The organism is Streptoalloteichus hindustanus (genome assembly GCF_900129375.1).
Classification (GTDB): Bacteria; Actinomycetota; Actinomycetes; order Mycobacteriales; family Pseudonocardiaceae; genus Streptoalloteichus; species Streptoalloteichus hindustanus.
In genome coordinates this window covers 113231-170901 of record NZ_FQVN01000006.1, presented here as the reverse complement: position 1 = coordinate 170901, position 57671 = coordinate 113231, and the positions used below count along the sequence as shown (strand labels likewise).

At 73.1% G+C, this 57671-nt stretch carries 49 protein-coding genes and 1 pseudogene (2 of these 50 running past the window's edge); 24 read left to right on the top strand and 26 right to left on the bottom strand.

What is annotated here, in order from left to right:
- Positions 1-439, top strand: the 3' portion of a protein-coding gene (locus BUE43_RS19560) for a GMC oxidoreductase (RefSeq protein WP_073485307.1). 1154 nt of this gene lie to the left of the window's left edge; only the last 439 of its 1593 coding nucleotides appear in the window; the start codon falls outside the window, past its left edge; it ends in the stop codon at positions 437-439.
- Positions 440-503: 64 nt separating this feature from the next.
- Here the strand turns inward: BUE43_RS19560 and BUE43_RS19555 are convergent, their stop codons facing one another.
- The 5 genes from BUE43_RS19555 to BUE43_RS19535 form a co-directional block, all read right to left on the bottom strand.
- A complete protein-coding gene (locus BUE43_RS19555; protein ID WP_073485305.1) occupies positions 504-1253 on the bottom strand; it encodes an HAD family acid phosphatase in 750 nt (249 codons plus the stop codon).
- A gap of 242 nt (positions 1254-1495) precedes the next feature.
- Positions 1496-2269, bottom strand: a complete 774-nt coding sequence (locus tag BUE43_RS19550) for an HAD family acid phosphatase (RefSeq protein ID WP_073485303.1) — start codon at positions 2267-2269, stop codon at positions 1496-1498.
- Positions 2270-2551: 282 nt separating this feature from the next.
- Positions 2552-3514: a class I SAM-dependent methyltransferase gene (locus BUE43_RS19545; RefSeq protein WP_073486066.1), complete on the bottom strand. Its 963-nt coding sequence runs from the start codon at positions 3512-3514 to the stop codon at positions 2552-2554.
- A gap of 5 nt (positions 3515-3519) precedes the next feature.
- On the bottom strand, positions 3520-4299 hold the full coding sequence (locus BUE43_RS19540) for an enoyl-CoA hydratase/isomerase family protein (protein ID WP_073485302.1): 780 nt from the start codon (positions 4297-4299) through the stop codon (positions 3520-3522).
- Positions 4300-4626: 327 nt separating this feature from the next.
- Positions 4627-5463, bottom strand: coding sequence for an ABC transporter ATP-binding protein (locus BUE43_RS19535; RefSeq protein ID WP_073486064.1), 837 nt, complete (start codon positions 5461-5463; stop codon positions 4627-4629).
- 175 nt (positions 5464-5638) lie between these two features.
- Here BUE43_RS19535 and glgX point away from each other — a divergent pair, with 175 nt between their 5' ends.
- The 4 genes from glgX (at position 5639) to BUE43_RS19515 (ending at position 10301) form a co-directional block, all read left to right on the top strand.
- Positions 5639-7783: a glycogen debranching protein GlgX gene (gene glgX / locus BUE43_RS19530; RefSeq protein ID WP_073485301.1), complete on the top strand. Its 2145-nt coding sequence runs from the start codon at positions 5639-5641 to the stop codon at positions 7781-7783.
- Positions 7784-8077: 294 nt separating this feature from the next.
- Positions 8078-8644, top strand: a complete 567-nt coding sequence (locus BUE43_RS19525; protein WP_073485299.1) for a cysteine dioxygenase — start codon at positions 8078-8080, stop codon at positions 8642-8644.
- Positions 8641-9036 carry a rhodanese-like domain-containing protein gene (locus BUE43_RS19520; protein ID WP_073485296.1) on the top strand — a complete coding sequence of 132 codons (396 nt, stop codon included), beginning with the start codon at positions 8641-8643 and terminating at the stop codon, positions 9034-9036. Before BUE43_RS19525 ends, BUE43_RS19520 begins: the two co-directional genes overlap by 4 nt.
- Before the next feature lie 119 nt (positions 9037-9155).
- The gene (locus BUE43_RS19515) at positions 9156-10301 is read left to right on the top strand and encodes a tetratricopeptide repeat protein (protein WP_073485294.1); all 1146 of its coding nucleotides are present in this window, start codon (positions 9156-9158) and stop codon (positions 10299-10301) included.
- A 29-nt stretch (positions 10302-10330) separates the two neighbouring features.
- Here the strand turns inward: BUE43_RS19515 and BUE43_RS19510 are convergent, their stop codons facing one another.
- The gene (locus tag BUE43_RS19510) at positions 10331-11134 is read right to left on the bottom strand and encodes a TetR/AcrR family transcriptional regulator (protein WP_083959848.1); all 804 of its coding nucleotides are present in this window, start codon (positions 11132-11134) and stop codon (positions 10331-10333) included.
- Positions 11135-11336: 202 nt separating this feature from the next.
- On the opposite strand from BUE43_RS19510, the gene BUE43_RS19505 reads away from it, so the two are divergent.
- Positions 11337-12854 carry an MFS transporter gene (locus tag BUE43_RS19505; protein ID WP_073485292.1) on the top strand — a complete coding sequence of 506 codons (1518 nt, stop codon included), beginning with the start codon at positions 11337-11339 and terminating at the stop codon, positions 12852-12854.
- 187 nt (positions 12855-13041) lie between these two features.
- Here BUE43_RS19505 and glgP read toward each other — a convergent pair whose 3' ends face one another.
- The 3 genes from glgP to BUE43_RS19490 all read right to left on the bottom strand — a co-directional run bounded on the left by glgP (position 13042) and on the right by BUE43_RS19490 (position 16959).
- Positions 13042-15603, bottom strand: a complete 2562-nt coding sequence (gene glgP / locus BUE43_RS19500) for an alpha-glucan family phosphorylase (protein ID WP_073485290.1) — start codon at positions 15601-15603, stop codon at positions 13042-13044.
- Positions 15604-15667: 64 nt separating this feature from the next.
- A complete protein-coding gene (locus BUE43_RS19495; RefSeq protein WP_073485288.1) occupies positions 15668-16270 on the bottom strand; it encodes a hypothetical protein in 603 nt (200 codons plus the stop codon).
- An 89-nt stretch (positions 16271-16359) separates the two neighbouring features.
- Complete coding sequence (locus BUE43_RS19490) at positions 16360-16959, bottom strand: hypothetical protein (RefSeq protein ID WP_143174262.1); 600 nt, start codon at positions 16957-16959, stop codon at positions 16360-16362.
- Between the two features lie 250 nt (positions 16960-17209).
- Between BUE43_RS19490 and BUE43_RS19485 the strand changes: the two genes are divergently transcribed.
- From BUE43_RS19485 to BUE43_RS19475, 3 genes are all read left to right on the top strand, one after another.
- Positions 17210-19189, top strand: a complete 1980-nt coding sequence (locus BUE43_RS19485) for a maltotransferase domain-containing protein (RefSeq protein WP_073485284.1) — start codon at positions 17210-17212, stop codon at positions 19187-19189.
- On the top strand, positions 19186-21447 hold the full coding sequence (glgB, locus tag BUE43_RS19480; protein WP_073485282.1) for a 1,4-alpha-glucan branching protein GlgB: 2262 nt from the start codon (positions 19186-19188) through the stop codon (positions 21445-21447). Before BUE43_RS19485 ends, glgB begins: the two co-directional genes overlap by 4 nt.
- Before the next feature lie 74 nt (positions 21448-21521).
- A complete protein-coding gene (locus BUE43_RS19475) occupies positions 21522-22943 on the top strand; it encodes a neutral zinc metallopeptidase (protein ID WP_083959847.1) in 1422 nt (473 codons plus the stop codon).
- A gap of 4 nt (positions 22944-22947) precedes the next feature.
- Here the strand turns inward: BUE43_RS19475 and BUE43_RS19470 are convergent, their stop codons facing one another.
- Together BUE43_RS19470 and BUE43_RS19465 are read right to left on the bottom strand one after the other, a co-directional pair.
- Complete coding sequence (locus BUE43_RS19470) at positions 22948-24447, bottom strand: DUF6114 domain-containing protein (RefSeq protein WP_073485280.1); 1500 nt, start codon at positions 24445-24447, stop codon at positions 22948-22950.
- A 316-nt stretch (positions 24448-24763) separates the two neighbouring features.
- Positions 24764-25369, bottom strand: coding sequence for a DUF6230 family protein (locus BUE43_RS19465; protein WP_073485278.1), 606 nt, complete (start codon positions 25367-25369; stop codon positions 24764-24766).
- A 213-nt stretch (positions 25370-25582) separates the two neighbouring features.
- Between BUE43_RS19465 and BUE43_RS19460 the strand changes: the two genes are divergently transcribed.
- Positions 25583-27094: a neutral zinc metallopeptidase gene (locus tag BUE43_RS19460; protein ID WP_073485276.1), complete on the top strand. Its 1512-nt coding sequence runs from the start codon at positions 25583-25585 to the stop codon at positions 27092-27094.
- 208 nt (positions 27095-27302) lie between these two features.
- Here the strand turns inward: BUE43_RS19460 and BUE43_RS19455 are convergent, their stop codons facing one another.
- The 3 genes from BUE43_RS19455 to BUE43_RS19445 all read right to left on the bottom strand — a co-directional run bounded on the left by BUE43_RS19455 (position 27303) and on the right by BUE43_RS19445 (position 30955).
- The gene (locus tag BUE43_RS19455; protein ID WP_083959846.1) at positions 27303-28286 is read right to left on the bottom strand and encodes a tetratricopeptide repeat protein; all 984 of its coding nucleotides are present in this window, start codon (positions 28284-28286) and stop codon (positions 27303-27305) included.
- 198 nt (positions 28287-28484) lie between these two features.
- Positions 28485-30251: a coenzyme B12-dependent isobutyryl-CoA mutase large subunit gene (locus BUE43_RS19450; protein WP_083959845.1), complete on the bottom strand. Its 1767-nt coding sequence runs from the start codon at positions 30249-30251 to the stop codon at positions 28485-28487.
- Between the two features lie 398 nt (positions 30252-30649).
- Positions 30650-30955 (bottom strand): MTH1187 family thiamine-binding protein, encoded by a 306-nt coding sequence (locus BUE43_RS19445; protein ID WP_073485274.1) that lies wholly within the window; start codon positions 30953-30955, stop codon positions 30650-30652.
- Positions 30956-31071: 116 nt separating this feature from the next.
- On the opposite strand from BUE43_RS19445, the gene BUE43_RS19440 reads away from it, so the two are divergent.
- Positions 31072-31590 (top strand): MarR family winged helix-turn-helix transcriptional regulator, encoded by a 519-nt coding sequence (locus tag BUE43_RS19440; protein ID WP_073485272.1) that lies wholly within the window; start codon positions 31072-31074, stop codon positions 31588-31590.
- A gap of 110 nt (positions 31591-31700) precedes the next feature.
- Here the strand turns inward: BUE43_RS19440 and BUE43_RS19435 are convergent, their stop codons facing one another.
- The 4 genes from BUE43_RS19435 to BUE43_RS35800 form a co-directional block, all read right to left on the bottom strand.
- Entirely contained in the window at positions 31701-32069 is a 369-nt protein-coding gene (locus tag BUE43_RS19435; RefSeq protein ID WP_083959844.1) for a DUF3817 domain-containing protein, read from the bottom strand.
- 150 nt (positions 32070-32219) lie between these two features.
- Entirely contained in the window at positions 32220-33296 is a 1077-nt protein-coding gene (locus BUE43_RS19430) for an ABC transporter permease (RefSeq protein ID WP_073485268.1), read from the bottom strand.
- Positions 33293-34213, bottom strand: a complete 921-nt coding sequence (locus BUE43_RS19425; RefSeq protein WP_073485266.1) for an ABC transporter ATP-binding protein — start codon at positions 34211-34213, stop codon at positions 33293-33295. The genes BUE43_RS19430 and BUE43_RS19425 overlap by 4 nt, the downstream gene beginning before the upstream one ends.
- 174 nt (positions 34214-34387) lie before the next feature.
- Positions 34388-34774 carry a DUF397 domain-containing protein gene (locus BUE43_RS35800; RefSeq protein ID WP_083959843.1) on the bottom strand — a complete coding sequence of 129 codons (387 nt, stop codon included), beginning with the start codon at positions 34772-34774 and terminating at the stop codon, positions 34388-34390.
- Between the two features lie 248 nt (positions 34775-35022).
- Between BUE43_RS35800 and BUE43_RS19415 the strand changes: the two genes are divergently transcribed.
- Complete coding sequence (locus BUE43_RS19415; protein ID WP_073485263.1) at positions 35023-35577, top strand: GNAT family N-acetyltransferase; 555 nt, start codon at positions 35023-35025, stop codon at positions 35575-35577.
- Positions 35578-35611: 34 nt separating this feature from the next.
- On the opposite strand, the gene BUE43_RS19410 is transcribed toward BUE43_RS19415, so the two are convergent.
- Together BUE43_RS19410 and BUE43_RS19405 are read right to left on the bottom strand one after the other, a co-directional pair.
- Positions 35612-36040, bottom strand: coding sequence for a GNAT family N-acetyltransferase (locus tag BUE43_RS19410; protein ID WP_073486054.1), 429 nt, complete (start codon positions 36038-36040; stop codon positions 35612-35614).
- Between the two features lie 96 nt (positions 36041-36136).
- Positions 36137-39538: a GH92 family glycosyl hydrolase gene (locus tag BUE43_RS19405; protein ID WP_083959842.1), complete on the bottom strand. Its 3402-nt coding sequence runs from the start codon at positions 39536-39538 to the stop codon at positions 36137-36139.
- Positions 39539-39898: 360 nt separating this feature from the next.
- On the opposite strand from BUE43_RS19405, the gene BUE43_RS19400 reads away from it, so the two are divergent.
- From BUE43_RS19400 to BUE43_RS19370, 7 genes are all read left to right on the top strand, one after another.
- Positions 39899-40885: a LacI family DNA-binding transcriptional regulator gene (locus BUE43_RS19400; RefSeq protein WP_073485261.1), complete on the top strand. Its 987-nt coding sequence runs from the start codon at positions 39899-39901 to the stop codon at positions 40883-40885.
- Positions 40882-41898, top strand: coding sequence for a class I mannose-6-phosphate isomerase (locus tag BUE43_RS19395; protein ID WP_073485259.1), 1017 nt, complete (start codon positions 40882-40884; stop codon positions 41896-41898). Before BUE43_RS19400 ends, BUE43_RS19395 begins: the two co-directional genes overlap by 4 nt.
- Complete coding sequence (locus tag BUE43_RS19390; protein ID WP_073486050.1) at positions 41898-42659, top strand: ATP-binding cassette domain-containing protein; 762 nt, start codon at positions 41898-41900, stop codon at positions 42657-42659. The genes BUE43_RS19395 and BUE43_RS19390 overlap by 1 nt, the downstream gene beginning before the upstream one ends.
- Complete coding sequence (locus BUE43_RS19385) at positions 42656-43741, top strand: ABC transporter permease (protein ID WP_083959841.1); 1086 nt, start codon at positions 42656-42658, stop codon at positions 43739-43741. Before BUE43_RS19390 ends, BUE43_RS19385 begins: the two co-directional genes overlap by 4 nt.
- Positions 43742-43858: 117 nt before the next feature.
- Positions 43859-44839: an ABC transporter substrate-binding protein gene (locus BUE43_RS19380; RefSeq protein WP_073485257.1), complete on the top strand. Its 981-nt coding sequence runs from the start codon at positions 43859-43861 to the stop codon at positions 44837-44839.
- 288 nt (positions 44840-45127) lie between these two features.
- On the top strand, positions 45128-45367 hold the full coding sequence (locus BUE43_RS19375; RefSeq protein WP_143174261.1) for a hypothetical protein: 240 nt from the start codon (positions 45128-45130) through the stop codon (positions 45365-45367).
- A 38-nt stretch (positions 45368-45405) separates the two neighbouring features.
- Positions 45406-45792: a VOC family protein gene (locus BUE43_RS19370; RefSeq protein WP_073485253.1), complete on the top strand. Its 387-nt coding sequence runs from the start codon at positions 45406-45408 to the stop codon at positions 45790-45792.
- A gap of 311 nt (positions 45793-46103) precedes the next feature.
- Here BUE43_RS19370 and meaB read toward each other — a convergent pair whose 3' ends face one another.
- Both meaB and BUE43_RS19360 read right to left on the bottom strand, forming a co-directional pair.
- The gene (meaB, locus tag BUE43_RS19365) at positions 46104-47075 is read right to left on the bottom strand and encodes a methylmalonyl Co-A mutase-associated GTPase MeaB (RefSeq protein ID WP_073485251.1); all 972 of its coding nucleotides are present in this window, start codon (positions 47073-47075) and stop codon (positions 46104-46106) included.
- Positions 47075-48265 carry an acetyl-CoA C-acetyltransferase gene (locus BUE43_RS19360; RefSeq protein WP_073485249.1) on the bottom strand — a complete coding sequence of 397 codons (1191 nt, stop codon included), beginning with the start codon at positions 48263-48265 and terminating at the stop codon, positions 47075-47077. Before BUE43_RS19360 ends, meaB begins: the two co-directional genes overlap by 1 nt.
- A gap of 197 nt (positions 48266-48462) precedes the next feature.
- On the opposite strand from BUE43_RS19360, the gene mce reads away from it, so the two are divergent.
- The gene (gene mce, locus BUE43_RS19355) at positions 48463-48906 is read left to right on the top strand and encodes a methylmalonyl-CoA epimerase (protein WP_073485246.1); all 444 of its coding nucleotides are present in this window, start codon (positions 48463-48465) and stop codon (positions 48904-48906) included.
- A 281-nt stretch (positions 48907-49187) separates the two neighbouring features.
- Here mce and BUE43_RS19350 read toward each other — a convergent pair whose 3' ends face one another.
- Positions 49188-49889 (bottom strand): TetR/AcrR family transcriptional regulator, encoded by a 702-nt coding sequence (locus tag BUE43_RS19350; RefSeq protein WP_083959840.1) that lies wholly within the window; start codon positions 49887-49889, stop codon positions 49188-49190.
- A gap of 286 nt (positions 49890-50175) precedes the next feature.
- Positions 50176-50538 (bottom strand): SPW repeat domain-containing protein, encoded by a 363-nt coding sequence (locus BUE43_RS19345; RefSeq protein WP_073486044.1) that lies wholly within the window; start codon positions 50536-50538, stop codon positions 50176-50178.
- A gap of 416 nt (positions 50539-50954) precedes the next feature.
- Between BUE43_RS19345 and ccrA the strand changes: the two genes are divergently transcribed.
- Together ccrA and BUE43_RS35230 are read left to right on the top strand one after the other, a co-directional pair.
- Positions 50955-52262: a crotonyl-CoA carboxylase/reductase gene (gene ccrA / locus BUE43_RS19340; RefSeq protein ID WP_073486041.1), complete on the top strand. Its 1308-nt coding sequence runs from the start codon at positions 50955-50957 to the stop codon at positions 52260-52262.
- Positions 52263-52509: 247 nt separating this feature from the next.
- Positions 52510-53280 (top strand): annotated as a pseudogene (locus BUE43_RS35230) (DivIVA domain-containing protein); the annotation flags it as partial.
- Positions 53281-55277: 1997 nt separating this feature from the next.
- Here the strand turns inward: BUE43_RS35230 and BUE43_RS19330 are convergent.
- Complete coding sequence (locus BUE43_RS19330) at positions 55278-56060, bottom strand: alpha/beta fold hydrolase (protein ID WP_073485241.1); 783 nt, start codon at positions 56058-56060, stop codon at positions 55278-55280.
- 19 nt (positions 56061-56079) lie between these two features.
- Between BUE43_RS19330 and BUE43_RS19325 the strand changes: the two genes are divergently transcribed.
- Positions 56080-56613, top strand: coding sequence for an AAA family ATPase (locus BUE43_RS19325; RefSeq protein ID WP_073485239.1), 534 nt, complete (start codon positions 56080-56082; stop codon positions 56611-56613).
- Positions 56614-56664: 51 nt separating this feature from the next.
- Here BUE43_RS19325 and BUE43_RS19320 read toward each other — a convergent pair whose 3' ends face one another.
- Positions 56665-57144 (bottom strand): DUF3995 domain-containing protein, encoded by a 480-nt coding sequence (locus BUE43_RS19320; protein WP_073485237.1) that lies wholly within the window; start codon positions 57142-57144, stop codon positions 56665-56667.
- 148 nt (positions 57145-57292) lie between these two features.
- On the opposite strand from BUE43_RS19320, the gene BUE43_RS19315 reads away from it, so the two are divergent.
- Positions 57293-57671, top strand: partial view of a GNAT family N-acetyltransferase gene (locus BUE43_RS19315; RefSeq protein ID WP_073485235.1) — the 5' portion only. 137 nt of this gene lie beyond the right edge of the window; the window shows 379 of its 516 coding nt (coding positions 1-379); it begins with the start codon at positions 57293-57295; the stop codon falls past the right edge of the window.

Genomic DNA, 57671 nt, shown 5'->3' with positions numbered 1-57671 from the left:
CGTCGAGCACGGCCCCGCGCCGCTGCCCTTCGAGCTGCACACGATGGCGATGCTGGGCATGGGCATTCCGGACGGCCACGGGCGCTTCCACTACGACGGCCGCGCGGACGAGGTGGTGCTGCGGTGGCCCAACAGCGCGGACCTGCGCTCTCGCGAGGCGATCCGCGCCACCCTCGACCGCCTCGTGCGCGCCACCGGCGGCACCCTCGTCGACCTCAACGCGCTCGACCCCTACACGTTCCACCCGCTGGGCGGCGCCGTGCTGGGCAAGGTCTGCGACCTCGACGGCCGGGTGCACGAGCACCCCGGCCTCTACGTCGTCGACGCCGCCCTCATCCCCGGGTCCACCGGCTGCTGCAATCCATCGTGGACAGTCGCTGCCCTCGCGGAGCGTTGCCTCGACCGCATTGTCAGCAAGGATGTCGGCACCGTCTTCTGACGCCGCCAGTCCCCGTCCCCGAGACGCGGCGCTGGAACCAGCAGGCCCACCAGCGCCAAGTGGTTCAGGGCACGAAGAACATCGGGTTCGGGAGCTTCACACCTCGCTCAGCATGTCCGCCCGTCAGATCCACCTGCTGCGAACCGAGGTTGAGGAGGATCGTGTGCCCCCGCTCCTCCAGGTGCGCGCGCGTTCCGGTCTTGTACTCCAGCGGCGTGCAGCGCGCGGCGCACCGCAGGTAGCTCGGGACTTCCGCGCCGGGGAAGGTGAAGAACCCGTCCGGCTCGGGAAAACCGTGTGCTCGCAGGCCCGCGAGCGCGCCCGTCCTGGTCTCCTCGGGAAGGGCGGCGACGAAGAACACCCGCACTCCCCGCTCCCTGGCCCACATGACCAGGTCCCTGGTCGGCTCGATGGCCGGGAGGGTTCCGGTCGCGACCGCCTCGTGCACGGCGTGCCGGTCGACCGCGAAGTCCCGGTCGGCGCGCAGCGGGTAGCTCAGTTCGGCGGTGTCCTCGACCTCCAACACGACGGCCGGGTGCGGCACGCCGGCAGCGAGGCGTTCGGCGAGATAGCTCCGCGCACGCGCCACCTCACGGGCGACCTGGCGGCCCCACGCGCTGTCCGCCGAGGCGTGGTGCCGACCGTCGGCGTCCACCCGGTCGCCGTAGAACGCGCGGACGGCCGCTTTGACCCGACCGAGGTTGGGCGGCTCCTGCTCCTGATCCTGGTCCGACTGCCCGGTGGCGGCGACGCCCGAAGCTCCGCTGAGCAGCCCGACGATGAGGACGGCGAGGACGGTCCTGGCTGACAGCATCGGCGGTTCCCTTCATCCCTCGGCGACCGCCGAAGTCTGCCGTCCCGCAAGGAAAGCGGCCCGGGATCAAGGCGTGGTCCACTCGATCGCGCTCGCCCGCCGCCGAAGCGGGTGAGCGGGGCGGACAGCGGGACAGACAGCAGGACGGTAGGACAGCGGACAGCGGACAGCCCGCCGATCGTCCGCGCTCGGCGGAGATCAGCGGGCTGTTCCGGTGGTCGTCCGACCGCGACGGGGACCGGTCAGGGCAGGAAGTACATCGGGTTCGGGAGCTTCACGCCCCGCTCGGCGTGACCGCCCTCCAGGTCGCTGTACTGGTCGCCCACGTTCAGCACGACCGTGTTGCCCTGCGACTCCAGGAAGGCCCGGGTGCTCGACTTGTACTCCACAGTGGAGCACTGGGTGCCGCACTTCAGGTAGGCCGGCGGGTTGGCGGTCGGCTTGAGGAACAGGCCGTCCGGCTCCGGGAAGCCGTTCTTCGCGAGGTTGCGCCGGGTGCCCTCGGTCAGGTTGTCCTTGCGGCCGGTGACGAAGAAGACCTTCACGCCGTTGCGCTTGGCCCAACGCGTCAGGTCCCTGGTCGGCTCGATCGCGGGGAAGGCTCCGGTGTTCACCGCCTCGTCGAAGCTGCGCTGGTCGAACGCGAAGTCCCTGGCGACCTCGTAGCCGTAGGTCAGCTCGGAGGTGTCGTCGACGTCCAGCACGATCGCGGGGTTGCGCACGGTGTGCAGGCGCGCCTGGAGGTAGTGGCGGGCGCGGTCCACCTGCGTCCGGGTGTCCCTGGCCCACGCGCTGTCCGGCGAGGCGTGGTGCCGGCCGTCGGCGTCGACCCGATCGCCGTAGTACCTCTTCACGTCGTTCTTGACCTGGCCGACGTTGGCCGGCTCGTGCGCCCCGTGCGCGGCCGGAACCGGGCTCGGCGCGGCGGTCGTCAGGGTGCCCGCCCCGGTCAGCGCCACCGCCGCCATCGCCGTGATCGCGACGATCCTGCCGACGCGCTTCGTCCCCGTGCTCATGTGCGTTTCCCCTCGCGGTCTCGGGATTCGGGTGCGCACCCTAGGCCATCCGGACCAGTCGCTCGACCCGATTCGGGCAGTCAGGGTGGTTGGTTCCCATTGCCCCATTGCCCCATCGCCGGTCCCGCTCGCGCCACATCGGGGAAGCCGGTTCACCGGAAAAGACGCGGGTCCCGCCGCCGGCGCTCGTGTGTCCACTGTGGACGAACGAACGCGACCGGCGGAAAGGCGCGAGGGCCGCCCCCTGCGGGAGACGGCCCTCGCGGAACGACCGAGGCCGGGTCACTCGCCCGGCTTCACCCCGGTGACCAGCACGTTGTAGAACAGCTCGCGCGGCAGGAGCTTCGCGAGCAGGTTCTCGTCCACCCAGGACAGCTTCTGCCAGGTCCGGTAGGCGAACATCGCCCAGCCGAAGCCCAGCTTCTCGCGCGGCACCGCGGCCTCGAAGGTCCGCACCGGCCAGCCGAACAGCGCGGCGGCGAACTCCTCGGTCACGGCCCGCACGTTCACCGCGCCCGCCGACCGCGCCGTGCGCTCCAGCTCGGTCGGGTCGAAGGTGTGCAGGTCCACGACGGCCTCCAGGGCCGCCGCGCGGGAGGACTCGTCCAGCTCCTCCTGCGGCCGCCGCCACCCGTTGAGCACCGGCAGCCGGGTGACGTTGGTGGTCAGCCACCACGTCAGGCGGCCGAGCGCCCGCGCGTAGGAGTCGCCGACCTTCGTGGGCTCGCCGGCGAAGACGAACCGCCCGCCCGGCTTGAGCACCCGCAGGACCTCGCGCATCGCGGAGGGCACGTCCGGGATGTGGTGCAGCACGGCGTGCCCGACGACGAGGTCGAAGGTGTTGTCGTCATAGGGGATGCGCTCCGCGTCGGCCACCCGGCCGTCCACGTCCAGCCCCAGGTTCTCCGCGTTGCGCAGCGCCACCCGCACCATGCCCGGCGACAGGTCGGTCACCGAGCCCTTCGCGATGACCCCGCCCTGCATGAGGTTCAGCAGGAAGAAACCCGTGCCCGAGCCCAGCTCCAGCGCGTGCCCGTAGGGCCAGCCCCGCTCGCCCGCCGCCGCCCGGAACCGCCCCACCGCGTAGTCGATGCACCGCTCGTCGTAGGAGATCGACCACTTCTCGTCGTAGGTGCCGGCCTCCCAGTCGTGGTAGAGCACGTTGGCCAGCTTGGGGTCCGCGTACGCCGCCCGGACCTCCTCGGCGGTGGCGTGCGGGTTCGGCTCGGGGTCCACTGTGGTCACGTGGCTCACCGGCCGGTGAACTTGGCCTTGCCGGGGCCGTTCTCGACGAACGAGCGCATGCCCGTCTTCTGGTCCTCGGTGGCGAACAGCGCGGCGAACAGGTGGCTCTCCAGCTTCAGGCCGTTGCCGAGGTCGGTCTCCAGACCGCCGTCGATGGCGGCCTTGGCCGCGGCCAACGCCTGCGAGGCGCCGTTCACGAACTGGCCGGCCCAGCTCCGCGCCGCCGCGTAGACCTCGTCCGGCGCGACGACCTCGTCCACCATGCCGATCCGCAGCGCCTCCTCGGCGCCGACGAACCGCCCGGTGTAGATGATGTCCTTGGCCCGGCTCGGCCCCACCAGCCGCGCGAGCCGCTGCGTGCCGCCCGCGCCAGGGATGATGCCGAGCAGGATCTCCGGCTGGCCGACCTTGGCGTTGTCGCCGGCGATCCGCCGGTCGCAGCACAGCGCCAGCTCGAAGCCGCCGCCGAGCGCGTAGCCGGTGATCGCGGCCACGGTGGGCTTCGGGATCTCGGCCACCGCGGAGAAGGACGAGGACAGCGCGTGGGCGCGGGCGGCCATGTCCGGGTAGGACATCTCGGCCATCTCCTTGATGTCCGCGCCGGCCGCGAACACCTTCTCCCCGCCGTAGACGATCACCGCTCGCACGTCGGCCCGGGCCGCCGCCTCGTGCGCGCAGGCCCGGATCTCCTCTTGGACCTGCTTGTTCAGCGCGTTCATCGGCGGCCGGTCGAGCCGGATGGTGCCGATGCCCTCGTCGACCTCAAGCCTGACGAACTCGCCCACGCCGCTACCTCCTCGTCGCCGCCGACGGCCGCACCCGCCGACCCAGCGCAGGCTACCGCGCGGTAGCGCCGGCCCAGAACGAGACGTGGCGGACACTTCCCGCCCGCCGGGTCCGCCCAGGCCCACCCGCTCCGGCCGCGACCGCACGACCGCCGGGACGCCACCCCTGATCACACCCCGTGTCGCATGGCGCGACAGGGTGAAACACGCTGGAGTGACGCCCCGGGGCGTACGGCGGTGGCCGGACCGGGCGGTCCGAATCGCGATCAGACCCGTCACCAGACCGCGACCAGGCCTACGGTCGGGACCGGCGATCAGACCCAGCGATCAGACCCGGCGCCGCGCGAAGAACCGGTCGCCGGCGCGCTGGAGCTCCAGGTCCTGACCGAACGTCGCGGAGAGCGTCTCGGCGGTCAGCACCTCCTCCAGCAGGCCCTGCGCCACCACGCCGCCCCCGCGCAGCAGCAGCGCGTGCGTGAAGCCCGGCGGGATCTCCTCGACGTGGTGCGTGACCAGCACCATCGCCGGCGCGTCCGGGTCCATGGCCAGCGCCGACAGCCGCGCGACCAGGTCCTCCCTGCCGCCCAGGTCCAGCCCGGCCGCCGGCTCGTCCAGCAGCAGCATCTCCGGGTCGGTCATCAGCGAGCGGGCGATCATCGTGCGCTTGCGCTCGCCCTCGGACAACGTGCCGAACGCCCGCTCGCCGAGGTGCGCGATGCCCATGGCCCCCAGCAGCTCGTCGGCCCGGCCGGTGTCCAGCGCGTCGTACTCCTCGCGCCACCGGCCCAGCACCGCGTAGCCGGCGCTGACGACGAGGTCGCGCACCTTCTCCTCGGCGGGCACCCGGTTGGCCAGCGCCGCCGAGCAGAAGCCGATCCTCGGCCGCAGCTCGAACACGTCGGTGCGGCCCATCCGCTCCCCGAGCAGGTGGACGCTGCCGGTCGTGGGGTGCAGCTCGGCCCCCGCCAACCGCAGCAACGTGGTCTTGCCGGCCCCGTTGGGGCCCAGCACCACCCACCGCTCGTCCAGCTCGACGCGCCAGTCGACATCCTGCAACAACGCGGTGCGCCCACGGCGGACCCCCACGGAGTCCATGCGCACCACGAGGTCGGTGACATCGATGTCCACGTCTCCTCCGACCTCCCCGTTCGGCGTGGCCTGCATCCCGGCGTGCTCGGTCACGCGTCCATTCTTGCGACCCCCGTCCGGCGGCTCGCCACCGGGAGTGGTCGACGGTGCCGCCGTCCGGGTTGTCGCAGCTCACCGACCCCGGTGACCGTGCCCTTCCGACCCGGTCGCGGGCAGCGTGAACCGGGGCGCGTCCGGGAGGATCCCAGATGTGTCCCCTCGGCCCCCGCCCGGACCGCCGGCCCTGGCCGGACGGCCGTTCCCGCTCGGCGCGCACCCCGAGGGCGGCGGGGTGCGGTTCGCGGTGGCCTCGGCGGTGGCCGACGCGGTCGAGGTCTGTCTGGTCGACCCGACCGGGGGCGGTCAGCCGGTCGAGCGCCGGGTGGAGCTGACCGAGCGCACGTTCGGCGTCTGGCACGGCCTGGTGCCCGGGGTCGCCCCCGGCCAGCGCTACGGCTTCCGGGTGTACGGGCCGTACGAGCCGGAGCGGGGCCTGCGCTGCAACCCGGCGAAGCTGCTGGTCGACCCGTACGCCCGGCTGCTCGACGGCGGCCTGACCGACCCGGCGGCCGCCATCGGCCACACCGGCGACCCGATGACCGGACCGCCCTCGCCGGTCGACTCCCTGGGCGGCGTGCCGCTGTCGGTCGTGGCCTCCCCCGGCGGGCCGGACACCGGGGCGGCGCCCGAGGTGCCGTGGGAGGAGACGGTCGTCTACGAGGTGCACGTGCGCGGGTTCACCCGCCGCCACCCCGAGGTGCCCCCGCACCAGCGGGGCACCTACCTCGGGCTGGCCCACCCGGCGGTGGTCGCGCACCTGTCCCGGCTCGGCGTCACCGCGGTGGAGCTGATGCCCGTCCACGCCTTCGTGGACGAGCCGCTGCTGTTCGGCACCGGGCGGCACAACTACTGGGGCTACTCGCCGCTGGGCTTCCTCGCCCCGCACCCCGGCTACGCCAGCGAGCCGGGCCGGGAGGTCGAGGAGTTCCGCACCATGGTCGCCGCGCTGCACGCCGCGGGCATCGAGGTGATCCTCGACGTGGTCTTCAACCACACCTGCGAGAACGACGTACACGGCCCGACGCTCTGCTTCCGCGGTCTGGACGCCCCCGCCTACTACCTGCACAGCGACGACGGCCGCCAGATCGACATCACCGGCTGCGGCAACACCCTCGACGCCGGCTCGCCCACGGTGGTCCGGCTGGTGACCGACTCCCTGCGGTACTGGGCGACCGAGATGGGCGTCGACGGATTCCGGTTCGACCTGGCCAGCGTGCTGGGCCGGCCGGGGGGCGGGCCGTTCGACCCGCACGGGGCGCTGCTCACCGCGATCACCACGGATCCCGTGCTGTCACGGCGGAAACTCGTCGCGGAGCCGTGGGACGCGACCGGCGACGGGTACCGCGTCGGGGACTTCGGGGTGCAGTGGGCGGAGTGGAACGGCCGCTACCGGGACACCGTGCGCGACTTCTGGCGCGGGCACGGCGGTGTCGCCGATTTGGCCTACCGGTTGTCCGGCTCGTCCGACCTCTACGCCGACGACGGGCGTCGGCCGTGGCAGTCCGTCAACTTCGTCACCGCGCACGACGGGTTCACCCTGCGCGACCTCGTTTCCTACGACCACAAGCACAACGAGGCCAACGGCGAGGGCGGGCACGACGGCACCGACGACAACCGGTCGTGGAACTGCGGTGTGGAGGGGGAGACCGCCGACCGCGCGGTGCGGGCGCTCCGGGCGCGCCAGGCCCGCAACCTGCTCGCCACCCTGTTCCTGTCCACCGGGACGCCGATGCTCGCCGCCGGCGACGAGCTGTGGCGGACCCAGCGGGGCAACAACAACGCCTACTGCCAGGACAACGAACTGTCCTGGTTGGACTGGACGCCGCTCGGCCGTCCCGGCTCGGCCGGCGCCGAGCTGTTCTCCTTCACCCGTCGGCTGATCCGGCTCCGGGCGGGCTGCCCGGCGTTGCGCCAGCCGGAGTTCTTCGAGGGCCGCACGACGCCGACCGGGAGCCCGGACCTGGTGTGGCTCCGGCCCGACGGCCAGGAGATGGCCGAGACCGACTGGTTCGACTTCTCCCGGCTCACCCTGCTGATGTGGATCGACGGCGCGGACTGCCGGTCCCGCACCCGGGGCGGCGAGCAGGTGGCCGACCACTCGTGGCTGGCGGTGCTGCACGCCGGGCACGCCGAGGTCGAGGTCGTGCTGCCCGAGGACGACTTCGGCGCCCGGTTCGAACCGGTGCTGGACACCGGCAGCGCGGACGGGGTGCCGCCGGACGGCACGCCCCTCGCCCCCGGGGCCCGGTTGCGGGTGCCGGGCCGGACCGTGTTGTTGCTCAGGGCCACGCGCTGACCCCCGCTGTTCTCCCGCTATGTGGGAGCGGTGGCGGGGGTCGACGTCCCTCTGCCACCATCGACCCGTGATCTGCCCGCTGCTGCACCGGGACCGGCCGGTCGACCTGCTCAGGGTCGTGACCTGCGCGTGTACTCGGACGCGGCGCGGCTGCTGATCCGTCTCCCCCTCTGCGGATCCCCTCTTCCCGCACGCCCACCGCGGCCGTGGCCCCCTCGGGTCCGCGTTCCGCCAGGTGGACAGCCACGTCGCGTCCTGCCGCGCTCACTTCCCTTTCGCGACAGGAGGTTTCCGATGTCCGTACGCACCCACGAGCTCGACGTCCACCCCGCGCTCGACGTCCCGCTGCTGCGGGACCTGATCCACCCCGGCCGTCCACTGTGGACACCGAGGGAGCTGCGCGACCTGACCAGGACCGTCACCGCCGAGCTGACCGGCGAGTTGTTGTCCGTGGTCCAGTTCCACGCCGACCAGCGCTGGTGGGCCCGGCTCGCGCTCACCCCGGGCGTGGAGCTGTGGTTGCTGTCCTGGATGCCGGGGCAGGGCACCGAACCGCACGACCACGGCGGGGCGTCCGGCTCGTTCAGCGTGCTGCTCGGCACGCTCGGCGAGGACTACCGCTACCCGGGCGGGCCGGTCCGCAGTGGACGGCACCAGGTCGGGGCGGCCATCGGGTTCGGCCCCAACCGGGCGCACCAGGTCCGCAACACCGGACGGGTCAACGCCGCGAGCGTGCACGCGTACTCGCCACCGCTGCTGCCGGTGCGGGAGTACGAGAGCCTGCTCGACGTCTCACCCGTTCCCGCGCCCAGGTCCGCCCCCGACAACGGCGTTGCCGCGCGGAACGAGCTCGCGGGATGACCGCCGAGGACCTGTTGCGCGCGGCGCGGGCGGACCTCGACCGGATCACCCCGCGGGGGTTGGCCGAGCTCCGAACCCGGGAGAAGGTCCTGGTCGTCGACATCCGGCCCCGCGAGACCCGAGCCGCCGAGGGCGAGCTGCCGGGCGCGGTGCCCGTCGAGCGGATCGTCCTGGAGTGGCGGCTCGACCCCGAGGGCGAGCACCGGCTGCCCGGGGTCACCGCCGACACCAGGGTCGTGGTGGTCTGCAACGAGGGTTACGCCTCCAGCCTCGCCGCCCACGACCTGCGCCGCCTCGGCCTGACCCGCGCCACCGACCTGGTCGGCGGGTTCCGGGCGTGGAAGAGCGCCGGGCTGCCGGTCGTCGCGGGTGGTGGCCCGCCGGTCCCCTGAGGCCCGAGGCCCGAGGCCCGAGGCCCGGGGAGCGGGGGTCGGGGACGTCGCCGCGCCGGCGTCTCCGATCCCTCGTTCGGGAGGGGGAACCTCACCCGAACGCGTACCGTCTCGGTTCCGTGCGCATCCTCAAGCTGTTCGCCAACCCCGGGCCGGTCGCCGCGGCGCTGGCGGTCGTCGCGGTCGTCGCCCTGGAGCGCTCGGTCCTGGGGACCGCGCTCGGGCTCGGCGGGGCGGCCGTCGGCCTGTTCGCCGAGCTGGCCGCGTTGCAGCTCGGCATGGCGCTGGGCGCGGTGCTCTTCGGCGCGCGCGTGCACCGGTTCGCGCTCGGCCTCGGCCCGCGCCTGTGGGAGCGCACCACCGCCAAGCGGGCGGTCGTGGTCCGCGCGGTGCCGATCCTGGTCTCGGTGTCCGTCGGCCCCGGCCGCGCCCCGGTGCGGCCCCGGATGTGGCTGGCGGCGCTGAGCTCGGCCGTGTTCGGGCTCGCGCTCGCCGTGCTCGCCGCGGCGCTCTCGTCCGGGCCGTTCGGCAGGGGGCTCGCGGTCGGCGCGGTCGCCACCCTGCTCCACGCGCTGCTGCCGGCGGAGAGCGCCGGCTCCTCCTCGACCGGCTGGGCGCTGTTCAACCTCTTCCGCCTGCCGCCGGAGCGCGCGGCGCGGATGGACGTCGCCCCGGTCGTGGACGAGGCGTTGGACGCGCTCAGCACCGGTGACCTGGAGACCGCCGAGCGGATCGCCGCCCGGATCGCCGAGGACCACCCCGACGTGCGCTCCGGCACCTACGCCCGGATCAGCGTGCTCGAGGCCCGCGGCCGGTACGGGGAGGCGCTGGGCCTGGCGCTCGGCCTGATGCGCGCGCCGGACATCGGCCAGAAGGAGGCCGGGCTCACGCTGGCCGGCGTGGCCGGGCTCGCGGCGTGCGCGGTCGAGGCGGGCCAGCTCGACGCCGCCCTCGGCGTGCCCACCGCGCGCCAGGCGCTCGACGACGCGCTCCAGCTCGGGTACCCCGCGCACCAGGCGCAGGGCACCCAGGCGCTGCTCGCCCTGCTCGACGGGGACCCGGCGACCGCCGTGCGGCTGGCCCGCTCCGGCGCCGACACCTGCGACCACCTGCTCAGCCGGGTCGACCACCTCGCGACGCTGGCCAGGGCGCACATGGCCGCGCACGACAACCGCGCGGCGCGGGCGGCCCTCGCCGAGGCCGAGCGGATGGCGGCCTGGTGGCCGCGCGTGGTCGCCACCAGGGCCCGCCTGGAGGTCGGCTAGGCGGACCTCCGCCCGGCGGGTCGGGGCGCTCAGCCGCCGCGCCGGTCACTCTCCGCCTGGCTCTCCCCCTGGCGCTCCCCCACCTCGCGCTCCTTCGCCCCGCGCTGGGCGACGTAGACCTCAAGCCCGTCCATCACCCGGTTGATGCCGAAGACGTAGCGGTCCTCGCGTCGCCGCTCGTCCTCCATCTCCAGCCCGGCCCGCCAGAACTCCCACAGGGAGGGGTAGGGCTTGAGCGCCTCCCTGAGGTAGTCCTGGAGCGCGGCCGTCCAGCGCTCCACGTCCACCACGTCCCGCCGCACCCGCAGGATCCAGGCCAGCTCGGTCGCCACCGACCCGATCACGTAGTCCATGACCAGCGAGATCGCGTTGTCGACCTCCGAGGGGGCGAACCCGCCGGCCGTGAGGACCTCGGCGGCGGCGTTGGCCAGGGCCAGGCCGTGCGGGCCGACGTTCGGCGACGTGCCGAACAACGCCACCACCCAGGGGTGGCGGAACATCAGCGACCGCATCTCGTGGGCGAAGGCCAGCAGGTCGGCCCGCCAGTCGCCCGAGGGCGGGGCCGTCGCGACCTCGCCCATCACCTCGTCGAAGACCAGCTCCAGCAGCTCGTTCTTGTTCGCGACGTGCCAGTAGAGCGAGGTCGCGCCGGCGCCGAGCCGGGCGCCCAGCCGCCGCATGCTCAGCCCGTCGGGGCCCTCCGCGTCGAGCAGCTCCACCGCCGCGCGGACGATCTGCTCCCTGGTGAGGGCGGGTCCGGACTGCCCCCGTCGGGCGCGGGTCGCGCGCGCCCAGACAGTGGGCACCTCGTCGCCGCGGGCGCTCTCCGGCACGCCGCCTCCCTGTCGTCCCCGGTCGTGTGACCACTCAGCCTAGCGCCGGGCCCCGGTACGACGTTCGACACTTCTCGCACGGTGTTCCATTCTCCTCGCACGGTGTTCTAGAGTCTCGCACGGTGTTCGACACCCGCGGGTTCGACACCAGCTCGGTGCCCGAGCGAGCTCCCGTCTCCGTTCGTTCCTCCTGGGGGGACCCGTGACCACCGCTCCACACCCGCGCCGCTGGTCGGCCCTGGCCGTGCTCTGCGTGAGCATGTTCGTGGTCGTCATCGACAACACCGTGCTCAACGTCGCCCTGCCGACCCTGATGTCGGACCTGGGCGCCAGCACCGCCGACGTCCAGTGGATCACCGCCGTCTACTCGCTGGTGTTCGCCGGGCTGCTGCTGACCACCGGCAGCCTGTCCGACCGCTACGGCCGACGCCTGGCGTTGCTCGCCGGGTTCGTCGTCTTCGGCCTCGCCTCGTTCGGCGCGGCGCACGCGGACTCCGTGGCCGCGCTCGTGACCCTGCGCGGGGTCATGGGCCTCGGCGCGGCGCTGATCATGCCGTCGACGCTGTCGCTGCTGACCGTGCTCTTCGACGACCGGGAGCGCGGGAAGGCCATCGCCGTCTGGGGAGCGGCCAACATGCTCGCCGTCGCGGGCGCGCCGGTGCTCGGCGGGCTGCTGGTCGAGCGCCTCGGGTGGAGCTCGGTGTTCCTGATCAACGTGCCGGTGGCCGCGCTGGGCCTGGTGGGCACGCTGGTCCTCATCCCCGAGTCCCGGGAGCCGCGGAAGGGCCGGCCCGACCCGCTCGGCGCGCTGCTGTCGACCGTCGGCATGGTGGCGCTGGTCTGGGCCGCGATCTCCGTGCACACCCACGGCTGGGACAGCGGACGCGTCCTGGGCGGACTCGTCGTCGGCGCGGTCGCGCTGGGCGCCTTCGTCGTCTGGGAGCGCCGGTGCTCCTCACCGATGCTCGACCTCACCCTGTTCCGCGACCGCCGGTTCGGCGCGGCCTGCGGCGTGATCGCGCTGATCCAGATGGCGTTGGCCGGACTGATGTTCACCTTCACCCAGTACCTCCAGCTCGTGCTGGGGTTCTCGGCGGTCCAGTCGGGCGGCGCGCTGATCCCGCTCTCGGTGGCCGGCGCGCTCGGCGCCGGTCTGGGCAACGTGCTGAAGACCCGGCTCGGCCCCGCCCGCACCGTCGCGCTCGGCCTGCTCGCGCTGGCCGGCGGGCTCGCCCTGCTCATGACGTCCCGTGTGGACAGTTCCTTCCTGTCCGTGCTGCCGGCGTTGACCGCGCTGGGCGTCGGACTGGGCGTGGGCCAGCCCACGGTGTTCGAGGTGCTGCTCGCCGCGCTGCCCCGGGAGCAGGCCGGGATCGGCACCGCGGTGCAGGACGCCGCGCAGGAGATCGGGATGTCCTTCGGCGTCGCGGGTCTGGGCAGCGTGCTGGCCGCCGGCTACGCAGCGAACCTGCCCGCCGACGTCCCGGCGGCCCTGCGGGGCTCCCTCGCCGAGACGCTGGCCGCGGCCCGCGCCGCGGGTCCCGGCGGCGAGACGCTCGCGGCCACGGCGCGAGCCGCGTTCACCGACGCGATGGGACTGGGCTTCGGCCTGGCCGCAGGCGCGGCGGCGGTGGCCGCGGTCCTCGCCTGGGTCCTGCTCGGGCGGCGGCCGGCCCACGCGGCGGCGGACGCCGCGCCCGCGGCCGCCCCGCGAGCATGATCGTTTGCCTTACAGCCTGTAGTTGGGGGAACCCCCACTTCCAACATCGCACGGCGCACTGACGGAAAACGGCCGCCCGGCTCACCCCATCGGGCGGGAAAGCCGGAGAAACGGCCGAGCGGGTGACCGTGGACCCACCACGGTCACCCGCTCGCCAGCGCTCACCTGGTGCTCGCCGGGCGCTCGGTCAGCGGGCCAGGACCACGCGGCCGAGTTCCGCCGGGGTGGCGAGCAACTCGTGGTGGGGCAGGACGCGCACGGTGAACCCGGCGGGGCCGGTGTGCGGAAGCGCCACCTCCGCCACGTACTCGCCGCCCCCGGAGTGGGTCATCGACACCGTCACCACGTCCCGCAGGTCGTCCGCGTCGTCCACCCTGCCCACCACCGCCTGGACGTCCACTTCGGACGGTCCGAGTCCGGCCAGCTCGACCCGCGCCCGCACCGTGACCGGAGCGCCGACCACCGGCGCCGCCGCGCCGTTCACCGACATGTCGCAGTCCACGACCCGCACCCGGTTCCAGGACGCCTGCACCCGGGCGCGGTACTCGGCCAACTCCTTGGCCCCGCGGAAACCGTCGTCCCGCACACCGGCGGCGGACGCCGCCGCCGGCAGGTAGTAGGACTCGACGTACTCCCGCACCATGCGCGACGCCTGCACCTTCGGCCCGAGCGAGGCCAGCGTGTGCCGCACCATCGCCATCCAGCGCGTGGGCACGCCGTCCTCGCCCCGGTCGTAGAACAGCGGGGCGACCTGGGAGCCCAGCAGCTCGTACAACGCCGCCGCCTCCAGGTCGTCCCGCCGGTTCGGGTCAGTGACGCCGTCGGCCGTGGGAATGGCCCACCCGTTGCTGCCGTCGTAGAACTCGTCCCACCAACCGTCCCGGATGGACAGGTTGAGCCCGCCGTTGAGGGCCGACTTCATCCCGGACGTGCCACACGCCTCCAGCGGCCGCAACGGGTTGTTGAGCCAGATGTCGCAGCCCCAGTACAGGTAGCGCGCGAGCTGCATGTCGTAGTCCGGCAGGAACACGATGCGGTGCCGCACCGACGGGTCGTCGGCGAACCGGACGATCTGCTGGATCAACGCCTTGCCGCCGTCGTCGGCCGGGTGGGACTTGCCGGCCACCACGAGCTGGACCGGGCGGTCCGGGTGCAGCAGCAGCTCCCGGAGCCGGACGTGGTCGCGCAGCATCAGCGTGAGCCGCTTGTAGGTCGGCACCCGGCGGGCGAACCCGACGGTGAGCACGTCGGGGTCGAACACCGAGTCGGTCCAGCCCAGCTCCAGCGCGGACGCACCGCGTTGCAGCCACGCCTGGCGGACCCGGCGGCGGACCTCGTCCACCAGCCGCGCGCGCAACGCGCACCGCAGCTCCCACAGCAGCGAGTCCGTGACGGGCTCGAAGCCGCCCAGGCCGAGCCCGGTGTCCACCGCGCTCATCTCGGGCTCGCCGAGCAGCTTGCTGATCTCGCGCGCGGCCCAGGTGGGGCCGTGCACTCCGTTGGTGACCGAGCCGATCGGCACCTCGTCGACGTCGAACCCCGGCCACAGCTTGCGGAACATCCCCCGGCTCACCCGCCCGTGCAGGGCCGACACGCCGTTCGCGCGCTGCGCCAGCCGCAGGCCCATGTGCGCCATGTTGAACACGCCGGGGTTGTCCTCGGCGCCCAGCGCGAGCACGCGGTCGGCGGGCACGCCGGGCAGCAGGCCGTCCCGGTCGCCGTTGCCGAAGTAGTGCCGCACGAGGTCCACGGGGAAGCGGTCGATGCCCGCCGGCACCGGCGTGTGCGTGGTGAACACGGTGCCGGCGCGCACCGCCACCTGGGCCTGGTCGAAGTCCAGCCCCTCGGTGGTGACCAGCTCCCGGATGCGCTCCAGGCCGAGGAACCCGGCGTGGCCCTCGTTGGTGTGGAAGACCTCGGGCTGCGGGCGGCCGACCAGCTCGCAGAACGTGCGCACCGCGCGCACGCCGCCGACGCCGGCGAGGATCTCCTGCCGGATGCGGTGGTCCTGGTCGCCGCCGTAGAGCCGGTCGGTGACGCCGCGCAGGTCGGGGTCGTTCTCCGGCAGGTCGGAGTCGAGCAGCAGCAGCGGCACCCTGCCGACCTGGGCCTTCCACACCCTGGCCCGCAGCACCCGCCCGCCGGGCATGGCCACGTGCACCTGGATCGGCGTCCCCGACGGCTCGACCAGCGGCTCCAGCGGCAGGCCGCGCGGGTCGAGCACCGGGTAGTGCTCCACCTGCCAGCCGTCCAGCGACAGCGACTGCCGGAAGTAGCCGGAGCGGTAGAGCAGCCCGACGCCGACCAGCGGGACGCCCAGGTCGGACGCGGCCTTCAGGTGGTCGCCGGCGAGCACGCCCAGGCCGCCGGAGTAGTTCGGCAACGCCTCGGTGACGCCGAACTCCATGGAGAAGTAGGCGACCGAGGCGGGCAGCCGGACCCCCTCCTCCTGCCGCCGCTGGTACCAGCGCGGACCGGTGACGTAGCGCCGCAGGTCGTCGGCCAGCGCCCTGGTCCTGGTCAGGAAGTCGGGGTCCCTGGCGAGCGCGGTCATCCGCTCGGCGGGCACCTCGGCGAGCAGCCGCAGCGGGTCGGCCCCGACCCGCTCCCACACCTCGGGGTCGACGGCCGCGAACAGGTCCTGCGTCGGCGGGTGCCAGGTCCACCGCAGGTTGGTGGCCAGGGTGCCGAGCGCGGACAACTGGTCCGGCAGATGGGCGCGCACGGTGAAGCGGCGTACTGCTCTCACGGCAGGGCAGCCTACGACCCTGGCCGGGCGACCGGCCGCCGGACGAACGGGGCAGGGACCGCCATCAACACGTCACCGTCGGGTTCCACCTGGCGAACGTGCCGCTGGGGTTGTGCTTCCACACCCACGCGTGGAGGTCGTAGCGCGCCGGCATGTCCTCGACGCGCTCGAAGGGGCCGTCGAAGGGCACGCCGAACAGCGACGGCCGGTCGTCGTCGGTGCTCACGTCCTGGTCCTCGTCCCACTTCACCCACTCCAGCGCGACCAGGTCCCTGGTGGTCTTCGAGTCCGGGTCGACGTCGTAGACCAGGATCGTGGGCCGCAGCGGGTCGAGGAGCCCGACGAACTCGGGTTTGATGTAGTGCCGCCCCATGCCGCCCTCGGGCGAGTGCAGGCAGCTCTGGCCCATCGGCGCGTAGCCCTCGTCGAGCGCGACCCGCAGGTCGCGGAACCGCCCGGTCGCCGCGCGGGCCGCCGCGAGCTGGCGGCGGACGTCGTCCCGCCGGGGACCGACCGCCGACCCGATCCCCGACCCGCCTGACACGTCAGACGCGACGGGCGCGTCGGCCTGGTGGGCGGGGGCTCGCGGCGGGTCCGCGACGGCGGACGCGGGCGCGAGGGACAGCGACAGGGCGGCGCCGAGCGCCGCGACGAACGTTCGGAACACGGTGTCCCCTGACCGGTCGGAGGTGCGTCGGCCCCCGATGATCGACCGGCCGGGCCCGCGCGACTACTCCACTTTGGAGCGAATGACCGTCAGTCGTCGCCGGTGTAGTTCGCACAGGTGATGTTCGGGTTCCACCGTGCGAACATCCCGTTCGGGTTGGCGTCCCACACCCACGCGTGCAGCTCGTAGCGCGCCGGCATCGCGTCGTCCGCCGGGAACGGGCCGTCGAAGGGCACGCCGAGCAAGGACGGCCGGTCGTCGTCGGTGCTCGCGTCCTGGTCCTCGTCCCACTTCAGCCACTCCACCGCGACCAGTCGCCGGCTCCCGTCGGGGAGCGGTTCGTACAGCACGACGTCGGGCGCGTGGAGGTCGAGCCGACCGACCAGGTCGGGGTTGACGTAGTGCACACCCATCCCGCCCTCGGGTGACTCGACACATCCCCGCGAGGGGGCGTAGCCGTTGTTCAGCGCCTCCTGCACGTCCGCGTAGCGCGCGGTCGCGGTGCGCACCTCGGCCACCTGCCGCTCCTGGTCCCCGGCGGGATCGTCGGCGCTCGCGGTGACCGGACCGGCGAAGGCGCCGAGTGGCGTGAGGGGGCCGCGCACGACGCCGGGAACAGTGCTGAGAAGAACAGTGCTGAGAGCAGTGCCGAGGGCGGTGCCGAGAACGAGGGAAAGCGGTCGCCTCATCTCAATCCCTTTCCGTGCGGAGGGCCCCGACACGTCCCGGGGGAATCTCGCGGAGGCCCTCGGAGTGCCACGTCAGCGACCGATGCTGCGTCCGGCCGGGCGGTCGCGCAGCGTGATCCCACCTGACGGGGGATATCCGTCCCCGACCGGGCGCAACATGCGCCGACGGCCCCCGGGTCACCCGGCAGTGGCCAGCGCGGGACGGCAGACTGTGGCCGTTCGAGCACGGCGGGCGACGGAAGGCGGACCGGTGAGCGGCCGGTTGGGCATCGACGACGTCTCCCCGGTGATCTCCTGCGGTCGGCGCCCCGCCAAGGCGGTGCTCGGCGAGCAGCTTCCGATCCGGGCGACGGTGTGGCGGGAGGGCCACGAGGCGGTGGCCGCCACGGTCGTGTGGCGCGGGCCAGGCGACCGGGTAGGCCGTCAGGTGCGCATGCTCCCGGACGGCGCCGGAACCGACCGGTGGGTCGCCGAGGTCGTCCCCGATCGGCTGGGTTCCTGGACCTTCCGGGTGGACGCGTGGAGTGACCCCTGGGCGAGTTGGCTGCACACGGTGGAGGCCCGGCTGCGGGCCGGGCAGGACGTCGCGGAGCTGGCCAACGACCTGGAGGGCGGGGCCCGGCTGCTGGACCGGGTGGCCCGCCGACCCGACCGGCGCCGGGACCGGGCGCGGTTGACCGAGGCGGCCGCCGCGCTGCGGGACGCGCGCCGCCCGCTGGCGGAACGGGTCGGACCGGCGCTGACCGCGGAGATCCGCCAGGTGATGCACGACCACCCGGTGCGCGAACTGCTCACCAGGGGCCGCCCCCACTCGCTGTGGGTCGACCGCCCCCGGGCCGCCATCGGCTCCTGGTACGAGATGTTCCCCCGCTCCACCGGGGGGTGGGACGCGCACGGCGTCCCGGTGCACGGCACCTTCCAGACCGCCGCCGAGGAGCTCGAGCGCATCGCCGGGATGGGCTTCGACGTCGTCTACCTCCCGCCGATCCACCCCATCGGCCGGGTGAACCGCAAGGGCCGCAACAACTCCCTGGTCGCCGCGCCGGACGACGTCGGCTCCCCGTGGGCGGTCGGCTCGCACGACGGCGGGCACGACGCGGTGCACCCCGACCTCGGCACGTCGGCCGACTTCAAGGGGTTCGTCGAGCGGGCGCACGAGCTGGGCGTCGAGGTCGCGCTGGACCTGGCGCTGCAGTGCGCCCCCGACCACCCGTGGGTCCAGGAGCACCCGGAGTGGTTCGGCCGCCGGCCCGACGGCACGATCGCGTACGCCGAGAACCCGCCCAAGAAGTACCAGGACATCTACCCGCTGAACTTCGACAACGACCCGGAGCGGCTGCGCCGCGAGGTCCTGCGGGTCCTGCGGCACTGGATGGACCACGGGGTGCGGATCTTCCGGGTGGACAACCCGCACACCAAGCCGCCCGACTTCTGGGACTGGCTGCTGGCCGAGGTCCGCCGGACCGACCCGGACGTGGTCTTCCTGTCCGAGGCGTTCACCCGGCCCGCCCGGCTCTACGGGCTGGCCCGGCTGGGCTTCCACCAGAGCTACACGTACTTCACCTGGCGCACCAGCAAGGCCGAGCTGACCGAGTTCGGCGAGGAGCTGGTCCGGCGCGCCGACGAGGCCAGGCCGAACCTGTTCGTCAACACCCCCGACATCCTGCACGCCTCGCTGCAGACCGGGCTGCCGGCGGTGTTCGCCCTGCGCGCCGCCCTGGCCGCCACCCTCGGGCCGAGCTGGGGCGTGTACTCCGGCTACGAGCTGTACGAGCACGTGCCCCGCGAGCCGGGCTGCGAGGAGTACCTGGACTCGGAGAAGTACCAGCTCCGGCCGAGGGACTTCGCGGGCGCGCTGGCCGAGGGGCGGTCGCTGCAGCCGTGGCTGACCCGGCTCAACGAGATCCGCCGCGACCACCCGGCCCTCCAGCGGCTCCGCACGCTGCGGTTCCACCACGTCGACAACGACGCGTTGATCGCCTACTCGAAGAGCGACCCGGTCAGCGGCGACACGGTGGTGTGCGTGGTGACGCTCGACCCGCACCACCCCAGGGAGGCGACGTTGTCGCTGGACATGCCGGCGCTGGGCATGGCGTGGGACGAGCGGTTCGACGCGCACGACGAGGTCAGCGGGGAGCGGTACGACTGGGGCGCGCGCAACTACGTTCGGCTGGACCCGCACCGCGTGGCCCACATCGTCTCCGTGCGACGTCGCCGAGGTGATCGATGAAGTCCCCCAGGGACACCAGGACGGCCCCCGACCCCACCGACGCGCTGTCCACTGTGGACATCTGCCCGCCCGATCCGGCGGACGTGGAGCGCCTGGTGTCGGGCGCCCACCACGACCCGCACTCCGTGCTGGGCGCGCACCCGCACCCCGACGGCGTGGTGGTCCGGGTGTTCCGCCCGCACGCCGACGCGGTGACGGTGGTGCTGCCCGGCGGGCCCGGGGAGCCGGAGCGGCGGTTCGGGCTCCCGCTGGCGCACGAGGAGGGCCTGTTCTCCGGCGTGGTGCCCGCCCCGCCGGGGGACTACCGGCTGGAGGTCCGCTTCGGCGAGCACGTCCAGACCGTCGACGACCCCTACCGGTGGCTGCCCACCCTCGGCGACCTCGACCTCCACCTGATCGGCGAGGGCCGGCACGAGCGGTTGTGGGAGGCGCTGGGCGCGCACGAGCACGCCTACGAGACCGAGCACGGCACCGTGTCCGGCACGGCGTTCGCGGTGTGGGCTCCCAACGCGCGCGGCGTGCGGCTCTGCGGCGACTTCGACTTCTGGGACGGGCGGGCGTTCCCGCTGCGCTCGCTCGGGTCGTCCGGCGTGTGGGAGCTGTTCGTGCCCGGCGTGGCCGCGGGCGCCCGGTACAAGTTCCGCATCCTCGGGCCGGACGGCCACTGGCACGAGCGGTCCGACCCCCTGGCGTTCGCCACCGAGCTGCCGCCCGCCACCGCCTCGGTGGTGCACACCTCCGACTACCTGTGGAACGACGACGACTGGATGACCCGGCGCGCGCAGGCCCGGTGGTGGCGCGAGCCGGTGAGCATCTACGAGGTGCACCTGGGCTCGTGGCGGCAAGGCGCCGGCTACCGCGAGATCGCGCACGAGCTGGCCGAGTACGTCAGCCGCCTGGGCTTCACGCACGTGGAGCTGCTGCCGGTGGCCGAGCACCCCTTCGGGGGCTCGTGGGGCTACCAGGTGACCTCCTACTACGCGCCGACCGCCCGTTACGGCGGACCGGACGACTTCCGCTACTTCGTCGACCACCTGCACCAGCGGGGCATCGGCGTGCTCCTGGACTGGGTGCCCGCGCACTTCCCCCGGGACGAGTGGGCGTTGGCCCGCTTCGACGGCACGCCGCTGTACGAGCACGCGGACCCGCGCCGGGGCGAGCACCCGGACTGGGGCACCCTGGTGTTCAACCTCGGCCGCACCGAGGTCCGCAACTTCCTCATCGCCAGCGCGCTGTACTGGCTGGACGAGTTCCACCTCGACGGCCTGCGGGTGGACGCCGTGGCGTCGATGCTCTACCTCGACTACTCCCGCGAGGAGGGCGAGTGGGTGCCCAACCCGCACGGCGGGCGGGAGGACCTGGCGGCCATCGCGTTCCTCAGGGAGCTCAACGCCACCGCCTACCGGCGGCACCCGGGGATCATGATGGTCGCCGAGGAGTCCACGGCGTGGTCCGGCGTCACCCGGCGCACCGACGAGGACGGCCTGGGCTTCGGCTTCAAGTGGAACATGGGCTGGATGCACGACACCCTGGAGTACCTGCGCCGGGACCCCGTGCACCGGTCGTACCACCACAACGAGGTCACGTTCTCGATGCTCTACGCCTGGAGCGAGAACTACATCCTGCCGCTGTCGCACGACGAGGTGGTGCACGGCAAGGGCTCGCTGTGGGAGCGGATGCCGGGGGACGCGTGGAACAAGGCGGCCGGCGTCCGGGCGCTGCTCGCGTACATGTGGGCGCACCCCGGCAAGCAGCTGCTGTTCATGGGTGGTGAGTTCGGCCAGCCGTGGGAGTGGTCGGCGGCGACGTCGCTGGCCTGGCACCTGCTCGACGAGCACGGCGGGATGAACTACCACCGGGGCATCCAACGGCTGGTCGGCGTGCTGAACTCGCTCTACCGCGAGCACCCCGCGCTGCACACCCTGGACACCAGCCCGGACGGGTTCGAGTGGATCGACGCCGGGGACGCCGAGCGCAACCTCCTCAGCTTCGTGCGGCGCGGCGACGACGGCTCGGTGCTGGTCTGCGTGGTCAACTTCTCCGGCGTACCGCACCACGACCACCGGCTCGCGCTGCCAGGGGCCGGCCGCTGGCGGGAGCTGCTCAACACCGACGAGCCGGACTTCGGCGGCTCGGGCGTGGGCAACGGGAAGCTGGTCACCGCCGGCGCGGAGCCGCACCAGGGCCGGCCGGCGTCGGCGGTCGTCGACGTCCCGCCGGTCGGCGTGCTGTGGCTCGTCCCCGACGGAGAGGACTGAGCACGGACCGCGCCGGGTCGCTCGGCCGGGCCGAACCGACAGGGACTTCAGCCCCTGCCCTGCACAATGACCGCGTGCGACAGGCGGGTGAACGGCGCTGGGGGCGACCAGGGGGCGGACGGCTCCCCCGACGGTGGGCCGTCGCCGCGCTGACACTCGTCGCCGCCCTGGTGAGCGGGTGCGCGGTGAGCGTCCCCGGCACGCCGAGCGCGGCCGAGAGCGTGACCAGGAGCGGGGTCGACCCGTCGTTCGTCAACGGCACCGACGGCGGGCTGGTCGACCGGCTCGCCGCCACGGCCGTCACCGACGTGCGGGACTACTGGCGGCGCACGTTCGAGCCGGTCTTCGGCAAGGGGTGGCAGGACCTGCGCGGCGGGTTCTACTCGGTGGACAGCTCCAGCAGGGCGGCCCGGCCGGCGCCCTGCACCGAGAAGGCCAGCGAGGTGGAGGGCAACGCCTTCTACTGTCCCAGCGCCGACGCGATCGCGTGGGACCGGTCGGCCCTGCTGCCGGTGCTGCGGGAGAAGTACGGGGACGCCGCGGTGGTGATCGTGCTGGCCCACGAGATCGGGCACGCCGTGCACCACCGGGCCGGGGTGGGCGTCACCGAGCAACGGCAGCAGCCCAGCCGGTTCCCGACGATCCTCACCGAGGCGATGGCCGACTGCTACGCCGGGGCGTTCGTCCGGTCGGTGACCGACGGCGGGGCCGCGCACCTGCGGATCAGCGGAGAGCAGCTGGACGCCGCGCTGGGCGCGCTGGTCAGCTTCCGCGACCCGGTCGGCACCGCCAAGACCGACCGCAGCGCGCACGGCAACGCCTTCGACCGGGTCTCCGCCTTCCAGGACGGCTACCAGCAGGGCCCGAAGCTGTGCTCCGCGATGACAGTGGACAACCGCAAGTTCACGCAGACCACGTTCACCAGCTTCGACGACCGGGCCAACGGCGGGAACATGGAGTTCCAGCGCATGATCGGCTCGGTGGCGGCGGACCTGGACAACTACTTCTCGGCGCTGGTGACGCAGCGCGGCGGGACGTGGAAGCGGCCGACCGTGCGCACCGACGAGCCTCGGCCCGGCTGCGAGGGCCGGGACCAGGGCCCGGTCGCGTTCTGCCCGGCCACCGGCCGGATCGAGCTGGACGGCGTGACCGAGGTGCCGAGGCTACACGAGCAGATCGGCGACTACGCGACCGGCACGCTGCTGGCCACCCGGTACGGGCTCGCCGCGCAGTCGGCGCTCGGCCGGCCGGTGCGGGGCGAGGCCGCGGCGAAGACGGCGTTGTGCCTGGCCGGCGCGTACACCGGCACGGTGTTCGGCCGGCGGGAGGGTTTCGGCCTGTCCCCCGGCGATCTCGACGAGGCGGTCCAGGTGCTGCTCGGGTACGACTACGGCGCGCGCGACGTCCATGGCGAGGCGATCCGGTCCGGGTTCGACCGGGTGGAGTCGTTCCGCAACGGCGCGCTGGGCGGGCCGGCCGCGTGCGGGTTCGGCTGAGCCGTCAGCCGAAGCCGATCGTCGCGCCGGGGATGGTCAGGGTGCCGCCGAGTTGCTGCGCGTTGGTCACGGTGACGTCCTTGAAGGTCAGCAGCGGCAGCGTGAGCGGGGGCGGGTTGTCCGGGCTGAAGTCCACCGGGATCGGGATGCCCAGCACGTCGAGCTTGCCGACCAGGCGTTCGGTGTGCAGGACGACGTTGAGACCGCGGATCGTCGTGACGCTGCCGGCCGCGGCCCGCACCGTCATCTTGCGACCCTCCCCCGCGTCGGCCGTCATCACCATGTCGGTGACGTCCACCCCGACCACGCGGAACGCGAGCGCGCGCTTGGTGCCGTTGAGGGTCGGAACGTCGGTGACGCCGTCGAAACTCGCGCCGTACAAGGTCAACTTGGTGCCCGCGAGCGTGAAGGGCCTGACCGCCGCGCGGCCGGGTCCTGCCCGCACCGTCGGGGGTGGGCTGACGTTGGTCGGCAGCGCCGCGCTGGCCGTCGGGCCGCTCGGGGCCGTGCTCGGGGCCGGGGCGGACGAGCCGCTCCCCTGCGGGGTGCCGGAGGTGCTGCCCGTGGTGCTGGCCCCCGTGCTGCCGGGCGCCGACGACCCTGAGGTCGGGGGGCCGGGCGTCGGCGCGGGCGAGGTGGGGGTGCCCGGGGAGGCCGGTGTCGTGGTGGCGGTGGCCGGCGGGCGCCCGCCCGCGACGGCGACCCCGTCGGGAGAGGCGGCGACCAGCGCGGCCACCCCCGCGACCGCGAGCAGAGCAACGACCAAAGTGGACGGAGGTCGTCGGGGGCTGGGGGACGGCCGGTCGTCCGGAGCTCGCCAAGGTCCGGGCTTACGGGGTGTGGGCTCACGAGGGTCGGACTCACGGGGCGCGGCGGACCGCTCGGCGGCCTCCACGACCGTCTGCGTGATGACCTGCTCCGCCGTGGGCGCCGGCAGCGGCGTGGTGGTCTCCGCGCGCGGCGCGTCGTGACCCGACGGGGCCGGGTTCCGCTGACGAGCGCGGCGGGGCCGTCGCACCCTGCTCTGGTCGGTCCACGACACGGCCAGCGCGGACCCGAGGACGCCGAGCACCGCGCCCACGATGAACCCGCCCAGGTTCGCCGTCACCAGGGAGACGAGCGCGAGCAGCATGGCCGCGACGCCGGCGGCCAGCCGGAACTGCGGGCGCACCCACAGCGACAGCCCGGACACGATCATCAGCGCGCCGATGACCAGCGAGGACACCCCGCCGATGGTGCCCATCGCCAGGGTCAGGTCGCCGATGCGCAGGGTGGCGTAGGGCGGGGCGAGGATGATCACGCCGGAGGCCAGCAGGAACACCCCGGCCCAGAACGGCCGGTCGCGCCGCCAGGTCCGGAAGCGGCGACGCGTCGAGGCGACGGTGGCCAGCGCCGACGGCCTCGGGCGGACCGCGGGAACGGGCGCCGCCCGCCGAGCCGGCAGCACCTCGGTCCGCGCGGGGTCGGCGCCCCGGCCCCGGGCCTCGACGGTGGTCGCGATCACCGCGGTGGGTGGCGCGAGGCTCGCCGGCGCCGGTGCTGGTGTTGGTGCCGATACGGGCGCGGGCGCGGGTGCGGGGCGGTGATCGCCGGACTTCGCCGGCGCCTCCTCCCGGCGCGGTCCGCCGGAACCCAGGCCGGACGCCGGAGGCGGCCCTCCGCCATCGAGGCCGTCACCACGCGAACGGGCAGTGGGTTCTCCGGCGCCCTCAGCCGAAGCCCCGAGCGGTTCCTCGGCGCTCATCGCCGTCTCCTCCCGCGTCGGCCGGACACGTCGTCCGGCCGGGGCGGCCGGACGACGCGCGGTGCGTCCACCAGGGTCAGAAGCACTCGTTCCGACCCGCGTACAGGGCCAGGTTCATCCCGTTGAACTGCAGCGTGGACGCGGTGGTGCTCCACGCCGTCTGCTTGAGGTTGTTCACCGTGACCGTGTCGGCCTGGATGCCGAACGAACCCGGCTGGCCCTTGCCCGGCCCCTTGTCGAGGGTTCCGGCGTCCCGCCCGACCTCGGCGTTGGTCAGGGTCAGGCTTCCGTTCAGGCTCTCGGCGTTGAGCAGCAGGTTGTCCGCCTTCATGCCGCCGGCGCCGCCCGCGGTGATCCTCATGGAGACGTCGCCGAGCACCGGGATGCCGGGGATCACCACGGACTGGCAGAAGTTGTCCAGGCTCGCCTTGCCGATCGCGTTGACGGCGACCGGGTGGACCTTGCCGTCCGCCGACTTGTCGACGCTGCCGTACTGGGCGTAGCCGTGCCCGACCATCTTGTCCGCGGACGCCTTGAAGCTGGTGCCCGAGACCGTGAAGGACGCGGCTAACGCGCCCTGCGATATGCCCATGACCAGGACGCCACTGGCGACCAGACCGCCACCGAGCACCGCGCCGAACCGCAGCCACCTGGTGCGGCCACCCTGCCGTGCAGTCACCATGGTCGACTCCTTCCAGCTCGTCCCGGCCGGGTCGCCCGTTGCCACGGCCCGGTTGTTACCGGGAAGTAGGTTTGAAGGGTCTTCGGTTTTGCCCTCCCGGCCAAGCCGCCAGTTGGAGCAAGTCGGACACCCGCGCCGACTCCGGCAAGTAAGTTCTTGCGGGCACGGCTCTCGTGCGGATCTTCACCCTCACGACCAGGATGGGACGTTCGGATGGCGGTGGTGTCGACCCGATCCCGACGCACGGGGCGGGCGGTGGTCGCGACGTTCGCCGTGGTGGCGGCGCTGGCGCTCAGCGGGTGCGCCGGGCAGAAGGTGGCAGGGAAACCACGCGCGCTGGGGGCGATCGACCCCGGCACGGTGGCCGGTCTGCCGGTGACCGACGGGCCCAGCGGGCCGAAGCGGGGCGTCGCGGACTCGACGCTGCCGGTGGAGAACGCCGACGGCGGCGAGATGGACAAGGTCGCCGTCAACGCGGTGAGCGACGTCCAGGAGTACTGGAAGGAGCGCTTCCGCTCCGACTTCAGGACCGAGTTCAAGCCGATCAGCAGGCTGCTGTCCTACGACTCCAACGGCAGGGGCGTGCAGATCTGCCGGAGCAGCACCGAGGGCCAGGTCAACGCCTTCTACTGCCCGCTCGACGACGCGGTCGCCTGGGACCGCGGCGAGCTGCTGCCGATGCTGAACAAGCGGTTCGGCCCGATGGCGGTGGTCACCGTGCTGGCGCACGAGGTCGGCCACGCGGTGCAGAGCCGACTGGCGACCGCCGGGGCGGCCGCGGGCATCCCGGACGACGCGAAGATCACCGCCTCCACTCCGACGATCGTGGCCGAACAGCAGGCCGACTGCTACGCGGGCGCGTTCTTCCGGCACGTCGCGGAGGGCAAGTCGAAGCACTTCGAGATCTCCACCGGCAAGGGCCTCAACCAGATCCTCGCCTCGCTGTTCTTCATCCGCGACCAGGTGGGCAGCTCGTTCGCCAAGCAGGGCGCGCACGGCAGCGCCTTCGACCGGATCACCGGCTTCCAGTACGGGTTCGCCGAGGGCCCCACGCGCTGCTCGCGGATCGGCGTGAAGGAGATCGAGAACCGGATCACGGAGCTGCCGTTCATCAAGCAGGACGACCAGAAGACCGGCGGCAACATCGAGATCAACGACAAGAACCTCGAGGCCATCAAGAAGAGCCTCGGCGACGCCTTCAAGGACACCGGCGCGGCCGCGCCGACCTTCCGCGACGCCTCGGGTTCGTGCTCGGACGCCAAGCCCACCAAGCCGGCCGGCTACTGCCCGAGCAGCAACACGGTCTCGCTGGACATGGCGGAGCTGGCCAGGATCGGCACCCCGCCGAAGAAGGGCGACCGGCAGAGCACCGGCATCGGTGACTTCGCCGCCTACGGCGAGGTGGCGTCGCGGTACGTGTTGTCGGTGCAGAAGGCGGTGGGCTCCGAGCTGAAGGGCGACGTCGCCGGTCTGCGCACCGCCTGCCTGGTCGGCTCCTGGGCCGGACAGCTCCTGGAGCACCCGGTGAACAAGCGGAACCCGTTGCCCGGAGCCAAGATCTCCCCCGGAGACCTGGACGAGGCCGTCGCCGAGCTGCTGTCGGAGCGGAGCCTGATCGCGGCCGACGTGGACGGCAGGTCCGTGCCCTCCGGCTTCGCCAGGGTCGAGGCGCTGCGCGTGGGCTTCATGGACGGCGTCAGCCCGTGCACGGAGAAGTTCAACTGACAGGCGGGGTTCGGTTCGCCTGACTGGGGAAGCTCGGCTGACGGGAAGGCTCGACCGATCCGTCAGCCGAGCGGCATCCCGCCCAGTCCATCACCACTTCCCCCCGCGAACGAACGAAGGGTCCTCTTCGGACAGTGATCTGTCCGAAGAGGACCCTTCGTCTACCGGTGGCCCGTTCCGCGCCCGGACACCGCCGGGCGCGGGCAGATCAGAACAGGGCGCTCGCCAGGTTGCGGCGGGCGGCGATCACCCGCTGGTCGTCGGCCGGGAACAGCTCGAACAGGTTGACCAGGTGCTGCCGCACCCGGTTCCGCTCGTCGCCGGACGTGCGCCTGACCGTGCCGACCAGGCGGAGGAACGCCTGCTCCACCCGCTGGGCCGCGATCTCGGCGTCCGCGGCGGCGAGCTGGGCGTCGACGTCGTCCGGGTTGGCGTCGGCCCGCTCCACGGCGGTCGGGTCGGCCGCCGCGGCCCTGGCCTCGAACCGGACCTGCGCGAGCGCGGCCCGCGCCTCCTCGTTGCCCGGCTCGGCGTCCAGGATCTTCTGGTAGGCGGCCTCGGCGGCGGCCAGGTCCCCGCGCTCCAGCGCCTCCTCGGCCGCCACGAACCTCGGGTCCTCCGGCTCCTCGGCCGGCTCGGCCTCGCCGGGGACGGCCTGCTCGGCGGCGCGGATGCCCGGCATCTGGTCGCGCAGGGCGTCCAGCAACGCCGTGATCCACTCGCGGACCTGGGGCTCGGGCAGCGCGCCCGCGAAGCCGTCGATCGGCTGGCCGCCGGCGATGGCCATCACGGTGGGCACCGAGCGCACCTGGAAGAGCTGGGCGATGCGCGGGTTCGCGTCGACGTCGATCTTCGCGAGCACCCAGGCACCCCTGCTCTGCTCCGCCAGCCGCTCCAGCACCGGGGAGAGCTGCTTGCACGGCCCGCACCAGGTGGCCCAGAGGTCGACGACCACCGGGACCTGCATGGAGCGCTCGACGACCTCCTGCTGGAAGGTCGCCTCGGTCACGTCGATCACCCAGGAGCCCGTGGCTGGCGCGCTGGCCCCGCCGCCCGGCGTCGGCTGGGCGGCCGGCTGCCTGGCGGCTTCGGCCCTCGCCTTCACCGCCGAGAGGTCGACCGCGCCGGAGAAGGCGGCGGACAGCGCTGCTGCGGACTGCTGACGTGGATCCGGCCTCGTCACGTCCTCCATCTTGGCACGACCGCGCGAACACCGGCCGCCAGTCCCCACTCCTGTTCGCGCCACCTGCGTCACAGCTGGTCCGAGGAGCGGGTGCGGAGGTCGCCGCACGCCCCGGGAATGGTCCGGAGAAAGACCGTGGGGCGACCGGCAGGCTGGGCCTGCCGGTCGCCCCACGGCGCGTGACGGGTCAGATCGGGCCGATCGGAGTCAGAAGCGGGCCGGCTCGGTGTAGACGCCCCACTCGGCGCGGAGGGCGTCGCAGATCTCGCCCAGCGTCGCCTCGGCGCGGACGGCCGCGAGCATCGGCTCGATGAGGTTGCCCTCGCCCCTGGCCACCTCGACCATGTCGGACAGCCGGCGGTCGACCTCCGCCTGGTCGCGGGTGGCCCGGCGCCGCTCCAGCAGGCGCCGCTGCTCGATTTCGACCTCGTGGCTGACCCGCAGGATCTCCAGGTCCTCCGACAGCGAGTCGACGTGGCAGTTGACGCCGACCATCTTCTTGTCGCCCTTCTCCAGCGCCTGCTGGTAGGCGAACGCGGCGTCGGCAATCTCGCCGGTGAACCAGCCGTCCTCGATGCCGCGCAGGATGCCCGAGGTCATCTCGCCGATCGGGTGCTCGCCGCCGGGCACCGCGATCCTGGCCATGTCCCGGATCCGGTCGAAGATCCGCTCGGCCTCGGCCTCGATCCGGTCGGTCAGCGCCTCGACGTACCAGGAGCCGCCGAGCGGGTCGGCCACGTTGGCCACCCCGGTCTCCTCCATGATCACCTGCTGGGTGCGCAGGGCGATCTGGGCGGCCTTCTCGCTGGGCAGCGCCAGCACCTCGTCCAGGGCGTTGGTGTGCAACGAGTTCGTGCCGCCGAGCACGGCCGCCAACGCCTCCACCGCGGTGCGGACGATGTTGTTGTCCGGCTGCTGCGCCGTGAGCGACACGCCCGCGGTCTGGGTGTGGAAGCGCAGCCACTGCGCCTTGGCGGTCTTCGCGCCGTAGACGTCGCGCATCCAGCGGGCCCAGATGCGCCGGGCCGCACGGAACTTGGCGATCTCCTCGAAGAAGTCGACGTGCGCGTCGAAGAAGAAGCTCAGGCCGGGGGCGAACCGGTCGACGTCCAGGCCGCGCGACAGGCCCAGCTCGACGTAGCCGAAGCCGTCGGCGAGGGTGAAGGCCAGCTCCTGCGCGGCCGTCGCGCCGGCCTCTCGGATGTGGTAGCCGGACACGCTCAGCGGCTTGTAGGCCGGGATGTGGTGCGCGCAGTGCTCCATCAGGTCGCCGATGAGCCGCAGGTGCGGCTCCGGCGCGAAGAGCCACTCCTTCTGCGCGATGTACTCCTTGAAGATGTCGGTCTGCAGCGTGCCGTTGAGCCGGCCGACGTCGGCGCCCTGGCGCTCGGCGGCGACCAGGTACATGCAGAACACCGGCACCGCCGGGCCGGAGATGGTCATCGAGGTGGTGACCTGCTCCAGCGGGATGTCGCGGAACAGCACGTCCATGTCGGCGGCGGAGTCGATGGCCACGCCGCAGTGGCCCACCTCGCCGATCGAACGGCTGTCGTCGGAGTCGCGCCCCATCAGGGTCGGCATGTCGAAGGCGACCGACAGGCCGCCGCCGCCCCTGGCCAGGATCATCTTGTAGCGCTCGTTCGTCTGCTCGGCGTTGCCGAAGCCGGCGAACTGGCGGATCGTCCACGTCTTGCCGCGGTAGCCGGTCGCGTGCAGGCCGCGGGTGAACGGGTACTCGCCCGGCCAGCCGATCCGCTCGAAGTCGTCGACGACCTCGCCGGGACGGGGGCCGTAGACCGGGTCCACCTCGACCCCGGACAGGGTCGTGAAGTCCGCGTCCCTGACCTGCCCCTTGCTCTGCGCCTCGGCGTACCGCCGGCGCCAGCGCTCCCGACCGGCCTCGATCTCCTCGGGCCCGGTGGGCCCGCCGTGCGGGCCGACCTCCCGCTGCTCGTCGGAACCAGGCACGGGCATCGCTACCCCCTCGGCTGGGTCTCCATCGGTGCACCGATGGTAGGACTTCCTAGTATCTGCCGGCCAGTGTGGCCCCAGTCACCGGCGAGTCCCCTGACGCCCCGCCCCGCCCCCGGCACCGCCAACGCCGGAAACTGTCAGCCCCCTGTGCCAACGTGAAAATGGGGGATCCCCCGAGATAACGGTGTTTTGGACGAAAATGCGGGCAGTGGTGGCCCTGACGGCGGGCAGCGTGGCGAAATTCGCGCCCTTGTGTTGAAGCGTGCGGCATCGTGCGGCCGGTCAGGCGCGACGTCCACCCCAAAGAGTGCCGCCGCCGAAGGACGGCACGGCCGCCGCCGGCCACGGGCGGGCCGGCGGCGGCCGTCGACGAGCACGCCGACTGGCGGTCGACCTCGTCAGTCGTCGGCGAGGTGCCGCTCGACCCGCTCGACCTTCGCGCGGAGCTGGCCGGTGTGACCGGGCCGGATGTCGGCCTTGAGCACCAGGCTCACCCTCGGCGCGTGGGCCTGAACGGCCTCGACGGCCCGCTTCACCACGTCCATCACCTCGTCCCAGCTCTCACCCTCGACCGTGGTGAACATGGCTGTCGTCTCGTTCGGCAGGCCGGACTCCCGGACCACCCGCACCGCGTCCGCCACCGCCTCGCTGACGCCGTCGGACTCGCCGCCGCCCAGCGGGCTCACGCTGAAAGCCACCAGCACGCCGTTTCCTCCCGTCGTTGGTTCCACCCCGACCCCGGAATCGTCGCCGAACGACGCGGACGCCAAACACCGAGGTGATCCAACCGACGAGGAACCCGCTGGTAGCGTCGGACGTCATGACGGCCCACCGCCCCCTGCCGTTCGACCCGATCGCGCGAGCGACCGAGCTCTGGTCCGAGCGCATCGGCGGTCCCGCCGGCACCATGGCCGCCGTCACCAGCGTCATGCGCGTCCAGCAGATCGTCCTGTCCTCGGTGGACCAGGCGCTGCGCCCGCTCGGCCTGACGTTCGCCCGCTACGAGGCGCTGGTCCTGCTGGTCTTCTCCCAGCGCGGCAGCCTGCCGATGCGGGTGATGGGCGAACGGCTGCAACTGCACCCGACGAGCGTCACCAACATCGTCGACCGGTTGGAGGCCGACGGCCTGGTGCGGCGGCTGCCGCACCCCACCGACCGCCGCACCACGCTGGTGGAGATCGCCGACTCGGGCCGGGACCTGATGAAGCGGGCGACCGAGGCGGTGACCGAGGTCAACTTCGGCCTCCCCGGGCTGACCGAGCGGCAGACCCAGCAGCTCAACGACCTGCTGGCCAAGGTGCGCCGCGCCGCCGGTGACTTCGTCGACGAGACGACGTGACCCGAAAGACGACCCGCCCCCAACGGACGCGTTGATCCGACAGACGCGTTGATCCGACAGACGCGTCGGGGCCGGCCCGGACTGACCGGACCGGCCCCGACTCGTCGGCGTCAGCTCCGCGCGGGCGTGGCCTCCGCGTCGTCGATGTCGGCGACGTCGTCGTCGTTCGACCGGGCCGGAGCGGCGAGCCGGCCGGTGCGGCTGGCCCACCGCTCGAACACCACGGTGCCGAACGGCGGCACGCTGGCGATCAGCGCCCACACGGTCGTCTTGCCGTTCCAGCGCAGCGGCTCCCGCACGAGGAGCACGACGATCACGTAGACGACGAACAGCAGGCCGTGGACCGGACCGAAGATCTTCACCCCGATCGGGTTGCTGGCCACGACGTACTTGAAGAGCATCCCGATGAGCAGCGCCGCCCAGGACACGGCTTCGGCGAAGGCGATGGCGCGGAAACGCGCCGCGGGCGAGGAGAGCACGGCATTCCCTCCGGTCGACACGAACGTGGTCGGCCCAGCCTCGGTTCGACGCCAGCCGTGGCGGGCCGGCGTGACGACGCGCTCCGGCGGACCGGGGTCGGTTGTTGCGTAGGAAGCCTACCTATACCCGGTCCGCCGGCCGCCGCGGCCTCAGGCGTCGTCCCACCGGAACAGCCGGGACGCGACCGCGCCCAGCACGACGGCGAAGCCGACCAGCACGGCCGCCGGCACCGCGAGCGCCTCGATCCCCTTGCCCCGCACCATCACGTCGAGCATGCCGTCGGTGAGGTGCCGCAGGGGCAGCGCCTGGGACACCGCCTGCAGCCAGCCGGGGGCGTTCTGGATCGGGAAGAACGTGCCGGACAGGAAGGCCATCGGCAGCACGACGAGGTTGGCCGCCGCGGTCGCCGTCTCCTCGGTCTTCGCGAACGAGCCGGCGAACATGCCGATGGCGAAGAAGGCCAGCGTGCCCAACATGACCAGCGGGAGGGCCAGCCACCACTGCCCGGACAACGACAGCCCGAACACGGGGGTCGACGCGACGCCGATGAACAGCGCGGTCTGCCCGACCGCGATCCCCATGCTCACCAGCAGCCGCGAGGACAGCACGGTGGACACCGGGACGGGCGCGAGCCGGATGCGGCGCAGCACCTGCTTCCTGCGCCACGACACGAGCGTCACCGCCGAGCCGAAGATCGCCGAGGTGGACACCGCCCAGGACAGCAGGCCCGGGGTGAGGAACTGGATGGCCTTCAGCGAGGAGTCCTCGACCTGCTGGCTGTCCAACCGCACCTTCGGGGGCTGGCCGGACGCGGCGATGTTGACCTTGTCCACGACGCCGCCGACGATGCCCCGCACCAGACCGGCCTGGGTCTGGTCGCTGGCGGCGTACCGCAGCTCGACGGTGTCGCCGTGGGCCAGCACGGCGGCGGGGAGGTCGCCGTCGCGCACCTTGCGCACGGCGTCGTCGGTCGCGCCGAGCCGCTCCAGCTCCACCGCGCCGCTCTGCTCCAGCGCCACCACGACCGGGCCGTCGCCGACCACGCCGATCTTCGGCTTGGTCCCGCCCTCCTTGCCGAAGATCAGCCCGAAGACGACGAGGAACATCAGCGGGAACAGGAACACGAAGAACAGGCCGGCCCGGTCCCGCACGAAGCCCTTGAGCATCGCGGTGGACAGGCTGCGGAAGGACGACGCCGTCCCCCCACGACGAGCGGAGGAGGTCATGCGCGGTACTCCCGTCCGGTGAGGTGGAGGAAGACGTCCTCCAGGGTCGCCGTGCGCACCTGGAGCCCGTCCAGCGCGCCCCGCTCGGCCAGGGCGGCGAGCACCGGCGCGGGCGTGCGGGTGGACAGGGTCAGCGAGACGCCGTCCGCGTTGACGCCCTCGACGCCCGGGATCGTCTCGGCCTGCTCGACGGACAGCACGCCCTCGGCGAGCATCACGTGGGTGGGCGCGTCCAGCCCGCGCACGAGCTTGGCCGGCGAGTCCATGGCCAGGATGCGACCGTGGTCCATGATCGCGACCCGGTCGCAGAGGATCTCGGCCTCGTCCAGGTAGTGAGTCGTGTACACGATCGTCTTGCCCCGCTGCTGGATAACCCGCAGCACGTCCCACAGGTTGCGCCGGGACTGGGGGTCGAGCGCCGCGGTCGGCTCGTCGAGGAACACGATGTCCGGGTCGTGGGCGAGCGCGCAGGCGATCGACAGCCGCTGGCGCTGACCGCCGGAGAGCTTGTCCTCCCTGGTGTTGGCCTTGTCGGCCAGACCGACCAGGTCGAGCATGTCGGCGGCGTCGCCCCGGGACACCCCGTAGAGGGCGGCGAAGGTCTCCAACTGCTCCCGCGCGGTCAGCTTGTCGAAGAACGACGACGCCTGGAGCTGCACCCCGATCCGCGGCAAAAGCCTGGGATTGCGGGGCCATGGCTTCTCCCCGAGCAGCAGCACGCTGCCGGAGTCGGGCTCCCGCAGGCCCTCGACGATCTCCAGCGTGGTGGTCTTGCCGGCCCCGTTGGGACCGAGGATGCCGAAGAACTCCCCCTCGGCGACGGTGAACGAGACACCGTCCACCGCCTGGAGCTCCCCGTAACGCTTGCGCAGATCGGCCACCACGATGGTGCCGTCCGCTCCCCCAATCGGCGACATGCGACGCACCGTAGCCGACTGGAGACCGGCATCTGCCCCGCCCAGGGGAAGTTCAGGGAAAACCCTGAGGCCGATTGCCCGATATGTTCGCTACACGCCGTTACCGGCCGCCCGCGCCGCACCGACACCGTCAGCGGCGTCCCCGGCAGGGCCGCGCGCCCCGGGGCGGCGGCCTCAGCGGCCGGTGACGTCCGCGGCGTCTCCAGCGCCCTCAGCCTCCGCAGTGCCGGCAGCGTCTACAGCGCCAGCCGTGTCCGCGGTGCCTGCGGTGCCTTCGGTGCTTGCAGTGCCTGCAGTGCCTGCAGTGCCTTCTTCGGAGTCCCAGTTCCACGGCTCGTCGAACTCGCCGTCCTTGGCGCCCTCGACGAAGGCGTCCCACTCGGCGTGGGTGAACACCAGCACCGGGCCGTCGGGGTCCTTGCCGTCGCGCATGACGACCACGTCGTCGACGAAGGCGATCTCGACTCCCGGTGTGCCGTCGTCGGTGGTCTCGATCCACTCGGCGGCGGTCAGGTCGGGCACCGGCTTGATCTGCGACGGGTCCGTCGGCTGGTCGGTCACGAGCCGACCATATACCAGGAGTGACCAACCGAACACGCCCCTCGGCGGCGCCCCCGGGTCCGGTGACGCCCCCGTCACCCGACCGTGTGGTCACCCGCCGGGCGCGGCCGCGGGCCGCCGCCCGGCGAAGCAGGTCAGGGCGCGGACCGGGTGCTCCGGCGGTGGTCACCCGCCGTCTCCCTCCTCCGGGGCGACCTGGGGTCCACGTAGGATCGGACGCGCCGAACCCTTGGAAGGGGCTGTTACCCATGGCAACCGGCGATGCGCAGCCGGTCCCGATGCGCCTGGACCACCTGGCCGGTGTGCTGGAGCTGGGTCACCGCGTGTTCGACGTCTCGGCCATGCCCTACACCTCGTGGTCGCTGTCCAGTGTGGCCGTTCACCTCGACGCGCAGCCCGACGCGTGCTGGGTCGTGGAGGACGGGGGCCGGGTGGTCGCCTTCGTCCTCGGCTCGCTGTCCTACGACGAGCGCGAGGACTGGGGCTACGTCGAGTGGATCGGGGTGGACCCGGCGCACCAGGGCCGCGGACTGGCGCGGACGTTGCTCCAGGCCTGTTGCGCCGCGCTGTTCGCCGCCGGCGCGACCCGCATCGTCACCGACGTCGAGCAGGGCAACGAGGCCTCCGCCCGGCTCATGCAGAACAACGGGTTCACCGACAGCGTCACGGTGACCCTCTTCGTCCGCCACGCGCCCGACACGCGCGCGCCCAGGGCGCACCGCGGCAGCGGGCCGGCGCGGGACCCCGCCAAGGCCCGGCTCCAGGCCGCGGCCCGCAAGACGACGGGCTCCCGCACGGGCTGAGAGCTCAGCCCGCCTCGCCGCTCCCGCCGGTCGGTCACCCCCGCCGCAGGGGGCGTTCCAGGTACGTGTCGTCGGGCTTGGCGAAGCCGAACCGCTCGTACAGGCTGTGCGCGTCGTTGGTGTGCAACGCCCAGCGGAAGCGCGCCCCCTCGCCCTCCTCGATCATCGCGTGCACGAGCGCGACGCCGAGGCCGCGACCCCGGTGCTCGGGCAGCACGTAGACGTCGGCGAGGTAGGCGAGGGAGACGCCGTCGGAGATCGCGCGGGCGAAACCCACCTGGCGTCCGCTGGCCCGCTCGTACGCGCCGACCACCCGCCACGCGGAGTCGATCTGCCGCTCCAGGTCGGCCCGGCTCCGCCAGCGTCCCCAGTAGACGTGCTCGGAGAGGAAGGCCCACACCGCGTCGCGGTCCAGCCGCGCCGGATCGTCGTCCAGCTCGTAGTCCCGGTCGAGGGAGCTCATCATCCCCGAATGATCAACGCCCCGTGCCGCCCCGGCAAGCGGTCCCGCCGGGGCGGCACGGGGTGGGGAGAGCCGAAGTCCCTGGCCAGGGCGGGACTACCCGGTCGCGACCGAGAACACGTGCAGGCTCCCGCCGCGGACAGACTTCGGCAGGGTCACGCTCCGGACCTGCTTCCCCTGCCGCAACGGGATCGGCGCGGTGGCGAAGAGGTGCACGTCCAGCTTCTGCGACGCGCCGCCGGTGGTGTTGCGGTACGGCATCTTGGCCACGACCCGGTTGTCGAACTCCACCGGATCGCCCTTGCCGCCCAACGCCCAGTCGGAGAACCCGATGTCCACGTTCTGCGTGGTGCCGTCGGTGTAGGTGACGGTGGCCGTCCCGCTGGCCTTGCCGTCGGTCGCCGAGCCGAGCAGGGACAGCTTCGACGCGCCCGGCGCCGACTGGATCTGCACGGTCTCGCCGTTGGCGGCCACGTTGTCCGGCTCGCCGACCGCCGACGACGGCCACCGGTGGGTCACACCGTCCACTGTGACCGTCTCATTAGGACGGACGCCGGCGGCGCTCAGGGCGTTTCGTGAGTAGCTGTAACCGAATCCGTCGTAGTTCGCTGCGGCCTGCCGATCGTCCGGACTCGCCCCGACGTTGTTGTACGCGGAGCGCAGGCTTCCCGGCTCGGCCACCATGATCTGGAGCGAGGTCGCCGGCAGCGCGCTCCCGTCCGCCGCCGTGAAGGACACCGGAACCCGGTGCACCCCCTCGGCCGTGGACGGCGCCACCGTCACCCCGATCTCCTGGCGCGCCCGGCCGCCGGCGGGAAGCGCGATCTCCCCGGACGCCGGGGTCACCGCCAGGCCCTGCGGCGGACTGGCCGTCCAGCGCACCTTCCCGCCGGCCCCGGAGAAGTCCTGCGCGCCCACCGCCACCTTCCCGGAACCACCCGCCGGGACCACGACCCGACCCGGCTCGACGTAGCCCCGCTGGCCGACCTCGCCGTCCCGGAAGGACGGCGGCGCGTCCGCCGGGTCGCTGCCCCACCTCGGGTCCGCCGCGCCGGACAGCACGAAGTCGAGCTCGCCGCCCTGCTCCACGAACGACTCCGGCAACCACGTCCGGCTCGTCGCGTCGCCGTTGACCCGCAACCCGCTGACGTACGGCCGGTCCGCGGCGGCGCCGCGCGCCCGCACCACGATCTGCTGGCCACCGGGCCGCCTGATCTCGACCCGCTCGAACAACGGGCTGTTCAGGACCAGTTCCGCGCGGCCGGGAATCGCCGGGTACATCCCCATGGCCGCCCACACGTACCAGGAGGACATCTGGCCGAGGTCGTCGTTGCCCATCAGGCCGTTCGGCCCGGGGCCGAACAACTCGTTGACGGCGCGCCGCGTCACGGACTGGGCCTTGTAGGGCTGACCGGCGAAGGCGTACAGCCACGGCGTGTGCATGATCGGCTCGTTGCCGAGGAACGCGTAGGGTTCCCTCGGACCCGCGTTCAGCTTGGTGAAGAACGTGTCAAGCCGGCGGACGACCTCCGCGTCCCCGCCCATCGCCGTGATCAGGCCGCGCGCGTTGTGCGGGACCATCCAGGTGTACTGGGCGGCGTTGCCCTCGACCCAGTGGCTCGGGCTGCCGGGGTCGAACGGCTCGACGAACGAGCCGTCCCGGTTGCGCGCCTGGAGGTACCCGGAGCCCGGGTTGAAGAGGTTCTGCCAGAACTGGCTCCTGCGGGTGAACGTCCGCCAGGTCTCGGTGTCGCCGAGCCGACGCGCCAGGTCGGCGATCGCGAAGTCCGCGCTGGTGTACTCCAGCGTCGTCGCGGGCGGGCCCCAGACCCCCTCCACGCCGAACGGGACGTAGCCCAGTTTCAGGTAGTCCTCCAGTCCGGGCCGCTCCTTGTAGCCCTGGGTGGGCACGGTGGCGCCGCGCACCATGCTGCGCAGCGCCGCCCCGGCGTCGAAGTCGCGCGCCCCGAACGCGTACGCGCTGGCGACCATCACGTGGTAGGGATCGCCCACCATGACGCCGGTGAAGTCGTTGGCCACGGTCCAGCGGTCCCACGCCCCGCCCTGCTCGGCGAAGGACACCAGCGAGCGGACCATGTCCGAGGCCTCGTCGGGCGCCAGCAACGACAGGAGCTGCATCTCCGAGCGGTAGACGTCCCACCCGGAGAAGTTGCTGTAGGCCGCGTGCCCCCGGTCGGTCCGGTGGATTCGGCCGTCGAAGCCGATGTACTGACCGTCCACGTCGGAGAAGACGTTGGGCTGCAACAGGGAGTGGTACAGCGCGGTGTAGAAGGTCGTGCGCTGGGCGTCGGTGCCGCCCCGGACGCGGATCTGGTTCAGCCGCTCGTTCCACGCCTGGCGGGCGGCCTCGTGGACGTCCTCGAAGCCCCGGTTCCGGTTCTCCTCGCGGAGGTTGCGCTGGGCGCCCTCCAGCGAGACGAACGAGATCGCCACCTTGGCCGTGACGGTCCGCTCCTCGGCGGTGTCGAAGGTGACGAAGGCGCCGGTCCCCGGCCCGGATACGGTCGTGTCCTGGCGCCCGGAGGTCCCGCCCGGCCGGTCCGCGGCCGCCCCGGCCTCCTCGGCCGCCCGGTTCTTCGGCGGCTGGGTCCGCTCGAGGTCGATCTTGGGTTCGGCCCCGCCCCGCTCGGTGGTGCGCCCGGGGGTGACCGCGCCGTTCTTCCAGGTGCCGACGGAGGTGAAGGGCTGGTCGAAGGTCGCGTGGAAGTACAGCCGGTAGCGGTTGGCGGCGCCGCAGAAGCGGCCGCTGGTGACCCAGCCGCTCACCGTGTCCCTGCCGACGGTGACCTCGGCGTCGTCCGCCCCGGAGACCGAGCCGGACACGTTGACGAGCAGGGTGGCCGGCTTCCCCTGCGGGTAGCTGAACCGGCCGACGCCGGTGCGCTGGGTCGAGGTCAGCTCGACCTGCGCGCCGTTGTCCAGCGCCACCGAGTAGTAGCCGGCGGTGGCCCGCTCGTTGGAGTGCGCGAAGGTCGAGACGTACCGGGCGGGATCGGTGGCGGGCGACGTGCTCACCTCGCCGACGTACGGCATGAACGGCACGTCCTGGTAGGTGGAGCAGCCGGGGCCGGACAGGTGGGTGAGGCTGAAGCCCCTGATCCGGTTGTCCGGGTAGTAGTAGCCGCCGTGCTGGTGGGTCGCGGTGTCCGGGCTCCACTGGAGGAGTCCGAAGGGGACGGTGGGCCCGGGGAACGTGTTGCCGGCGCCGCCGCCGGTTCCGTGGTCGGGTCCGCCGGGCTCGGTGCCGACGAACGGGTTGACCCAGCGGGCGAGGTCCTCCGGCGGGATGGCCACCTCGCTCGGCGGGTCGCCGCCGGCACCCTGCTGGGCCAGCGCGGGGAGGGCCGGGGCCAGAGCCGCGACCACGACGGCGGCCAGGGCCACGCCGAGGGCGTCCCGGAACCGGTGGCGGGTGGCGTGGGTGCGGGTGCGGCGGGGGTGGGATCTCGGGGCGGGGTGCGGGCTCGGTCCGCTCATGCGCTGCCTCCCAGCGCGACGCCGGTGCGGCGGTGGGTGCGTGCCGGCGCCGCGCCGGGGCCGCTTCCTGACAACCTTGTCGGGTGTTCACCGGTCGTGCACGTCACAGTGCGAAGAGTGGCGAAGGCCCGTCAAGCCTCGATCGGGCGAGATGCCCGGTTTTCGCCGGCAGATCCCCCGTAAGCAGGAACAATCAGTCCGGGATCGGTCGTCGGCCCCGGTCGACGCGCGCCTGATCACACCCGTCGTCACCGAATGATTACCTGTCCGGTGTTGACACCACTCACGGCGGCGGGGTCGAATTCCGCCGCTATGACAACGTTGTCTGGGGGCGGTCCCCGTCAGGTCAGGCGCGCCACGATGAACGACGTGGCCCGCCTCGCCGGCGTGAGCATCAAGACCGTCTCCCGCGTGGTCAACGACGAGGCCGGCGTGCACCCGGGCACCGCGGAGCGGGTCCTCGCCGCCATCGAGCAACTCGGCTTCCGCAGCAACGTCGGCGCGCGCAACCTGCGCCGGGGCTCCTCCACCGGCACGGTCGGGCTGATCCTGGAGGACGTCGCGAACCCGTTCTACTCGCTGCTCACCCGGGCGGTGGAGGAGGTGGCCCGGCACCACGGCCGACTGGTGCTGACCGGGTCCTCCGACGCGGAGCCGGCCAGGGAGCGCGACCTGGCGCTGGAGTTCTGCGCCCGCCGGGTGGACGGGCTGCTGATCGTCCCCACCGGGCTGCGGCACGGCTACCTCGTGCCCGAGATGCGGGCCGGCACCCCCGTGGTCCTCCTGGACCGGCCGGCCGGCGACGTCGTCGCCGACACCGTGCTGGTCGACAACATCGGCGGCACCGCGGAGGCGGTGCGGCACCTCGCCTCCTTCGGGCACCGCCGCGTCGCGTTCCTCGGCGACTCCCCCGACATCTACACGGCGGTGGAACGGCTGCGCGGCTTCCGCGAGGGCTGCGCCCGGGCCGGCCTGCACTACGACGAGGAGCTCGTCGTCATGGGGCCGCACGACGAGCGCAGCGTCGCCGCCGCCCTGCGCCGGGTCCTCGACGGCCCCAACCCGGCCACCGCCGTGGTCTCCGGCAACAACCGGATGACCGTCTACGCGGTGCGGGCGCTCGCCCACCGGCCCGACCGCCCCGCGCTGGTCGGCTTCGACGACTTCGAGCTGGCGGACCTGCTGGACCCGCCGGTCACGGTGGTGGCGCACGACAGCGCCGCGCTGGGCCGGGCCGCGGCCGAGCTGCTGTTCGGCCGGCTCGGGGGTGACAGCGCACCGCCGCGCCGGGTCGTGCTCCCGGTCCGGCTGGTGCCCCGTGGTTCCGGGGAGGTAGGGCTTTCGTGAGACCCGTCCGGCTTGCCGCCAACCAACCGCCGCGGTTCTACCGCGGTGGCGCGGCCATCGCCGACCTGCGCGACGCGCCGAGCGCCGTCGAGTTCGGCCCGGAGGACTGGGTGGCCTCGACGACCACCCTGTTCGGGGTGGCCGAGTCGGGGCTGTCCCGGCTGCCCGGCGGCCGGTGGCTGCGGGACGAGGTGCGCGCGGCGCCGTCGGCGTGGCTGGGCGCGGAGCACACCGCGGCGTTCGCGGACGACCCGGCGCTGCTGGTGAAGCTGCTCGACGCCGGGCAGCGGCTGCCGGTGCACTGCCACCCCTCCGACTCCTTCGCCCAGGCGCACCTCGGGTGCCGGTTCGGCAAGACCGAGGCGTGGGTGGTCGTCGGGACGACCGGCCCGGATCCGTTGGTGTACATCGGTTTCCGCGAGGACGTCGACGCCGCGACGGTGCGCGCCTGGGTGTCCACTCAGGACAGTTCGGCCATGTTGGGCGCGCTGAACGCGGTGCGCGTCCAGCCGGGCGACACGGTCTTCGTGCCCGCCGGGCTGCCGCACGCGATCGGCGAGGGCGTGTTCATCGTCGAGCTCCAGCAGCCGACCGACCTCTCCGTGATGTTGGAGTGGCGCGGGTTCGCCGACGACGAGAGCGCGGGCCACCTCGGCCTGGGCTACGAGACGGCGCTGGCGTGCGTGGACACCTCGGGGTGGTCGGCCGACCGCCTGGCCGGGCTGGTGCGCGAGACGCGCGACCGGCGGGCGCCCGTCGTGCCGCTGCTGCCGGCCGAGGCGGACGCGTTCTTCCGCGCCGACCGGTTGCACCCGGGCTCGGTGGTGGAGCTGGAGCCGTCGTTCGCCGTGCTGGTCGTCCTGGAGGGCGCGGGCGTGCTGCGCACCGACTCCGACGACCTCGCGGTGCGACGGGGAGACACGGTCGTGGTCCCGCACGGCGCGGGCGCGGCGCGGTTGGAAGGCGACGTTGTCGCGGTGCGGTGCCGGCCGCCGGCACCGGGGAGGAAGTGATGGGCGCGCTGCTGGAAGCTCGCAACCTGGTCAAGCACTACGGGTCGGTCGAGGCGCTGCGCGGCGCGTCGTTCGAGGTGCGGGCCGGTGAGGTCGTCGCGTTGATCGGCGACAACGGCGCCGGGAAGTCGACGCTGGTGAAGTGCCTGTCCGGGGCCGAGCAGCCGGACTCCGGCGAGATCCTGCTGGACGGCCAGCCGGTCGCGCTGGACTCGCCGACCAGGGCGCGCCAGCTCGGGATCGAGACGGTGTACCAGGACCTCGCGGTGGCCCCCGAGCTGGACCCCGCGGCGAACCTGTACCTGGGCAGGGAACTGCGGCGGGGCGGGCTGCTCGGCCGGCTGGGCATGCTGGACAAGGCGGAGATGCGGCGCAGGGCCTCGGAGCACTTCCGCACCCTGGGCGTGCAGGTGCAGAGCCTCGACGTGCCGATCGGCGCGTTGTCCGGCGGCCAGCGCCAGGGCGTCGCGGTGGCGCGCGCCGTGGTCTGGGCCAACAAGGTCGTGTTCATGGACGAGCCGACCGCCGCGCTCGGCGTGGTGCAGCGCGAGCGGGTGCTCGACGTGATCCGCCGGGTCCGCGACACCGGCGTGGCCGTCGTGCTGATCAGCCACAACATGCCCGAGGTGCAGGCGGTGGCCGACCGGGTGGAGGTGCTCCGGCTGGGCCGCAGGGTGGCCCGGTTCACGGCGGCCGACGTCCGGTTGGAGCAGCTCGTCGGCGCGATGACGGGCGCGCTGTCGCAGGAGGACGCGGCATGAGCGACAACGCCGGGACGACGAACGGATCGGGTGTGACGGACACCGGGAAGTCCACTGTGGACACCGAGGGCGCGCGGGGCCTGCCGCGCCGGACGACGTGGCAGCGGCTGGTCGGCGCCAGCACGTTCTGGATCGGCCTGGTGCTGGTCGCGCTCTACGTCGTGTTCAGCGTGCTGCGGCCGGACGCCTTCCCCACGCTGTACAACTTCCAGACGCTGCTGATCGAGGCCGCCGTGCTGCTGGTGCTCTCGGTCGGCATGACCTTCGTGATCATCACCTCCGGGATCGACCTGTCCGTCGGGTCGGTGCTGGTGTTCTCCGGCGTGGCCGGCGCCATGACGATGGAGGCGGTCAGCCCCGACGGCGACGCGACGCAGGCCGGCGCCGGCACCATCGCCATCGGCCTGCTGCTGTCCCTGGCCAGCGGCGCGGCGTGGGGCCTGCTCAACGGCCTGCTCATCGCCCGGTTCCGGATCCCGCCGCTGATCGTGACCCTGGGCTCGTTCGGCGCCGCCCTCGGCGCGGCGCAGTTGCTGACCGGCGGCGTCGACGTGCGCACCGTGCCCTCGGCGCTGCGGGACTCGCTCGGCTTCGGCCAGACGCTCCAGGTCCCGCACATGGTGCTGGTCGCGGCGGCGGTGACAATGTTCGGCGCGTGGCTGCTGCACACCACGAAGTTCGGCCGCTACACCTACGCGATCGGCTCGAACGAGGAGGCCGCGCGGCGCGTGGGCATCTCGGTGACCCGGCACCTCGTGCTCGTCTACACGTTCGTCGGGCTGCTGGCCGGCCTGGCCGGGTTCATGTCGCTGGCCTACTTCGGCACCACCACGCTGGGCGGCCACAGCACGGACAACCTGAACTCGATCGCCGCGACGGTGCTCGGCGGCACCAGCCTCTTCGGCGGGGTCGGCACGGTGCTGGGCACGGTGTTCGGCGTGTTCATCCCCGCGGTGCTGCAGAAGGGCTTCGTGATCGTGGGGGTGCAGCCGTTCTGGCAGCCCATCGCGGTGAGCGTGGTCCTGGTCGCCGCCGTGTGGTTCGACCAGCGGCGGCGTCGCGCGCGCGACAGCGGCCGATGACGCGCGGCGGACCGGAGCGGACTGGTGCGGTCCGCGGTGTTCGTGGGTGTTCGTGGTTTTCTTCCGCCCGCGGGCGGTGACCGGGTGCGGGTGTCCCGCAGTAACGGAGGGAGAGGCATGGCAGGGGCGAAGGCGCTGCGGCTCGGCGTGGCGGTGCTCGCGGCGGTGGCGCTGGCGGGCTGCGGCGGCGGCGGCAAGATCGGCGGCGGCAACAACTCCGGGCAGGCCAGCAAGAAGCTGGTGCTCATCCCGGGCGTGAAGGCCGAGCCGTTCTACATCTCGATGCGGTGCGGCGCCGAGGAGGAGGCGAAGAAGCGCGGCTACGAGCTGACCGAGCAGGCGCCGGACAAGTTCGAGGCCGGCCTGCAGACGCCGATCGTGACCGGCGTGCTGGCCACCAAGCCGGGCGGCGTGCTCATCGCGCCGACCGACGACAAGGCGATGGCCCGGCCGATGGCGGACCTGAAGAACGCGGGCATCAAGGTCGTCGAGGTGGACACCAAGGTCACCGACGCGTCCATCTCGGTCTCCAAGATCTCCTCCAACAACGAGCAGGGCGGCCGGAAGGCGGCCGAGACCCTGGCCAAGCTCGTCGGCGAGAAGGGCTCGGTCCTGGTGCTGAACACCAAGGCCGGCACCTCCACGACCGACATGCGGGCCAAGGGCTTCGAGGAGGAGATCAAGAAGTACCCGAACATCAAGTACCTCGGCCAGCAGTACACCGACAACGAGCCGGCCAAGGCCGCGCAGATCGTCTCCTCGACGCTGTCGGCCAACCCGGACCTCGCGGGGGTGTTCGCCACCAACCTCAACACCGGCGAGGGCGCGTCGACCGGCCTGCGCAACGCGGGCAAGACCGGCGCGGTGAAGCTGGTCGGCTTCGACGCCAGCCCGAAGCAGGTCGACGAGCTGCGCAAGGGCGGCGTGGACGCGCTCATCGCCCAGGACCCGGCCGGCATCGGCCGCAGGGGCGTCGAGCAGGCCGTCTCCGCGATCGAGGGCAAGTCGACCGAGGGCGAGATCCAGACCGACCTCGTCGCGATCACCCGCGACGACATGGACCAGCAGTCGAAGTACTTCTACAAGACGACCTGCTGACCGTCGGACGCCACGATGGGCCGGCCTCCGCGCGGGGGCCGGCCCATCGCCGTCCGGGGCGGGTGGTGATCCACGGGTACTGGTCGTCAGCGGTCCTGGTCGTCAGGCGGCCGTGGTGACCAGGTAGCCGTGGTGACCAGGTAGCCGTGGTCACCAGGCGGCCCGCCGTGCCACACTGGCCGCTCCGCCAGATCGTCTGTTCCTGGTTCGATGATCGGGCAGCGCGGGCGCTGCCGGTCCGTCGTGGAGGCGCAGGCGGTCGCCGTCACGCTGCGAGGAGACCCGCCGATGCCTCCCTCCCTCGTCGAACTGCCCGCCGCGCTCGCCGTGGCGCTCGTCCTCCTCCGCTCCGCCCCCTCCGCCCTGCTCACCCTCGTCGCCGGCGTCGTGGCGGTCTGGTCGAGGGACACCCGACGGGCCGAGCGGGCGCTGACCGTGCTCCACACCGTGCGGAGCCCGCGCGGCTCGCGCCGGCGGGCGGCCGGACGCGCGCGGCGTCGGGAGGCCGGTCCGGGTGGAACGGCCTAGCGTCGGTTTCGAACACGTCCCGAGAAGAGGAACGGACCATGCGGATCAAACTCGCCGAGATCTACGTCGACGACCAGGACCGGGCGCGCGCGTTCTACACCGAGAAGCTCGGCTTCGTGGTCGCGATGGACGCGTCCTACGGGGAGAACTCGCGGTGGCTGACCGTGGTCTCGCCCGAGGATCCCGAGGGCACGCGGTTGATGCTGGCCAAGGCCGACGGCGCGTCGCGGACGTTCCAGCAGGCCGTGCGCGCCGCGGGCAACCCCGCCACCGCACTGACCACCGACGACTGCGAGCGCGACTACCGGCGGTTGTCGGAGCTCGGGGTCGAGTTCACGCTCCCGCCGACCAAGATGCCCTACGGCGGCACCGACGCCGTCTTCGACGACACCTGCGGCAACCTGATCTGCCTGCACCAGGACTGATCCCGCCGAGGAGCCCGTCAACTGGCCCTGACTTCTGACCCCGCGGACTGGTCCTGGCGTTCGGCCCCGGCGGCGGACCACCCCGCCCCGGTACAGCCCCCTCCCGCCCGGGGGGCGAGCCCCGCGACCAGCCTATCCGCCCGTCACAGGGCGAAGCCAGCCCATCACCATTGCCTGTGGACAACCGAGAAAAGTTGTCCACAGCATGGCGATAGCCAGTTGACACGCACCCCCCGAGAGCCTCACCACGAAAGTGCGGTAGTCAACCGGGCAAGCTTCCCCCGAACAGGCAAGAACAGCCCGGAAACAGGTCAGCTCTGGACACGCAGGGTGGCGATGAGCTCGTCGGCCGCCCGGTAGGGGTCCAACTCCCCGGCGACGACGCGCTTGGCCAGCCCCTCCAGAGCCGCCCCGCCGAGCACGTCGCCCAGCTCCGCGCGCAGCCGCTCCACGGCAATCGCCTCGATCTCGGCCTCAGCCCTGCGGCGGCGGCGCAGCTCCAGTTCGCCGTGCGCGACCATCCAGTCGTGGTGCTCGTCGATCGCGGCGACCACCTCGTCCAGGCCCTCGGCCCGCGCCGCCACCGTCTTGACGATCGGCGGCCGCCAGATCGCGCCCTCCCGCTCCCTGCGGCCCAGCGAGATCATGTACTTGAGGTCGCGCACGGTCTGGTCCGCGCCGTCCCGGTCGGCCTTGTTCACCACGAACACGTCGGCGACCTCCAGGATGCCGGCCTTGGCCGCCTGGATGCCGTCGCCCATGCCGGGCGCGAGCAGCACGAGCGTGGTGTCGGCCAGTGAGACCACCTCGACCTCGGACTGGCCGACGCCGACCGTCTCCACCAGCACCACGTCGCAGCCGGCGGCGTCGAGCACCCGCAACGCCTGCGGGGTCGCCCACGACAGGCCGCCGAGGTGCCCCCGGGTGGCCATGGACCGGATGAACACGCCGGGGTCGGTGGCGTGCTCCTGCATCCGCACCCGGTCGCCGAGCAGCGCGCCCCCGGAGAACGGGGAGGACGGGTCGACGGCCAGCACGCCGACCCGCTTGCCCTGCCGCCGGTAGGCGGAGACCAGCGCCGAGGTCGACGTCGACTTCCCGACGCCGGGCGAACCGGTCAGCCCGATGACCCTGGCCCGCCCGGTGTGCGGGGCCAGCGCCTCGGCGACCTCACGAAGCTGCGGACTGGCGTCCTCGACCAGGGAGATCAGCCGCGCGAGCGCGCGCGGCTGCCCCTGTCTGGCGCGGGCGACGAGGTCCGCGACGTCGACCGTGCGTGCCATCAGCCCTGCTTCGGCACCCGGATGATCAGCGCGTCGCCCTGGCCGCCGCCACCGCACAGCGCGGCGGCGCCGACGCCACCGCCCCGCCGGCGCAGCTCCAGCGCTAGGTGCAGCGCCAGCCGGGCGCCGGACATGCCGATCGGGTGGCCCAGCGCGATCGCGCCGCCGTTGACGTTGACCCGGTCCTCGTCGACGCCGAGCTTCCGGGCGGCGACGACGCCCACCGCGGCGAACGCCTCGTTGATCTCGACCAGGTCGAGGTCGGCCGGCTCGACGCCCTCCTTCGCGCAGGCCGCCCTGATCGCGTTCGACGGCTGCTCGTGCAGGCTCGCGTCCGGGCCGGCGACCACGCCGTGCGCGCCGATCTCGGCGATCCACTCCAGGCCGAGCTCCTCGGCCTTGGCCCGGCTCATCACCACGACGGCGGCCGCGCCGTCGGAGATCTGCGACGCCGAGCCGGCGGTGATGGTCCCGTCGGCGGCGAAGGCCGGGCGCAGCTTGGCCAGCCCCGCCTCGGTGGTGTCGGCGCGCACGCCCTCGTCGGTGGCGAAGACGACCGGGTCGCCCTTGCGCTGCGGGATCTCGACCGGCGTGATCTCCTCCGCGAAGACGCCGTTGGCCTGGGCGGCAGCGGCGCGCTGGTGCGACCGGGCGGCGAAGGCGTCCTGCTCCTCGCGGGTGAGGCCGTAGCGCGCGTTGTACTTCTCGGTAGCCGCGCCCATCGCGACCTGGTCGAAGGCGCAGAACAGGCCGTCGTAGGCCATGTGGTCGACGAGCTGCGTGTCGCCGTACTTGAAGCCGGAGCGGGACTTGGGCAGCAGGTGCGGCGCCTGGGTCATCGACTCCTGGCCGCCGGCCACCACGACGTCGAACTCGCCGGCGCGGATGAGCTGGTCGGCCAGGGCGATGGCGTCCAGGCCGGACAGGCACACCTTGTTGACCGTCAGCGCCGGCACCGTCATCGGGATGCCGGCGGCCGCGGCGGCCTGCCGGGCCGGGATCTGGCCCGCGCCCGCGGTCAGCACCTGGCCCATGATCACGTACTGGACCTGCTCGGGGGCGACCCCGGCGCGCTCCAGCGCGGCCTTGATCGCGACACCGCCGAGCTGCGCCGCGGAGAAGTCCTTGAGCGAGCCCAGCAGTCGCCCCATCGGGGTGCGCGCCCCCGCGACGATGACGGAACGGGTCACGGCTGCCTCCAGTGCTGCTGCGCGACACGCGCACCCGGCCGGCGCCCGCACGTGGTGAGCCGACGAACGTCGTCCACGGCCGCCTCCGGTAGCGGTGCTAACGGTTGTTAACTGCGGACCATACCCGCGATCTCCCCGGCCGCTCCGTGTGAGTAGGCGCACACGGAACGCGCCGGAGCAGGACCTACCCTCCCAGCATGCCTGACCTGCTGAAGCCCTTCGTGACGGCGGTCGACCACGTCGGGGTCGCCGTGCCGGACCTGGACGCGGCCATCGCGTTCTACTGCGACACCTTCGGGCTGGAGGTGGCGCACACCGAGACCAACGAGGAGCAGGGCGTCCGCGAGGCGATGCTGCGCGCGCCGGGCGACCGGACCGGCGCGGCGGTCCAGCTCCTCGCGCCCCTGTCGGCGGAGTCGACGATCGCGAAGTTCCTGGACCGCAGCGGCCCCGGCCTCCAGCAGCTCGCCTACCGGGTGACCGACATCGACGCGGCCTGCGCGGCGCTGCGGGAGAAGGGGCTGCGCGTGCTCTACGACGAGCCGAGGCGCGGCACCGCCAACAGCCGAGTCAACTTCGTGCACCCGAAGGACGCCGGGGGCGTGCTCGTCGAACTCGTGGAGCCAGCCGCCACGCACTGAACGGCAGTGCGCCGAACGGCCGCGTGCCGAACGCCGGCGCGCGGCTCCACGGCACACAGGCCGGGGCGCACGAGCCCGCAGCGCGCCAGCCAAGCGGAGCGCGAGCCAAGCGGAGCGCGAGCCAAGCGGAGCGCGAGCCAAGCGGAGCGCGAGCCAAGCGGAGCGCGAGCCAAGCGGAGCGCGAGCCAAGCGGAGCGCGAGCCAAGCGGAGCGCGAGCCAAGCGGAGCGCGAGCCAAGCGGAGCGCGAGCCAGACGGCGAGAACAGCGGTTCCCGCCGCGCTCAGCGGATGACCGAACCCGGCGCGGGGGTGCCGACGCCCTGACGGCCAGCGGGTCGCGCCGGCGGAGCTCGGCCCGCGCCGAGCGCGAGCGCGTCGGCCAGGAAGGTCAGCTCCCGTTCCATCGGGCCGACCTGTTCTCCCGGTCCGACGGCGGCGTGCCGGTAGCTGACGGCCAGCGCGAGCAGCCCGGCCGCCGAGTCGACGTCGGCGCGGCGCGCGCTGGCCGGCCGCGCCGCCGCGATCACGCCGCGCACCTGCTCCACGAGCCGGGCGAACCGCCGGCGCAGCGCCGCGCGGACCGCCTCGTGCCGGTCCGCCTCCCGCCACAGCAGGCGCGCCGGGCCGACGCCCAGCCGCGCGTCCAGCTCCGCGACCAGCCGGCGCAGGCTCTCCGCCACGTCGCCGGGCACGACGACCGCCCGGTGGTCGACCAGCTCGTCGGGCAGTCGTTCCACGATCGCGGCGAGCAGGTCCGGCTTGTGCCGGAAGTAGTAGTGCACCAGGCCCTTGGGCACGCCGGCCCGCTCGGCGACGCGCGAGGTCGGCGTCGCGTCGAAACCCGACTCGGCGAAGAGTTCTCCCGCCGCCCGCAGGATGCGGTCCCTGGCCGACCCGGTCTCGCCGGCGTCGGCGGGGCACCCGCCCCCGGGGCGGGCCGAGCGGCCTGACGTCCCCTGGGGGACAGCCGCGCCCGCGGTCATCGCGCCAACCCTCCGCGTGGCGCCCGATGCCCGTCGCGCGACCCTCACCCGGGACGGTCGCCGTGGGGCGGTCATCGGGACGGCGCGGCGGCCGGACGGCCATCCCGTCCGGTCGTCAGGCCGCACCACGCGGACTGTTCGGAAACCCCATCCGTGTGTTCGGTCGTGTCCTGCGGTGCTGGCGGCGTCCGAGCCAGCTCGGCGCGCGGCCGGAGCCGGCTTTCGTTGGGGCCGGCTTCTGCCGGAACTGGCTTGTCGGGGCCGGCTCGGAGCCGCCTCGGGCGGCTCAGTGCTGCCCGGCCACGTGGCCCCGGTGCGCGGCGCTGGCCGCCGGAACGGCCGCGAGGCCGACGACGACGGCGAGCACGCCGACGATCCACGAGGTCCACGCCGCCTGCGTGTAGTCGCTGTAGCGCATCACCCACGGCGCCAGGAACAGCAGCGCGCCCAGCACGACGTGCGAGTACTCGCTGACCACCGAGCCCGGCGTGGCCAGCGACCACAGTCCGGTCACCGCCAACAGCGCGCCGAAGACGATCATCGTCCACATCGCGCTGGTGTTGGTGTCGGTCCAGAGCGGTGCCAGCAGCGTGTACACCCCCAGGACCACGGACGCCCAGTCCTGCCAGCGGCTCCACGGTCTGGTCATGCCAACCACCTCCGCGTCCGAGAGGACTCGGTGGGTCCCGGCGGACCGGGCCAGGCCCACCACGTCCAGCGTGCGCTTGGGTTGGCCGGCCGGTCAAGGGGCTGTCGGCGCAGGTAGGAGCAGTTGAGGCGGGGCCGGGACCCGGCCGTTCGCCGCTCCGCCCCTGGGTCTCCCGGACCGCCGTGCCCGCCCCGGGCCGCACCGGAGAGCGGCTCGACCGACGATCGGGCGATAGCGACGTGGAGTGGCTCACACCACGCTCCCCTGGATCGTTACTCGTCGGTAACGTCCGGCCAACCCGCGCCGCCGCTCCACTCCTCGGCGCGACTCTCCGGTGCTCACCCTCGGCGTTCGGCCCAGCCGGACAGCCCAGGAACAGGGAGGTACCCGCCGTGCAGAAGATCCTCGACGCGATCATGGCCGACGAACTGGACGCACTCGCCTCGATCCCGGTCCCGGAGTCCTACCGCGGCGTCACGGTGCGCGCCGACGAGGTGGACATGTTCGAGGGCGTCCCCCACCGGGAGAAGGACCCGCGCCGCTCGCTGCACCTCGACGAGGTCCCGACGCCCGAACTGGGGCCGGGCGAGGCGCTCGTGGCGGTCATGGCCAGCGCCATCAACTACAACACGGTGTGGACGTCGATCTTCGAGCCGCTGCCGACGTTCGCCTTCCTCAGCCGCTACGGCCGCACCTCGCCGCTGGCGGCGCGGCACGACCAGCCGTTCCACGTCGTCGGCTCGGACCTCGCCGGCGTGGTGCTGCGCACCGGCCCCGGGGTGAACAACTGGAAGCCGGGCGACGAGGTGGTGGCGCACTGCCTCAGCGTCGAGCTGGAGCACCCCGACGGGCACGACGACACCATGCTCGACCCCGAGCAGCGCATCTGGGGCTTCGAGACCAACTACGGCGGACTCGCCGAGATCGCGCTGGTGAAGACCAACCAGCTCATGCCGAAGCCGGCGCACCTGAGCTGGGAGGAGGCCGCCGCGCCCGGGCTGGTCAACTCCACCGCCTACCGGCAGCTGGTCTCGGCCAACGGCGCGGGGATGAAGCAGGGCGACGTGGTGCTGATCTGGGGCGCCTCCGGCGGCCTCGGCTCCTACGCCACCCAGTTCGCGCTCAACGGCGGCGCCATCCCGGTGTGCGTCGTCTCCAGTCCGGCGAAGGCCGAGATCTGCCGGCGGATGGGCGCCGAGCTGATCATCGACCGGGCCGCCGAGAACTACCGGTTCTGGAAGGACGAGCACACCCAGGACCCGAGGGAGTGGAAGCGGTTCGGGGCGCGGATCAGGGAGCTGACCGGCGGCGAGGACCCCGACATCGTCTTCGAGCACCCCGGCAGGGAGACCTTCGGCGCCAGCGTCTACGTGGCGAAGAAGGGCGGCACGATCGTCACCTGCGCCTCCACGTCGGGATACCTGCACCAGTACGACAACCGGTACCTGTGGATGAGCCTCAAGCGCATCGTGGGCTCGCACTTCGCGAACTACCGCGAGGCGTACCAGGCGAACCGCATGATCGCCAAGGGGAAGATCCACCCCACCCTGTCCAAGGTGTACCCGTTGGCCGAGACCGGCCAGGCCGCGCTGGACGTGCACCACAACAGCCACCAGGGCAAGGTGGGTGTGCTGTGCCTGGCCCCGGAGGAGGGGTTGGGCGTGCGGGACCACGAGTTGCGGGCGAAGCACCTGGCCGCGATCAACCGGTTCCGCGGCGTCTGACCCCCGCGCCACCACCACCGCCGCCACTCCCTCCGCGCCGGGCGAACCGGTTCGGCCGACGTGACCTGTTCCGAACCGACGCCCGGTGATCCGCGGTGCTCCGGAGCGCCCCGGCCCGGGCGGAACGTCCCCTTCGAGAGTGGCCTCCGCGTTTCACCCGGCGCGGAGGCCACTCTTGCGTTACCAATGCCGTTGGCGCCGGCGGTGCGTCACCGATCAGCCACCACTCCCAGGTAGCGTGAGGAATATGGGCCTTGCCGACGACCGTGACCTGGTCCCGCTCGGGGTGGGATTCGACATCGCCCGCCGCGGCTACGACCGCGCGCAGGTGGACGAACACCTCGAACGGCTCGACGCCGATCTCCGCATCCTCGCGGCGGACCGCGACGCCGCGGTCTCCCAGGCGGCGGATCTCGCGCGTCAGCTCGAGGTGGCCCGCACCGAGATCGAGAGCCTGCGCGGCCAGGTGGAGCGGCTGGCCCAGCCGCCCACCACCGTCGAGGGAATGAGCGAGCGGCTGCAGCGCATGCTGCGGCTGGCCCAGGACGAGGCCGCCGAGATCCGGTCGCGCGCCCAGGCCGAGGCCTCCCACATCCGTGCCAAGGCGGAGCAGGAGGGCGCCGAGCTGCGCGCCCGCTACGAGAAGCTGATCGCCGACATGGACGCCCGGCGCACCGAGATGGAGGCCGAGCACCGCGGCGTCCTGGAGCGCGCCAGGGCCGAGGCGGAGCGCACCACCCGCGAGGCCAACCAGCGCCAGCAGCACCTGGAGGCGGAGGCCGCGGCCCGCCGCAAGCAGGTGGAGGAGGACTTCGAGATCGCGATGGCCGGTCGGCGGACCGAGGCCATGCGGTCGTTGGCCGAGCAGGAGGCCGCGAGCAAGGCCGAGGCCGAGCGCCGGGTGCGGGAGGCCACCGAGGAGGCCAACCGCCGCGTCGAACAGGCCAGCCGCCGCCTGCACGAGGCGACGGAGGAGGCCAACCGGCGGGTGGCCGAGGCGACCCAGCAGGCCAACCAGAAGCTGCAGGAGGCCAGCGCCGAGGCCAACCGGCGGGTGGAGCAGGCGGGGCAGCACCTGCAGCAGGCGACCGCCGAGGCCAACCGGCGGGTGCACGAGGCCACCCAGCAGGCCAACCAGAAGCTGCAGGAGGCCACGCAGCAGTCGGCCCAGAAGCTGCAGGACGCGACCAACGAGGCCAACCGGCGGGTGCGCGAGGCCACCGACGAGGCCAACCGGCGGGTCCGGGAGGCCACCGAGGAGGCCAACCGCCGCGTCCGCCTGGCCACCGAGGAGGCGACCCGGCGGGTCGGCGAGGCCACCCGGCGCGTCGGCGAGCTGCGGGAGCTGCGCGGCCGCATCCTCGACCAGCTCGTGGGCACGCAGAGCCACCTGCGGTCGATGCAGACCGAGATGCAGAACCTGCACGGCGAGATGCAGACGCTGCACGGCCTGGTCAACGAGGCGGCGCCGAAGCTCACGCCGGACGCCGACGAGGACGACGTGCTCGCCGGCCGGACCCGGCCCGAGGCGGAGCCGACCGCGCCGGAGTCGGGCGCCGAGAACGGGCCCCGGTCCAGGACGGAAGACAAGGACGGCAAGGAAGGCGCTGTCGGCACTGGCAGCGCCGATGGCGGCGACGCCGTGGATGGCGGCGAGGGCGAGAAGTCGGACAAGGGTTCGGACAAGAAGACCAGCAGCGCCGACAACGCCGCCAGCACGGACGACAAGAAGGGCTCCGACCCGAAGTCGCCCAAGGAGACCACCGGCGAGGCGGACGGCGGGTCCGGGTCCGGGTCCGGGTCCGGGTCCGGGTCCGGCAAGGTCGAGTCCGGCACGGGCGGTTCGGACAAGGGCAGCTCCGGCACGGGCAGCGGAAACACAGACCCGAAGGCCGACAAGGCTGGCAAGGCTGACAAGGCCGATGCCGAGGCTGGCGACGAGACCGCGTCGTCGACCACGGACAAGGGCGACAAGGCCGCCGGCGGGGACGCTGGCAAGTCCCAGGACAAGCCGGCCGACGCGACGGTCAAGGCCGGCGGCGCGCCGCAGGGCCAGGACGCGGCCCAGGCCGAGCAGAAGCCCGAGGCGGCGGCCGGGGCGAAGCCGGCCCCGAAGCCCGGCGACCCGAAGGCGCGGAAGCCGGTCGGAGCCGAGGCGGAGAAGCGGCCCGCCCAGCAGGCGGTCACCCCGAGCCCGCAGGGCCCGTCGGCCCCGGGCGGCGCGGGCAGGCCGGCCGACGCGGCGACCGAGAAGGTCAACGCCCCGAAGCCCGGCCCGGCGCCGGACGCCGCCAAGCCCGCTCCCCCGGCCAGGAACGAGGCGGCCAAGAACGAGCCGACCAGGCACATCGACGGCCCGACCAAGAAGCTGCCCCGGCCGACCGTCGAGCAGTTGGACCCGCCCACCAAGCGCATTCAGCTGCCGACGCCGCCGCCCGGGCCGCAGCCCCGGCAGCAGGTGCCGCCGCCACCGCCGATGCGGCCCGGCGGCCCGGGCAACCAGCCGCCGCGCCCGCCGGCGCCCGGCCCGCAGGGCCCGCCGCCCATGCCGCAGGGCCAGCAGCAGCCGACGCCCCAGCCGCCTCCGCAGCAGCCGCCGCGGAACAACCAGCAGCAGCCCAACCAGCAGCGCGGCGGCAAGCCCACGCAGGGACGCGCCCGCAGCAAGCGCTGACACCGGCGGCGCCGACAGACGAACGGCCCCGCATCTGTCCTCAGTGGACGGATGCGGGGCCGTTCCGCACGAACCCCGTGCCCGCTCCGCACGAAGGAGCACGGTTTGTCAGACTGGATGCCGAAACACTGTTCGTGCTGACGAATTCGGCTTGTGGTGGCCGCAAAATCGTCCAAAACGGTGTTACCAGGGGGACCCCCTGTTTTTAGAGTGGCAGAAGCGGGCGACAGTTCTCGTGGCTGACACGGGTGATCCGGCCGGGAATCACGAAGGTGGGCCTTGGATCGTTCGATCAGGGGTCGCTGGGCGGGAGCTGTCGTCGGAGGTCCGACCGTCCATGGTCAGTCGAAGGTGCGGGCCAGCCAGTCGAGCACGCTGGCGGAGAAGGCGTCCGGGGTCTCCACCGGGGCGAGGTGGCCGCTGCGGGGCAGGACGGCCAGTTCCGAGTTCGGCAGGAGGTCGGCCAGGCCGCGTGCGACCTCGGGGGGCATGAGGCGATCCTCCGCTCCCGCCAGCACGAGCGCCGGCACCCGGGTGGCGCGCAGCAGGTCGCTGGAGTCGGGACGGGCCGCCATCGCGCGCTGCGCCCAGGCGACCCCCGAGGCCGGCTGACGCTCCACCAGCGAGCGGACGGTGGCCACCACCTCGGGTCGCTCGTCCCGGCTGGTCACGCCGAGGAGGTTCGGCAGCATGGCGTCGGCCAGCCAACCGGCGGTGCCGTCGGCCTCGGCGCGGGCGGCCGCCGCGAGGCGGGTGGCGCGCTGCTCCTCGCCGTCGGCGCTGGCCCGGGTGCTGGCCAGGACCAGGCCGGCCACGCGCTCCGGCGCCCTGCGGAGCACCGCCATCGCCACGTAGCCGCCCATCGAGCAACCACCGAGGACGGCCCGCTCCAGTCCGAGGTCGTCGAGCAGGCGGAGCACGTCCCCGGCGACCGCGTCGAGGTCGGGCGGCGGGTGCTCGGCGCCGTCGGCCAACGGCGTCCGTCCCAGCCCGCGCTGGTCGGGGGTGACCACGCGGACGTGTTCGGCGAGCGGAGCCCGCACCGCGTCCCACATCCCGGCGTCGACGGGGAAGGCGTGCAGCAGCACGAGGGCGCGGCCAATTCCGTTGTCGATCACATGCACCCTTCCTATCCTGCCTCTCATGACCAGTCCCCACCTGATCGTCATCACCGGGATCTCCGCGAGCGGCAAGACGACCGTCGGTCGGCTGCTCGCCGACAGCTTCTCCCGCGGCGCGTTCGTCGAGGGCGACCTGGTTCGCGAGATGGTGCGCACCGGCCGTGTCGACATGTCGCCCGACCCGTCCGACGACGCGCTCGCCCAGCTCCGGCTGCGCTACCGGCAGTCGGCGGCGCTGGCGGACTCGTTCCACGAGGCCGGGTTCGACACCGTCGTCGAGGACGTGATCATCGGCGAGGAGCTGCCCGGCTACCTCGCCGCGCTCCGGACCCGCCCGGCGCATCTCGTGGTCCTCGCCCCGGCCCCCGCCGCCGTCGTGGGCAGGGAGCACGGTCGGGACAAGGACGGCTACGACATCTGGTCGATCGAGGCGCTGGACAAGGTGCTGCGCGAGCAGACGCCACGGCTGGGCCTGTGGCTGGACACCTCGGACATGACGCCCGACGCGGTGGTGCGCGAGATCCTCGCCCGTCTGCCGGAAAGCCGCATCGACTGAAAGCCGCGCCGAGACTGAGGCCGGTCGCTCCTCAAGCCACCTCAGACCTCCTCAGGCCTCCTCGGGAACACGCGGCGTCACGCGCCCGAACGCCCACGCCGCCAGGCAGAAGAGGACACCCCCGACCAGGAACCACGGCTCGTACAGGAAGATCCCGAAACGTTCCATTGTGGACAGTGGGACGTGGTGCCCACCGGGCAGGCGCGCCCAGTCGACGGCGGACGGCGCGGCGTGCACGACGCACACCGCGCCGACTCCCCACGCGCCGGCCAGCGCCAGGCGGCGCGGGATCGGCCGCCGCCTCCCGGGCAGCGCCAACACCGCCGCGAGCAAGCCCGCGCCGAGGCAGAGCGGAATCGCGATCACGTCGATCACCAGCAACACGCGCTGCCCCTCGCCGAACAGCGACAGCTCCGGTGGCAGACCCGCTCTGCCGCCCAGCAACCAGTAGAGGTGCACGAGGGCGAACAGGAACCCCCACGTCGACGCGGCGAGGGCGGGAACGGCGGCCAGCCTGGCTCGGGAGGGCATGCCACCACCCTCGCCACGGCGCCTCCGCCCCACCTCCCGCCGGGGAGGGAACACCCTCCGCCACCAGCGGTACCGCGCCCCGCACGGCCCACGCGAGATGTGCGGAAAACGGCGTGAGACTGTCGGAGGCCGGGCCTACCGTGCGTCCGTGAGCAAGCCCCCCGAGGAGATCCGCACCGAACGTCTCGTGCTCCGCAGGATCGGCGAGGCCGACCTGACCGCGATGATCGAGGTCCACGGCGACCCGGAGACCAACCGGCACAACCCGACCGGGCCGGCCGGGCCGGAGGAGGTGCGGGAGCACCTGGTCGCCTGGCAGCGCGACTGGGCCCGGCACGGCATCGGCTACTGGGCGATCGAGGTGGCCACGACCGGGGAGGTCGTCGGGTTCGGCGGGTTGCGGCTCTTCGAGTTCGACGGCCGGCCGGCGCTGAACCTCTACTACCGCTTCCGGCCGAGCGCGTGGGGTCGCGGCTATGCCACCGAGATGGCCCGGGCCGCCGTGGACTGGGCGCACGGGGTCCGGC

Coding starts and splice junctions, on each gene's coding strand:
- BUE43_RS19555 (WP_073485305.1), bottom strand. CDS start 1,253: ATGCTGTCAGCCAGGACCGTCCTCGCCGTCCTCATCGTCGGGCTGCTC.
- BUE43_RS19550 (WP_073485303.1), bottom strand. CDS start 2,269: ATGAGCACGGGGACGAAGCGCGTCGGCAGGATCGTCGCGATCACGGCG.
- BUE43_RS19535 (WP_073486064.1), bottom strand. CDS start 5,463: ATGCAGGCCACGCCGAACGGGGAGGTCGGAGGAGACGTGGACATCGAT.
- BUE43_RS19525 (WP_073485299.1), top strand. CDS start 8,078: ATGTCCGTACGCACCCACGAGCTCGACGTCCACCCCGCGCTCGACGTC.
- BUE43_RS19520 (WP_073485296.1), top strand. CDS start 8,641: ATGACCGCCGAGGACCTGTTGCGCGCGGCGCGGGCGGACCTCGACCGG.
- BUE43_RS19490 (WP_143174262.1), bottom strand. CDS start 16,959: ATGAGGCGACCGCTTTCCCTCGTTCTCGGCACCGCCCTCGGCACTGCT.
- glgB (WP_073485282.1), top strand. CDS start 19,186: ATGAAGTCCCCCAGGGACACCAGGACGGCCCCCGACCCCACCGACGCG.
- BUE43_RS19465 (WP_073485278.1), bottom strand. CDS start 25,369: ATGGTGACTGCACGGCAGGGTGGCCGCACCAGGTGGCTGCGGTTCGGC.
- BUE43_RS19460 (WP_073485276.1), top strand. CDS start 25,583: ATGGCGGTGGTGTCGACCCGATCCCGACGCACGGGGCGGGCGGTGGTC.
- BUE43_RS19455 (WP_083959846.1), bottom strand. CDS start 28,286: ATGGAGGACGTGACGAGGCCGGATCCACGTCAGCAGTCCGCAGCAGCG.
- BUE43_RS19450 (WP_083959845.1), bottom strand. CDS start 30,251: ATGCCCGTGCCTGGTTCCGACGAGCAGCGGGAGGTCGGCCCGCACGGC.
- BUE43_RS19440 (WP_073485272.1), top strand. CDS start 31,072: ATGACGGCCCACCGCCCCCTGCCGTTCGACCCGATCGCGCGAGCGACC.
- BUE43_RS19430 (WP_073485268.1), bottom strand. CDS start 33,296: ATGACCTCCTCCGCTCGTCGTGGGGGGACGGCGTCGTCCTTCCGCAGC.
- BUE43_RS19425 (WP_073485266.1), bottom strand. CDS start 34,213: ATGTCGCCGATTGGGGGAGCGGACGGCACCATCGTGGTGGCCGATCTG.
- BUE43_RS19415 (WP_073485263.1), top strand. CDS start 35,023: ATGGCAACCGGCGATGCGCAGCCGGTCCCGATGCGCCTGGACCACCTG.
- BUE43_RS19410 (WP_073486054.1), bottom strand. CDS start 36,040: ATGAGCTCCCTCGACCGGGACTACGAGCTGGACGACGATCCGGCGCGG.
- BUE43_RS19405 (WP_083959842.1), bottom strand. CDS start 39,538: ATGAGCGGACCGAGCCCGCACCCCGCCCCGAGATCCCACCCCCGCCGC.
- BUE43_RS19400 (WP_073485261.1), top strand. CDS start 39,899: ATGAACGACGTGGCCCGCCTCGCCGGCGTGAGCATCAAGACCGTCTCC.
- BUE43_RS19390 (WP_073486050.1), top strand. CDS start 41,898: ATGGGCGCGCTGCTGGAAGCTCGCAACCTGGTCAAGCACTACGGGTCG.
- BUE43_RS19385 (WP_083959841.1), top strand. CDS start 42,656: ATGAGCGACAACGCCGGGACGACGAACGGATCGGGTGTGACGGACACC.
- BUE43_RS19380 (WP_073485257.1), top strand. CDS start 43,859: ATGGCAGGGGCGAAGGCGCTGCGGCTCGGCGTGGCGGTGCTCGCGGCG.
- BUE43_RS19375 (WP_143174261.1), top strand. CDS start 45,128: ATGCCTCCCTCCCTCGTCGAACTGCCCGCCGCGCTCGCCGTGGCGCTC.
- BUE43_RS19370 (WP_073485253.1), top strand. CDS start 45,406: ATGCGGATCAAACTCGCCGAGATCTACGTCGACGACCAGGACCGGGCG.
- meaB (WP_073485251.1), bottom strand. CDS start 47,075: ATGGCACGCACGGTCGACGTCGCGGACCTCGTCGCCCGCGCCAGACAG.
- mce (WP_073485246.1), top strand. CDS start 48,463: ATGCCTGACCTGCTGAAGCCCTTCGTGACGGCGGTCGACCACGTCGGG.
- BUE43_RS19350 (WP_083959840.1), bottom strand. CDS start 49,889: ATGACCGCGGGCGCGGCTGTCCCCCAGGGGACGTCAGGCCGCTCGGCC.
- BUE43_RS19345 (WP_073486044.1), bottom strand. CDS start 50,538: ATGACCAGACCGTGGAGCCGCTGGCAGGACTGGGCGTCCGTGGTCCTG.
- ccrA (WP_073486041.1), top strand. CDS start 50,955: ATGGCCGACGAACTGGACGCACTCGCCTCGATCCCGGTCCCGGAGTCC.
- BUE43_RS19325 (WP_073485239.1), top strand. CDS start 56,080: ATGACCAGTCCCCACCTGATCGTCATCACCGGGATCTCCGCGAGCGGC.
- BUE43_RS19320 (WP_073485237.1), bottom strand. CDS start 57,144: ATGCCCTCCCGAGCCAGGCTGGCCGCCGTTCCCGCCCTCGCCGCGTCG.